Origin of the sequence: Paenibacillus sp. JJ1722, from assembly GCF_048282685.1 — a bacterium.
Lineage (GTDB): Bacteria > Bacillota > Bacilli > Paenibacillales > Paenibacillaceae > Paenibacillus > Paenibacillus polymyxa_B.
This window is the reverse complement of record NZ_CP182500.1, coordinates 5,952,118-6,009,788: the sequence shown is the minus strand read 5'-3', so window position 1 is coordinate 6,009,788 and position 57,671 is coordinate 5,952,118. Positions and strand designations below refer to the sequence as shown.

Annotated in this window: 55 protein-coding genes (1 of these 55 running past the window's edge); 22 read left to right on the top strand and 33 right to left on the bottom strand. The window is 43.4% G+C overall.

The window, feature by feature from the left end:
- Nucleotides 1-1,185 (bottom strand): MerR family transcriptional regulator, encoded by a 1,185-nt coding sequence (locus ACM1ND_RS26765; RefSeq protein WP_023991074.1) that lies wholly within the window; start codon nt 1,183-1,185, stop codon nt 1-3.
- Nucleotides 1,186-1,374: 189 nt separating this feature from the next.
- Here ACM1ND_RS26765 and ACM1ND_RS26760 point away from each other — a divergent pair, with 189 nt between their 5' ends.
- Nucleotides 1,375-1,950 carry a histidine phosphatase family protein gene (locus tag ACM1ND_RS26760; protein ID WP_023991073.1) on the top strand — a complete coding sequence of 192 codons (576 nt, stop codon included), beginning with the start codon at nt 1,375-1,377 and terminating at the stop codon, nt 1,948-1,950.
- 92 nt (nt 1,951-2,042) lie between these two features.
- Here the strand turns inward: ACM1ND_RS26760 and ACM1ND_RS26755 are convergent, their stop codons facing one another.
- Together ACM1ND_RS26755 and ACM1ND_RS26750 are read right to left on the bottom strand one after the other, a co-directional pair.
- The gene (locus ACM1ND_RS26755; RefSeq protein ID WP_254348288.1) at nt 2,043-3,110 is read right to left on the bottom strand and encodes a DUF4367 domain-containing protein; all 1,068 of its coding nucleotides are present in this window, start codon (nt 3,108-3,110) and stop codon (nt 2,043-2,045) included.
- Nucleotides 3,071-3,661 (bottom strand): RNA polymerase sigma factor, encoded by a 591-nt coding sequence (locus ACM1ND_RS26750; protein WP_418026895.1) that lies wholly within the window; start codon nt 3,659-3,661, stop codon nt 3,071-3,073. The genes ACM1ND_RS26755 and ACM1ND_RS26750 overlap by 40 nt, the downstream gene beginning before the upstream one ends.
- Before the next feature lie 680 nt (nt 3,662-4,341).
- Between ACM1ND_RS26750 and ACM1ND_RS26745 the strand changes: the two genes are divergently transcribed.
- Entirely contained in the window at nt 4,342-5,421 is a 1,080-nt protein-coding gene (locus ACM1ND_RS26745; protein WP_418026894.1) for an elongation factor G, read from the top strand.
- 63 nt (nt 5,422-5,484) lie between these two features.
- Here the strand turns inward: ACM1ND_RS26745 and ACM1ND_RS26740 are convergent, their stop codons facing one another.
- From ACM1ND_RS26740 to ACM1ND_RS26730, 3 genes are all read right to left on the bottom strand, one after another.
- Nucleotides 5,485-6,930 (bottom strand): DEAD/DEAH box helicase, encoded by a 1,446-nt coding sequence (locus ACM1ND_RS26740; RefSeq protein WP_025722811.1) that lies wholly within the window; start codon nt 6,928-6,930, stop codon nt 5,485-5,487.
- A gap of 402 nt (nt 6,931-7,332) precedes the next feature.
- Nucleotides 7,333-7,779, bottom strand: a complete 447-nt coding sequence (locus ACM1ND_RS26735; RefSeq protein ID WP_076156725.1) for a GNAT family N-acetyltransferase — start codon at nt 7,777-7,779, stop codon at nt 7,333-7,335.
- Nucleotides 7,780-8,005: 226 nt separating this feature from the next.
- On the bottom strand, nt 8,006-8,587 hold the full coding sequence (locus ACM1ND_RS26730; RefSeq protein WP_023991067.1) for a TetR/AcrR family transcriptional regulator: 582 nt from the start codon (nt 8,585-8,587) through the stop codon (nt 8,006-8,008).
- A 317-nt stretch (nt 8,588-8,904) separates the two neighbouring features.
- Between ACM1ND_RS26730 and ACM1ND_RS26725 the strand changes: the two genes are divergently transcribed.
- From ACM1ND_RS26725 to ACM1ND_RS26700, 6 genes are all read left to right on the top strand, one after another.
- A complete protein-coding gene (locus tag ACM1ND_RS26725) occupies nt 8,905-9,966 on the top strand; it encodes an LLM class flavin-dependent oxidoreductase (protein ID WP_023991066.1) in 1,062 nt (353 codons plus the stop codon).
- Nucleotides 9,967-9,990: 24 nt separating this feature from the next.
- Nucleotides 9,991-10,929 carry an alpha/beta hydrolase gene (locus tag ACM1ND_RS26720; RefSeq protein WP_023991065.1) on the top strand — a complete coding sequence of 313 codons (939 nt, stop codon included), beginning with the start codon at nt 9,991-9,993 and terminating at the stop codon, nt 10,927-10,929.
- 323 nt (nt 10,930-11,252) lie between these two features.
- A complete protein-coding gene (locus tag ACM1ND_RS26715; RefSeq protein WP_023991064.1) occupies nt 11,253-12,209 on the top strand; it encodes an endo-1,4-beta-xylanase in 957 nt (318 codons plus the stop codon).
- A gap of 240 nt (nt 12,210-12,449) precedes the next feature.
- On the top strand, nt 12,450-13,001 hold the full coding sequence (locus ACM1ND_RS26710; protein WP_023991063.1) for a TetR/AcrR family transcriptional regulator: 552 nt from the start codon (nt 12,450-12,452) through the stop codon (nt 12,999-13,001).
- Complete coding sequence (locus ACM1ND_RS26705; RefSeq protein ID WP_071558016.1) at nt 13,001-13,372, top strand: DMT family transporter; 372 nt, start codon at nt 13,001-13,003, stop codon at nt 13,370-13,372. The genes ACM1ND_RS26710 and ACM1ND_RS26705 overlap by 1 nt, the downstream gene beginning before the upstream one ends.
- A 245-nt stretch (nt 13,373-13,617) precedes the next feature.
- Nucleotides 13,618-14,505 (top strand): class I SAM-dependent methyltransferase, encoded by an 888-nt coding sequence (locus ACM1ND_RS26700; protein WP_023991061.1) that lies wholly within the window; start codon nt 13,618-13,620, stop codon nt 14,503-14,505.
- 168 nt (nt 14,506-14,673) lie between these two features.
- Here ACM1ND_RS26700 and gnd read toward each other — a convergent pair whose 3' ends face one another.
- From gnd to ACM1ND_RS26680, 4 genes are all read right to left on the bottom strand, one after another.
- Complete coding sequence (gnd, locus tag ACM1ND_RS26695; RefSeq protein ID WP_068939237.1) at nt 14,674-16,077, bottom strand: decarboxylating NADP(+)-dependent phosphogluconate dehydrogenase; 1,404 nt, start codon at nt 16,075-16,077, stop codon at nt 14,674-14,676.
- A gap of 107 nt (nt 16,078-16,184) precedes the next feature.
- Nucleotides 16,185-17,531 (bottom strand): GntP family permease, encoded by a 1,347-nt coding sequence (locus ACM1ND_RS26690; protein ID WP_023991059.1) that lies wholly within the window; start codon nt 17,529-17,531, stop codon nt 16,185-16,187.
- Nucleotides 17,532-17,558: 27 nt separating this feature from the next.
- Complete coding sequence (gene gntK, locus ACM1ND_RS26685; protein ID WP_068939236.1) at nt 17,559-19,097, bottom strand: gluconokinase; 1,539 nt, start codon at nt 19,095-19,097, stop codon at nt 17,559-17,561.
- Nucleotides 19,090-19,821 carry a GntR family transcriptional regulator gene (locus tag ACM1ND_RS26680; protein ID WP_068939234.1) on the bottom strand — a complete coding sequence of 244 codons (732 nt, stop codon included), beginning with the start codon at nt 19,819-19,821 and terminating at the stop codon, nt 19,090-19,092. Before ACM1ND_RS26680 ends, gntK begins: the two co-directional genes overlap by 8 nt.
- A 317-nt stretch (nt 19,822-20,138) precedes the next feature.
- On the opposite strand from ACM1ND_RS26680, the gene ACM1ND_RS26675 reads away from it, so the two are divergent.
- Both ACM1ND_RS26675 and ACM1ND_RS26670 read left to right on the top strand, forming a co-directional pair.
- Complete coding sequence (locus ACM1ND_RS26675) at nt 20,139-21,434, top strand: GntP family permease (protein WP_023991056.1); 1,296 nt, start codon at nt 20,139-20,141, stop codon at nt 21,432-21,434.
- 21 nt (nt 21,435-21,455) lie between these two features.
- Nucleotides 21,456-22,601 (top strand): glycerate kinase, encoded by a 1,146-nt coding sequence (locus ACM1ND_RS26670; RefSeq protein ID WP_023991055.1) that lies wholly within the window; start codon nt 21,456-21,458, stop codon nt 22,599-22,601.
- Nucleotides 22,602-22,774: 173 nt separating this feature from the next.
- Here the strand turns inward: ACM1ND_RS26670 and ACM1ND_RS26665 are convergent, their stop codons facing one another.
- The 5 genes from ACM1ND_RS26665 to ACM1ND_RS26645 form a co-directional block, all read right to left on the bottom strand.
- Nucleotides 22,775-23,815 (bottom strand): CdaR family transcriptional regulator, encoded by a 1,041-nt coding sequence (locus ACM1ND_RS26665; protein WP_076317353.1) that lies wholly within the window; start codon nt 23,813-23,815, stop codon nt 22,775-22,777.
- A 289-nt stretch (nt 23,816-24,104) separates the two neighbouring features.
- A complete protein-coding gene (locus tag ACM1ND_RS26660; protein WP_254664420.1) occupies nt 24,105-25,235 on the bottom strand; it encodes an RDD family protein in 1,131 nt (376 codons plus the stop codon).
- A 305-nt stretch (nt 25,236-25,540) separates the two neighbouring features.
- On the bottom strand, nt 25,541-26,413 hold the full coding sequence (locus tag ACM1ND_RS26655) for a GNAT family N-acetyltransferase (protein ID WP_023991052.1): 873 nt from the start codon (nt 26,411-26,413) through the stop codon (nt 25,541-25,543).
- 89 nt (nt 26,414-26,502) lie between these two features.
- Entirely contained in the window at nt 26,503-26,973 is a 471-nt protein-coding gene (locus tag ACM1ND_RS26650; RefSeq protein WP_254664419.1) for a MerR family transcriptional regulator, read from the bottom strand.
- Nucleotides 26,967-27,695 (bottom strand): SDR family oxidoreductase, encoded by a 729-nt coding sequence (locus ACM1ND_RS26645; protein WP_068939230.1) that lies wholly within the window; start codon nt 27,693-27,695, stop codon nt 26,967-26,969. The genes ACM1ND_RS26650 and ACM1ND_RS26645 overlap by 7 nt, the downstream gene beginning before the upstream one ends.
- A gap of 150 nt (nt 27,696-27,845) precedes the next feature.
- Here ACM1ND_RS26645 and ACM1ND_RS26640 point away from each other — a divergent pair, with 150 nt between their 5' ends.
- A complete protein-coding gene (locus ACM1ND_RS26640) occupies nt 27,846-29,798 on the top strand; it encodes a BglG family transcription antiterminator (RefSeq protein ID WP_068939228.1) in 1,953 nt (650 codons plus the stop codon).
- 165 nt (nt 29,799-29,963) lie between these two features.
- Complete coding sequence (locus tag ACM1ND_RS26635; protein ID WP_418026893.1) at nt 29,964-31,970, top strand: fructose-specific PTS transporter subunit EIIC; 2,007 nt, start codon at nt 29,964-29,966, stop codon at nt 31,968-31,970.
- A gap of 88 nt (nt 31,971-32,058) precedes the next feature.
- Here ACM1ND_RS26635 and ACM1ND_RS26630 read toward each other — a convergent pair whose 3' ends face one another.
- Nucleotides 32,059-32,184 carry an EamA family transporter gene (locus ACM1ND_RS26630; RefSeq protein ID WP_256026489.1) on the bottom strand — a complete coding sequence of 42 codons (126 nt, stop codon included), beginning with the start codon at nt 32,182-32,184 and terminating at the stop codon, nt 32,059-32,061.
- A gap of 80 nt (nt 32,185-32,264) precedes the next feature.
- Nucleotides 32,265-33,179 carry a phosphatidate cytidylyltransferase gene (locus ACM1ND_RS26625; RefSeq protein WP_025719205.1) on the bottom strand — a complete coding sequence of 305 codons (915 nt, stop codon included), beginning with the start codon at nt 33,177-33,179 and terminating at the stop codon, nt 32,265-32,267.
- A gap of 95 nt (nt 33,180-33,274) precedes the next feature.
- Between ACM1ND_RS26625 and ACM1ND_RS26620 the strand changes: the two genes are divergently transcribed.
- Nucleotides 33,275-33,817 carry a hypothetical protein gene (locus tag ACM1ND_RS26620; RefSeq protein ID WP_023991046.1) on the top strand — a complete coding sequence of 181 codons (543 nt, stop codon included), beginning with the start codon at nt 33,275-33,277 and terminating at the stop codon, nt 33,815-33,817.
- A gap of 18 nt (nt 33,818-33,835) precedes the next feature.
- On the opposite strand, the gene ACM1ND_RS26615 is transcribed toward ACM1ND_RS26620, so the two are convergent.
- Entirely contained in the window at nt 33,836-34,726 is an 891-nt protein-coding gene (locus tag ACM1ND_RS26615) for a diacylglycerol/lipid kinase family protein (protein ID WP_075155097.1), read from the bottom strand.
- Nucleotides 34,727-34,864: 138 nt separating this feature from the next.
- Between ACM1ND_RS26615 and ACM1ND_RS26610 the strand changes: the two genes are divergently transcribed.
- Together ACM1ND_RS26610 and ACM1ND_RS26605 are read left to right on the top strand one after the other, a co-directional pair.
- A complete protein-coding gene (locus tag ACM1ND_RS26610) occupies nt 34,865-35,731 on the top strand; it encodes an SDR family oxidoreductase (protein WP_023991044.1) in 867 nt (288 codons plus the stop codon).
- A 261-nt stretch (nt 35,732-35,992) separates the two neighbouring features.
- On the top strand, nt 35,993-36,331 hold the full coding sequence (locus tag ACM1ND_RS26605; protein WP_013312677.1) for a zinc ribbon domain-containing protein YjdM: 339 nt from the start codon (nt 35,993-35,995) through the stop codon (nt 36,329-36,331).
- A gap of 40 nt (nt 36,332-36,371) precedes the next feature.
- Here ACM1ND_RS26605 and ACM1ND_RS26600 read toward each other — a convergent pair whose 3' ends face one another.
- Entirely contained in the window at nt 36,372-37,127 is a 756-nt protein-coding gene (locus ACM1ND_RS26600; RefSeq protein WP_028540921.1) for an AIM24 family protein, read from the bottom strand.
- Nucleotides 37,128-37,378: 251 nt separating this feature from the next.
- On the opposite strand from ACM1ND_RS26600, the gene ACM1ND_RS26595 reads away from it, so the two are divergent.
- Nucleotides 37,379-38,431, top strand: a complete 1,053-nt coding sequence (locus tag ACM1ND_RS26595) for an LLM class flavin-dependent oxidoreductase (RefSeq protein WP_053326455.1) — start codon at nt 37,379-37,381, stop codon at nt 38,429-38,431.
- 102 nt (nt 38,432-38,533) lie between these two features.
- Here the strand turns inward: ACM1ND_RS26595 and ACM1ND_RS26590 are convergent, their stop codons facing one another.
- The 5 genes from ACM1ND_RS26590 to ACM1ND_RS26570 all read right to left on the bottom strand — a co-directional run bounded on the left by ACM1ND_RS26590 (nt 38,534) and on the right by ACM1ND_RS26570 (nt 42,696).
- A complete protein-coding gene (locus ACM1ND_RS26590; RefSeq protein WP_028540920.1) occupies nt 38,534-39,043 on the bottom strand; it encodes a DUF1036 domain-containing protein in 510 nt (169 codons plus the stop codon).
- Between the two features lie 80 nt (nt 39,044-39,123).
- Nucleotides 39,124-40,632, bottom strand: coding sequence for an aminotransferase class V-fold PLP-dependent enzyme (locus tag ACM1ND_RS26585; protein ID WP_076156713.1), 1,509 nt, complete (start codon nt 40,630-40,632; stop codon nt 39,124-39,126).
- A 134-nt stretch (nt 40,633-40,766) separates the two neighbouring features.
- Nucleotides 40,767-41,243 (bottom strand): DsrE/DsrF/DrsH-like family protein, encoded by a 477-nt coding sequence (locus ACM1ND_RS26580; RefSeq protein ID WP_023991039.1) that lies wholly within the window; start codon nt 41,241-41,243, stop codon nt 40,767-40,769.
- A gap of 123 nt (nt 41,244-41,366) precedes the next feature.
- Nucleotides 41,367-42,182, bottom strand: coding sequence for an NAD(P)H-binding protein (locus tag ACM1ND_RS26575; RefSeq protein ID WP_341056944.1), 816 nt, complete (start codon nt 42,180-42,182; stop codon nt 41,367-41,369).
- A gap of 67 nt (nt 42,183-42,249) precedes the next feature.
- Nucleotides 42,250-42,696: a MarR family winged helix-turn-helix transcriptional regulator gene (locus ACM1ND_RS26570; protein ID WP_076295181.1), complete on the bottom strand. Its 447-nt coding sequence runs from the start codon at nt 42,694-42,696 to the stop codon at nt 42,250-42,252.
- Between the two features lie 232 nt (nt 42,697-42,928).
- Between ACM1ND_RS26570 and ACM1ND_RS26565 the strand changes: the two genes are divergently transcribed.
- Both ACM1ND_RS26565 and ACM1ND_RS26560 read left to right on the top strand, forming a co-directional pair.
- Nucleotides 42,929-43,891, top strand: a complete 963-nt coding sequence (locus ACM1ND_RS26565; protein WP_028540917.1) for a radical SAM protein — start codon at nt 42,929-42,931, stop codon at nt 43,889-43,891.
- Between the two features lie 162 nt (nt 43,892-44,053).
- The gene (locus ACM1ND_RS26560) at nt 44,054-45,028 is read left to right on the top strand and encodes an aldo/keto reductase family protein (protein WP_028540916.1); all 975 of its coding nucleotides are present in this window, start codon (nt 44,054-44,056) and stop codon (nt 45,026-45,028) included.
- Nucleotides 45,029-45,108: 80 nt separating this feature from the next.
- Here ACM1ND_RS26560 and ACM1ND_RS26555 read toward each other — a convergent pair whose 3' ends face one another.
- From ACM1ND_RS26555 to ACM1ND_RS26535, 5 genes are all read right to left on the bottom strand, one after another.
- Nucleotides 45,109-45,504, bottom strand: a complete 396-nt coding sequence (locus ACM1ND_RS26555; protein ID WP_053326450.1) for a hypothetical protein — start codon at nt 45,502-45,504, stop codon at nt 45,109-45,111.
- A 188-nt stretch (nt 45,505-45,692) separates the two neighbouring features.
- Nucleotides 45,693-47,633, bottom strand: a complete 1,941-nt coding sequence (locus ACM1ND_RS26550; protein ID WP_418026892.1) for an FtsX-like permease family protein — start codon at nt 47,631-47,633, stop codon at nt 45,693-45,695.
- The gene (locus ACM1ND_RS26545; protein WP_053326448.1) at nt 47,623-48,384 is read right to left on the bottom strand and encodes an ABC transporter ATP-binding protein; all 762 of its coding nucleotides are present in this window, start codon (nt 48,382-48,384) and stop codon (nt 47,623-47,625) included. Before ACM1ND_RS26545 ends, ACM1ND_RS26550 begins: the two co-directional genes overlap by 11 nt.
- Nucleotides 48,385-48,486: 102 nt before the next feature.
- Complete coding sequence (locus tag ACM1ND_RS26540; protein WP_418026891.1) at nt 48,487-49,491, bottom strand: sensor histidine kinase; 1,005 nt, start codon at nt 49,489-49,491, stop codon at nt 48,487-48,489.
- Entirely contained in the window at nt 49,484-50,179 is a 696-nt protein-coding gene (locus tag ACM1ND_RS26535; protein WP_053326446.1) for a response regulator transcription factor, read from the bottom strand. Before ACM1ND_RS26535 ends, ACM1ND_RS26540 begins: the two co-directional genes overlap by 8 nt.
- A 187-nt stretch (nt 50,180-50,366) precedes the next feature.
- On the opposite strand from ACM1ND_RS26535, the gene ACM1ND_RS26530 reads away from it, so the two are divergent.
- Entirely contained in the window at nt 50,367-50,996 is a 630-nt protein-coding gene (locus ACM1ND_RS26530) for a YfbR-like 5'-deoxynucleotidase (RefSeq protein WP_023991029.1), read from the top strand.
- Nucleotides 50,997-51,200: 204 nt separating this feature from the next.
- On the opposite strand, the gene ACM1ND_RS26525 is transcribed toward ACM1ND_RS26530, so the two are convergent.
- Complete coding sequence (locus ACM1ND_RS26525) at nt 51,201-52,385, bottom strand: RCC1 domain-containing protein (RefSeq protein ID WP_053326445.1); 1,185 nt, start codon at nt 52,383-52,385, stop codon at nt 51,201-51,203.
- 116 nt (nt 52,386-52,501) lie between these two features.
- Between ACM1ND_RS26525 and ACM1ND_RS26520 the strand changes: the two genes are divergently transcribed.
- Nucleotides 52,502-52,993, top strand: a complete 492-nt coding sequence (locus tag ACM1ND_RS26520) for a hypothetical protein (RefSeq protein ID WP_075154965.1) — start codon at nt 52,502-52,504, stop codon at nt 52,991-52,993.
- A 53-nt stretch (nt 52,994-53,046) separates the two neighbouring features.
- Here ACM1ND_RS26520 and ACM1ND_RS26515 read toward each other — a convergent pair whose 3' ends face one another.
- Nucleotides 53,047-53,754 carry a phosphodiester glycosidase family protein gene (locus ACM1ND_RS26515; protein ID WP_023991026.1) on the bottom strand — a complete coding sequence of 236 codons (708 nt, stop codon included), beginning with the start codon at nt 53,752-53,754 and terminating at the stop codon, nt 53,047-53,049.
- Between the two features lie 240 nt (nt 53,755-53,994).
- Here ACM1ND_RS26515 and ACM1ND_RS26510 point away from each other — a divergent pair, with 240 nt between their 5' ends.
- Nucleotides 53,995-54,981, top strand: coding sequence for an aldo/keto reductase (locus ACM1ND_RS26510; protein WP_023991025.1), 987 nt, complete (start codon nt 53,995-53,997; stop codon nt 54,979-54,981).
- 85 nt (nt 54,982-55,066) lie between these two features.
- Here ACM1ND_RS26510 and ACM1ND_RS26505 read toward each other — a convergent pair whose 3' ends face one another.
- Nucleotides 55,067-55,690: an acetate uptake transporter gene (locus ACM1ND_RS26505; protein ID WP_023991024.1), complete on the bottom strand. Its 624-nt coding sequence runs from the start codon at nt 55,688-55,690 to the stop codon at nt 55,067-55,069.
- A 118-nt stretch (nt 55,691-55,808) separates the two neighbouring features.
- Nucleotides 55,809-57,008, bottom strand: coding sequence for a glycosyl hydrolase family 28-related protein (locus ACM1ND_RS26500; RefSeq protein WP_053326441.1), 1,200 nt, complete (start codon nt 57,006-57,008; stop codon nt 55,809-55,811).
- Between the two features lie 295 nt (nt 57,009-57,303).
- Here ACM1ND_RS26500 and ACM1ND_RS26495 point away from each other — a divergent pair, with 295 nt between their 5' ends.
- Nucleotides 57,304-57,671, top strand: the 5' portion of a protein-coding gene (locus ACM1ND_RS26495) for a YheC/YheD family protein (protein ID WP_053326440.1). Its footprint extends 361 nt past the window's final position; only the first 368 of its 729 coding nucleotides appear in the window; its start codon is at nt 57,304-57,306; its stop codon lies off the right edge, out of view.

Genomic DNA, 57,671 nt, shown 5'->3' with positions numbered 1-57,671 from the left:
TCATTTCCTCCCTAGAAAGATTCCGTTCTCTTTAGTCATTTCGAGAGTTCCGTTCTGCTGCAGAAGCCGATTGACGTGGTCTCGAAACTTGTCAATAGCCGCTCCGACAAGTCGCTCTCTTGCGTTCATCGGAGTCGAGATTATATATTCGATCAGGGGTTCCGCTTCGTCGACCAACAAACAGTCCTCGTATCGAAGCAACCGAAGATCGGAAAAGCAAGAAGACAGCAAGTCCCCTCCGTTATCCAGGTGGAACCGTTTAATAGCATGATCCAACACATGAAGCTCAGGATCGAACGAAACCGCCAAGTGTTCGACCTCTTGTAGGTGTTGAGTGCTCATTGTAGAGGTGCATACTATACCTCCTTGCTTTAAGATACGGTGCATCTCGCGGATTGCTCTAGGGATGTCCGGCACGTGGTACAGCATGTTGTTAGCGATAACCATATCGAATTGCTCTTCATGGAATGGGATCTGTTGCGCGTCAACAGATAAAAACTTAAACTGCGGATTGTTGCTTCCCAAGCGACAACGTGCTTCTTCCACCATCCCGCTTGACATATCGGTAAGCGTGATACGCCAGCTGCTTGGAATTCGTTCGGCGTTTCTTATCCAAAAGGTCCCGTCGCCGCAGCCCAACTCGAGAATGTGGGCTCCCGGTTGGACCTCCAGTTGTTCAAAGATCCAACGATGCCAGCCTTGGGGATTTGTACTGTACTTGTCGTAAAGATGTATCCGCGTTTGCAGGCGGTTCGCCGTCCGATATTGCTCCCCCCAATTTTGCTCACTCTGCACGGTTTGAATAACATCCGCCAAATGGTTCCAATCGGAGCCATAAGCCGACATTTCCATAGCATCTCGTATTGCATGTACTACGTGCTCTGTATGAGCAATTTTCTTTTGTAAAACATCGAGTTGTGCTTGCAACGAGTGTCTGATCTCTCCGTTGGATGGCGACTCTGCATCTAAAATGTCCATTATTGTTTGAAGCGATAACCCTAGATACTTCAACATCTGAATTCGCTGTAGTCTTTCCATATCTTTCATGTTGTACAGTCTTATGGATCCAGTGCGATGACCTCCTGGACTCAGAAGTCCAATTTGGTCGTAATATCGCAATGTCCTGACCGTTATCCCTGTACGTTTGGCAAGCTGTCCTGTCGTCAGATAGTTCTCTTTGTCCATCCATTGCTCACATCCAATTGATTGCTCTAGCATGTCGTTCTCAGTCAGTATAGCAAATGACGTAACGTCACCTTCAAGAAAAATTTATGCAATAAGAAACAAGAGAAAACCACCCTAGCAAAAGGTAACTTGGTAGTTAGTCACGAATATCATGTAATAAAAATTCATCAGCTCTTCATGGAGGCTACTATGAAAACTTTCATTTACATGGTGAGACATGGCGAATCACCGAAGACGGAAGGAAATGAAAGAACAAGAGGTTTGACTGATAAAGGCAAGTCAGATGCTTTTCAAATAACTGAATTATTGAGAGGAGAGGGGATCGAGGTTTTCGTTTCAAGTCCATATCAACGGGCAATCCTAACCATTCAAGAATTAGCTCAATGCTCAGGACAAGAAGTTTTAATATTCGAGGATCTTAAAGAAAGAATTTTTTCTAGTGAAGATAACCGAATCCCCGATGATGAATTATTCCCTTTGTTAGATAAGTCATTTTCTGATCCCAACTTTGCTTTAACGGGAGGAGAGTCTAATGCAGTTTGTCAGAACCGAAGTATAACAGTCTTAAAGGAATTGCTAAAAATCTACCGAGGACAGAAAGTCGCATTAGGCACTCATGGAGCTGTAATGACTTTAATGATGGAGTATTATGACAAGCAGTATGATTTGAATTTTTTACTACACACATCCAAACCAGACGTATACAGAATGGAATTCAATGATCAGGAATTAGTTGAGGTAAAAAGATTGTGGAACATGCCGTAATAGTTTGTGAGGAAAAGGTATAAGGACTATTCTTCAAAGAGAGACCACCCTTAAAAAAGGGATGGTCTCTCTTCAAAATTTTTCTTTTATAGCTATTGCGGTGAACCGTTAAGCAAATCTTCAGCTATTTTTACCAGGTCTTCTTTGCTCAGCGGGCTGTCCTGGTTATCAGATATGTTGTAGTGTAACCGTCTTTTTTCATCGAGCCATCCCAGTCGATTTTTTCCTACCTCCAAGGGCTTGCTTGTTTCGCTTGCTCTGATGTAATAGGCCTTGGTTCCTTTAATCATCAGTTCCTCAGCCGAATCCTGTTCATTTTGCATCACGGTCGTCTTTGTGACTTCGGGAGCGTATTTGGTGACGGCGATATTTACATAGTCATTTCCTCTCGCATACCGGGCGAGGGTGAAGTCTGACTTGTCCCAGCTCAGCTTTTGAATAAACAGATTTTCACCTTTCGGTGCAGCTTTAGCCTGTTGCGTCAGTTTATCCGTTAAAGCCCGATATTCCTCTTTGTTCATCATCCCAGGATATGCAGCGACTGGGTAGACGTATCCGAAATCAAACCGGTAGCCATTCGGCAGATGAGTGGGACTATGCAACAGCGGAGCTTCTGTCCGCTTGATTTCATCCTGCAGACTGCTGAAGCTAGAAAGTTCAGTCGGCTTGTAGGCAAACAGGACGGGATTAGACGAATTTTGTTGATTCATAGAATCGTCCTTAACGTAATAGGCGGCATACTCTCCAGGCTGTAGACGGTCTGTCACCTCTTCGTTCCACTGTGTGTAGGTGGTTGTATACGTTTTGGAAGCGTCCGTTTCGGCAGGTGTTTTGGCGGTATTTAATACGACATCGCCTTTACTGTTACGGAATTCCAGATATTGCGAAGCGGCGTATCCAGTCACAGAGACGCCCAATACAAAAAGCAAGATCATGATAGGAGCGGTGATGCGCGGCTGAAGACGCATTTTTACAATGAGTCCCTTTTTGGATTTCGCCTTTTGGTAGACCTGTTCCATCACTTTATCAGAGACGTCAAAAGCTTGGATTTTTAGGACACTCTCTGGTTCTGTCAGCATGTCCATGTTTTTTAAGCCTCTGTCTTTTAGATCGGTGTATTTCAGGCCTTGTTCCTGAGTTCTGTCTTGTAATTCACGCATTTTGGGTCCTCCTCTATGGGCTCCATCATTTTTTTGAGCTTTGTTTTTGTTCTGCCGTATTTTTTCTTGATCGCTTCCTCGCTTTTGTTCATAATTTCCCCGATTTCTCCAAACAATTTTTCTTCAAAAATGCGCAACACCAACAGGTTTCGCTCCTCTGCATTCAGTTGGTCCAATGCCCGGCTCAGCGGTTCACTGAAAAGCTGACGTTCCATAACCTGCGCAGCACTGTCTGAAGTCATGTTAGTTGAGGTGAACAGGGTCATTTTAAATTTGCGCTGTAGTTTCTTCCTGCGAATCAGGTTTAGGCAGTGATGATAAGCCATTTTATACAGCCAGGAGGAGAAGCCCACTGTGGGCCTGTACATACTAATTTTCTCGAAAGCACTAACGAAAATATCCTGTACAGCCTCTTCCGCTTCCTGCTCACTGCCTAATATCCGCCAGCAGTACACAAAAATCTGACGCTGATACTCCTTTACAATGTAGGCGTAATCCTGGATCTCGCCAGCTTGGACCCGTTTAATTCTATATTCGATTTCCTCATTCAAAGATTTAGGCACCCCCTCTGATTAAAAAGAAAACTATATCTGTATAACAAATGAAGAGGACCGAAAGGGACACCTTTTCTAAAATTTTTTTAAGTATTAATCAACTCTCTAAGAGAATACGATAAAGCAGAACAATTATCACCAACGTTGTTGATTTCATAGAGCTTGAATTTTTATTGTGGAAATAAATAGAATGATAAAATATACCTATCAAAAAAGTGAAAATAGATTGTAAAGAAAAAAGGAGATGGAAAATGGGGTTTTATGATAATAGGGGAGTCCAGATGGTGGTTGCAATTTTATTTTGTCTGCTATGGAAAAATACTCTTTATGTAATTATCTCTAATGTCTTGATGTGGATTGTATCAGTACCTATGTGGTGGCTGCTAGTTGAACGTGTGAAAACAGACCAGGGTGCTGAAACTTTCATTTCGTCATTACCATTCATTGTATTGTTATACATATTTACTGTATTGCTACCCGAAATTTCAATTGTTCTATTCAGACATTACATTTTTAATAAGTTTAGACGTCGCAATAGTAAGTAATCTCTGAAACGATTCGGGAGTACTTTTTCAAAATCGCACGGAAGTTACTCATCGAGAAATAGAAAATATGAAAGAGGTATTCCAAGAAGAGTAGGCAAGCTCGTAAAAAAATATGAGAGGATACAGTTTCTTATGAATGAAAGTACTAAGAAATATAATTTTGATAATATGATACGTTATCTTAATGATCAAATGGAGTTACTACCTAACTTAGAATCAAAATACATGGGATTAACAATGCCTTTTCCTCAACAAACTGCGTTACGAAATAGGATTATTGAAAGTATTGAAGCATTAATAAAATACGATCAGGATGTTTGTATTGCTGTTCATTGGAATCAGGCTGATGATAGATCAATTGAATATAAGAAAATAATTTTAATAGGGAATGATTACTTGCATCTTAAGAGAATCATTGATTTTATGGAAAGACAACACATTAAATTGAATATCAAAGACACCTGTATACTCTACAGAGAATGTACTGCTGACTTGAATATTCATTTGAAAGGCAATCATTCTAGAATAACAAGTTTAAATGACCTATTTGCAGGAGTCGAAATTCATATTGATCATATTCAGGCTGGAATGGGATATAAATACGAAAATAAACAAGTGGATGAAGATATTATTCATTATTGTTGTCATAAAGATGATGAGGAAGGAAAGGAACTTGGATATCAATTATTTATCAAATCGTTAGATTACTTTTCCAAGAAATTATTAGCTGAAGGATTTGTATTAGGGTATCCTGCTGTAGATTCTAAAATTAAAATAATGAAAGCCTCTTGTACAATGTGTTTTTATCGAGATTATTATTATATTAGTGGAGCACATATATCGCTCAAAAACGCTATGCTGAAAGCAGATTGGCAAATATGCGAACCACTGATGCAGATCCATATGACCTGTAACAAGCTATATTTCGAAGGAAACTCTTTTTTTAGAGAGGTAGAAAATATATATATATTCGAGGACAAAGAGGATTGTAAGTTATCATTTAAATCTAGACTTTCCACAATCATTGAGATTCTAGAAGAGATGTATGACCATAAAAAAGATGTTTTGGACTTCCATATGAAATTGGACAGCTTTGTGCCAATTGAAGATGATACTCAGTTGAAAGAAAAATTTAAAGTCATTTATGATATCGATAAGTGGAAAGATGAATTAAATGATCAAGAGATAAACTCGGCAATTCCGCCCGTATAGCTAACGATAACCATCGGCTATGCTGGGCGGGATTGCCTCACCCTCTTTAATGCAGCGTATCTTCTACTTATTCCCTTTGCGTACCTTTAACAGCTTACCCTTTACGGTTGTATTCTTCATAATCTCAAGCACCAGTGGACCTTTACCATTCAGAATCTCAACATCTGTCGCATAATCCAGAATCGTAATGATCCCGATATCATCTGCGGTGACTCCGTCAAGCTTAGCGATGGTCCCCACGAAGTCGACAGCTCTAAGTTTTTTCTTCTTACCGCCGTTAAAATTCAGCTTCATAATCTGTTGGTTTAGTTGCTCGCGCTTATCTTTTTTGAGTGCGGTTTTTACATGCAGTTTCTGCTCAAAATCTTCTCTACGGAGATCAACAGCCTCTTCTGAGGGGGCCTTTACCTGCGGAATCGCGAATCCAATATATGCTTCAATATCAGCTAATCTTCTGCCATCCTTAGGAGTGATGAGGGAAATGGCTTTCCCCGTTTTGCCAGCACGTCCCGTACGTCCTGTACGGTGAACATAGCTTTCCTTCTCAAGGGGAATATCGTAGTTAATGACATGGGTGATATTCGTGATATCAATCCCTCTGGCGGCAACATCTGTCGCGATCAAGTAACGGAATTGACCCCTTCTGAATGCATTCATTACCTCAAATCGCTCGTCTTGCTCCATGCCACCATGAATGCGATCACATGGATATTCGAGATCAGCCAATGCTCTGAATAATGTATCTACATTCTCCTGCGTACGACAGAAAATAATGCAGCTGTCAGGATTCTCAACAATGAGCAGATCTTGCAGTAGTGCCAGCTTGTCTGACTCCTTCACCTGAATAAGAGAGTGATCAATTGTGGCGGTCGTTATACCAGTTGCTTTAATCTCAATTCTAACAGGATCTTTCATATATTTACGTGACAGTGTGGCTACATCCTCAGGGAAGGTAGCGGAGAATAGCATTGTAACCCGGTCACTAGGCAGCGCTTGAATAATCGACTGGACTTGCTCGATAAAGCCCATATTCAGCATCTCGTCAGCTTCATCAATCACGAGATGGGCAATCCGATCTAACGATAGCGTGCCTCGTTCAATGTGGTCCAGTACACGTCCTGGCGTACCTACAGCCACATGCGTCCTTTGTTTTAACTCAGCCTTTTGGATATGAAAAGGATGTTTTCCATAAAGGGGTGTTGCTTTTATCCGCTTAAAGCGTCCAATATTCGTGATGTCTTCGGTGACCTGTAACGCGAGTTCACGGGTTGGCGTCAGGATTAAAGCTTGGGGCTTATTCTCATTCCAATCTACTAGCTCACAGATTGGAATACCATATGCTGCTGTTTTGCCGCTACCTGTTTGCGATTTGGCGACAAGATCCTTCTTCTCAAGCGCAACAGGAATAACTTCCGTTTGAATCTCTGTTGGCGTCTCATAGCCCAAGCTATTGAGCGCTCTTACAATTTCTTCACTTAATGCGTAATCTGTAAAATGCTTCTGACTCATTTTCAACCTCTTCTGCGCTGTATTTGAATACCAATACATATATAATGTCATCGTGTATCGAACTTATACTCATCTAGTATACTCTATATCCAGGCTTACTCTAATACATATCCATGTTACTGTTTGTCTAATCGTATCCTTGGAGCGTTTAACGAAGGGCTCGTCCATTTTCTCGTGTATGGTATCTGATGTGTTGGTCGACTGAGCTATTTCGCAATTTAACGACCAACAAACTTTACCCCATATGGATCTACGTTGAACAATTTCATGGAGAATTACTTATCTTCAATTGTATCGGCATTTCCATATCCGCATGCGTGAAAACATGTGTTACGCATAAAGGGCACCAATTAGGTGCCCTTTGAACTGCCGTTAGCGCGGAAAACCGTATCAAAAGTATTGTTACGATGAAAAGTGAACCCAATCTCTCCCTTGGACAGCATCCATTTTTTTAAAGAAAATTTGAGCGCGTTTATTCTCAGTAGAAGTTATCCAGGTCATATGAGCATATCCATAATTTTGTGAGTACTTTTGACATTCTAAAAAAAGCTGTGATTCTACTTCTGTATCTCTAAATGGTTCCAATACAAATAGGTCGTTCATAACGGTGATTTTGTCTGCTTTCATCGTGCTAAAGGTAAAGAATAATGTAGCAAAGCCGATTAATTCTCCATTTTGTTCCGCCACAAATTGTATACCGTTTTGCTGCTCAAAAAGGGTTTGAATCAAATTATGAATTTTTTCGATAGGTGGCCTAGGGTTTTGATAAAAACCAACGATGTATTCATACATTAACTCGGTTAAATTGTTTAAATCATCAGGCTTAGCGTTTCTTATTAAAAATGACATTAGATGTACTCCCTTTTCATTAGTTTTGAATTAATATACATCATAAAGTATATATATTCAAAATTAAGATCAGTGAAAGAATCTTTTGAACTCATGTAAATGCGAAGAAGTATGTAATATGGGCGCAACAAAGGCTGCCGAGAAAATGTATCCGGCAGCCTTTGTTGCGCTGAGGGACATGTGCGTCGAGAATACACCCATTCGGTAAAATTGAATTCACTCCGAATTACTTAAGAAGTGTAAGTGTCACCTCTATCGTGTTATCAATAAATGATCGTTCTGGACGAGACTTTATCATTACGGTTAGTCCAATTAACGATACGACTAGCGCCTGTGATACAGCCTTCGCATTGAGCCCGATCTCGAGCTCACCTGATTGTATACCTCGTTCAATGGTTTCTTGAAATATAACCGATAGGTACATTTGATGTTCCCTTGTAAGAATTTCAAACTTCTCATCATGGGGTGCAAGTTCAACCATTGTATTGATGCAAAAGCATCCTTTTCTAGGGTTTTCTGTATATTCCTCATCGACCACACCTTCAAAAAAAGCTCGAAATGCTTCTTTTACAGATGGTTTGCTTTGAAGCTTGGCTCGGATCAGAGAAGCACGGGACATCATGTATTTGCGCAGCGCAGCTTCGAACAATTCTTTTTTTCCTCCAAAAGTGGAGTATATACTAGGTCGTTGAATTTCCATTCTGGAAGTTAAATCACTCAGTGAGGTAGCTTCATATCCCTTCTCCCAAAATATTTGCATTGCTGCATCTAATACTTTATCTTCGTCAAATTCGCGGATTCGTCCCATAATCAATACCTCTCATTGCTCGTAATTTTATTCTTAACTCAATAGCTCTGATCATAATTGTCAGGGTTTTTTATTTGCGTACCAATTAGTATGTTATTATCTTATAATTAGCCCGTTATATTGTCAAATGCAGATTGGTTTATCGCACCAAGGAGATATCAGTATGAGGATAAATCAAAGTATTTTTACTATATTTATTGACAGTATTCTTTTTAATGAGTTATATTTACTGGGAAAAATATATTACCGATCGGTATGATATTTTATCGGTATTTAATTGCATACAAAGAAAGCTATTAGAATAGGAGAGATGGACCATGGAGATAGGTATTACTTCGTTTGTAGAAACAAAGCCTGACGTCCAGACAGGTGAAGTGATAAGTCACGCACAGAGATTGCGCGAAGTTGTTGAGGAAATTATCCTTGCTGATCAAGTGGGACTTGATGTGTTTGGGGTAGGTGAGCATCATCGGCAGGATTATTCGGCATCTTCACCAGCAATTGTGCTGTCAGCGGCTGCAGCGCAGACGAAACGGATTCGGCTGACCAGTGCAGTCACAGTGCTTTCTTCAGCTGATCCCGTTCGCGTTTTTCAGGATTTTGCTACGCTGGATGGTATTTCGAATGGACGTGCGGAGATTATGGCGGGCCGAGGTTCCTTTATTGAATCTTTTCCACTGTTTGGCTATGACTTGGAAGACTATGATGAGCTGTTTGAACAACATCTGGAATTGCTCCTTAAAATACGGGAGTCCGAAAAAGTAACCTGGAAAGGCGGACATCGGCCAGCGATTAACAATTTGGGTGTGTATCCACGGCCGGTTCAGAATCCTTTACCGATATGGGTTGGCAGCGGGGGCAGGCAAGATTCTGCTATCCGTGCAGGTCTGTTAGGACTGCCCTTGATGTTGGCGATCATTGGTGGAAATCCGATGAATTTTGCACCGCTTGTACAGCTTTATAAGAAGGCAGCAGCGCACGCTGGTCATGACGAATCGCAGCTTAAGGTTGGATCGCACTCGATAGGATTTGTTGGAGAGAATAATGAACGAGCTGCAGATACATATTTCCCTTCTACGATGGCAGGTATGAATAGATTAGGCAGGGAGCGGGGCTGGGCGCATTATGATCGTTCTAGCTACGATGCCGCGCGCAGCTTTGAAGGTGCGCTGTATGTTGGCGATCCTGAGACTGTTGCCCAGAAGATCATTCACCTTCGCAAACATGTAGGTGTTACACGCTTTATGCTGTATGTTCCGTTAAGTACAATGCCGCATGCCGAGGTGATGAAAGCCATTGAGCTGCTGGGAACAGAGGTAGCACCCCGAGTTCGGAAGGAAATAGCCCAGTGGGAAGCGGAGACGGAGAAAAGATTATAAAAACCAAATATAGGAGTGATTCACATGGATTTTGAAAATCGTTTGTACCCAGAATTTAGGTCGGTAATTGCACAATTTCCTGGATTTCAACTGGAAGAAAATTTAGAACTGAGCAGAAGCTATTTGTCGAGTTCTCCCATTGAGCAGTCGGAGCACGTACGCACGACAAGCCGGATGATTCCGAGCGTAGCAGGCGAGATATTAGTCAAAATCTACGAACCTGCCCAGCGAACTGACGTTAGGCTTCCGGCCATGCTGTGGATTCACGGGGGAGGCTATGTGATGGGGCATCCTGATATGGACGATGCTTTGTGCGAACGCTTCGTGCAGGCGGCTAAATGCGTCGTCGTATCGGTCGATTACCGACTTGCTCCCGAGCATCCCTACCCAGCTGCCATCGATGACTGTTATGCCGCTTTGATGTGGATGACCGACGAAGCTGAGCTGCTGGGCATCGACTTAGATCGAGTCGCAATTGCCGGAGCAAGTGGGGGCGGCGGTCTAACCGCAGCACTTGCTTTAATGGCTCGTGACAAAGGCGGGCCAGCCCTCATCTTCCAAATGCCGCTGTATCCGATGATCGATGACCGTAGTATTACGGCGTCAAGTCATGAGATTACGGCCGATAACGCACCATGGAACCGGAAGAACAACTTGGCGGCCTGGAACATGTACTTGGGGGATCGCACTGAAGACACCGAGGTGTCGCCATACGCTGTGCCGTCGAGAGCGAAATGCTTGGCTGGGCTACCGCCGACCTATACGTGCATAGGCCAGCTCGATCTGTTCCGAGATGAAACGATCGAATATGTAGCACGCCTTGCCCGAGCGGGGGTGGACGTCGAATTCCATCTGTATCCCGGCACATTCCACAACTTTGAGGGGATGGTTCCGCAAGCAGAAGTAAGCCAACGTGCTAGCCAAAGTTATGTAGATGCAATTGCACGAGCCCTTAATTCTTAAACTATTAAATGGGCAGTCTCCAAAGTGATATGCTTCCAAAAAAGTAGACAGGTTAAATAATAAAACTTGCTACTGTAAGGGGAGCATATCACTTTTTGCAGTAATCTTTTTTGTCGTTTGATACGAGGCTAGATTTTAACCGAAACGATGTGTTAAAGGAGCATCAGGTGTTCAGTCGCCCCGCAATGATGTAAAGTTTTTCGGGTAAAATCTTTACTTTTACATGTAGCGGATAATAACCTTTCATTCTTATAATTGGAAATGTAAGCGATTTATTTAGAGGCGAGGATATTAAAAAACTATACGTATGAGGAGGAGATTGTATGTCGAAATTTAAAGTGGGCAAGTTGGTAAGCAGCTTGGCGTTGGCGGGTGTGTTGTTATCATCAGTTCTGATAAACCCGGCTAGTGCCAGTATGGCGAACGGTGGCAAATTCCTCGGGAATATCATTGCTGGAAGTGTCCCTGCAAGTTTCGGAACGTACTGGAACCAGGTGACGCCAGAGAATTCGACCAAATGGGGGTCGGTTGAAGGCAGTCGTAACAACATGAACTGGTCGCAGGCGGATACCGCCTACAATTATGCCCGTAACAATGGCTTCCCGTTCAAGTTCCATACATTGGTATGGGGTGCTCAGGAGCCAGGTTGGATTAGCGGACTGTCGGCTGCTGATCAGAAGGCGGAAGTGACCCAGTGGATTAAAGCAGCAGGTCAACGCTATCCGAATGCGGAGTTTGTAGATGTGGTGAATGAGCCCCTGCATCAGAAGCCATCCTTCCGCAATGCCATAGGAGGTGACGGATCGACCGGATGGGATTGGGTCATATGGTCATTCCAACAGGCCAGACAAGCTTTCCCGAATGCCAAGCTGATGATTAATGAATATGGAATTATCAACGATCCCTCGTTAACCGACCAATATGTCAATATTATTAATCAGCTCAAGAGCAGAGGCCTGATTGACGGAATTGGTATTCAATGCCACCAGTTTAGCATGGACACTGTTTCAGTTAACACGATGAACACTGTACTGAACAAACTGGCGGCAACAGGATTGCCAATCTATGTGTCGGAACTGGATATAACTGGCGACGACAACACCCAGCTTGCCAGATACAAGGAGAAATTTCCGGTATTATGGAAGCATTCCGCGGTGAAGGGAGTTACGCTCTGGGGATACATTCAGGGGCAAACCTGGATATCGAATACACATCTGCTGAACTCGAACGGCACGGAACGCCCCGCGCTCCAATGGCTGAGACAATATGTGCAGAGTTAAACTATAGGTGGCACTTAAAACCCAACAGATGCGAAATTTTTCCAAATGTCTGGGCTGGGTAGATGTTTATTTGACGAAGTCTTGGCTGAAATGTTATACGCCCAAGGCTTCTTTTTATTTAGCTTAAACCTAACGTATCAAAACCTAATCCAACTCAATTAGGCTTACATACCCAATCCATAACTTTAACCCACTTGAAATAAAACCGTCTGGACGGTATAGTAAAGAGGGGTGATCAATATGAATACAACTAAAAAAACATTAAAAAGAGAATTAATTCTTAAAGCGGCCTCCATGATTGTGCACGAAGAAGGAGTAGAGAAGTTAACGTTAGAAGCGGTGGCTAAGAAAGCGGGAATAAGTAAAGGAGGATTGCTTTACCATTTTCCGAATAAGGATGAATTGGTTTTGGGAATGGTTGAGCAACTATCGACCAGCTTTGTCTCCGAATTTAATGAGAGAGCAGAAAACGATATGCATTCCAAAGGAAGATGGACTCGCGCTTATATGAATACATCATTTTCTGGCGATCGGAATGCAAGTGACCTGTATACCGCTCTTTCAGCAGCACAGTTTACGAACCCTCAAATGCTAAAGTTACTTCAGGACGAGTATGAGAATATCCAAAACAAAATTGAAAACGACGAATTGGATCCCGTTCGTTCCACGATAGTCCGATTAGCTATAGACGGCTTGTGGTTTGCCGAAATGTTTGGGCTTGCTCCTCCTAATGAGGAAATGAGGCAAAAAATGATGGAAGAATTGAAGACATATATAAAGGAGAATGAATAATGGCTTATCTTTTCTTGGCAATCTCTATTGTTGGTGAACTTATTGGAACTTCAATGCTTAAAGCTTCAGAAGGTTTTACCAGATTGTATCCGACTCTATTCACAATTGTTGCGTTTGTGATCTCTTTCTTCTTTATCTCTCTATCCCTTAAGACGCTTCCTTTAAATATGACTTATGCCATCTGGTCAGGTGTAGGGGCTGTTGCTACAACGCTTATTTCAGTATTGATTTGGAAAGAAAAAATCAATACAGGAAGTATCGCAGGTATTGCTTTAATTGTTATTGGCGTGGTGGTACTGAACCTATTTGGTGCAGGACATGGTGAGGCAAAAGCTACAACAGAAGCAACTAGTCCAATCGTTCAAAAATGAGATAAAGATTTTCGGACCGAGGATATAAACACGCTTGAAGGCATAAGGGCATTCGTCGAGAAAGTTCTTGTGCCGCACGGCGTGAGGGTATGAATTTTTAGTCATTTAAATTTTTTTGATTGAATTGCAGATATAATAAGTCTATAATGTCGATTGTAGGGTGTTTCATATTTACCACCATACGGAAGCAAGGTGTAGATATTAGTAGACTTTAAAATCTAATTAGTAGAAGGGAAGTCTAATTAATGACCCAGTCTTTATTTGATCCCGAAGTATGGAAGGCTGCTTGGATAAACGATCCGGAAGCTGGTGTAAATCGAATGCTTAGAGCGGGAACGGTACCGGCTCATTCGTTTGATGATATGGCAAGGGCAAGAAGCTTCCACAAGCAGGCATTTAATGAAGAGGGAATAAAAAGAACAGCCAGAATTATGGGATGGCTAAGGACACAGGGAGTTACCATTAAAGACTCCTCTATCCTAGATATTGGTGCTGCCTCGGGTGTCTTCAGTATTCCTTTTGCAGAGGAAGGGGCAAATGTTACTGCCGTTGAGCCCTCAGGACCGTTGACAGCCTTAATGGAAGAGAGTATTAAGCCATCGATAAAGGAAAACATTAAAATCGTACGGGAACAATTTGAGGAGTTATCTATTGAGACGAACGGATGGCAAAACAAATTTGATCTGGTGTTTGCATCCATGTGTCCAGCCATTTTCGGTTGGGAAATGGTAGAGAAGGCGCTCGCCTGTGCCAGCCAGTTTTGTTACATCAGTACGAGTGCTGGGCCTAAGGAGCATAGTCTGATTCAGGAATTGCGCCCTGTAGTCGGAATAAAAGAGGACCTAGTACAAACGTCAGATATGGCATATATCATCCAACTATTAAATATATATGGCTATTCTTTTCAAACCCTGATTACTCGTGAAACCCAAACGGTAATGATGTCGGTGGACGAGGCGGTAAAACATACATTAGGCTGGTTCTCATTCTTCGGGATGCCGACAGATGAACAGTCATTACAGAAGGCCGAAACTTATTTAAGAAGGACGTACGCAGGAAAGAGAATTCCTGTCCAACAAGGGGGGCGCTTTGGTAAGGTTTTGGTCCGTATAAAGAATCAGCACATGTATTAATCGTTTTGTCATGTAGCTTCTATTTATTCCCCTTGCCCTTCAGAATCTCAACGTCTATTACATAATATAGACACAAGAGCATTGTGGGGAAAATGTATTCAAAATAAGAGCCCTAATGAAGGGAAGAACCACTTCATTAGAGCTCTGGAGATTTACTACGACTATGGATCACTGCCAGTTTGTGTGAAAGAATCCTGCTACATCACTTCGTTCATAAGTATGGGCACCAAAATAATCCCTTTGTGCTTGCAAAAGGTTAGCATTCGAAATGCCTGTCCGGTAACTATCGTAATAAGTAAGTGAAGCACTTAAACAGGGAAACGAAGTGCCAGAATTAATACCCTCACAGACAACTTTTCGTAATCCTTTTTGATACTCTTTAACCTTTTCAGCAAAATACGGGGCGATTAATAGATTAGCCAAATTCGGCTGTTCTTGATATGTTTCGCTTATTACGTTTAAGAATTCGGCACGAATGATGCAACCACCACGGAAAATAAGGGCAATATCCTTTAAAGGTAAATTCCATCCGTAAAGTTCAGAAGTCATTTTATATTGTATAAATCCTTGCGCGTAGGCACAAATTTTACCCATATAAAAAGCTTGTCTAATGTACTCAATCCACACATCTTTATCTAAACTTCGCTGATCAATCCCTGGTCCTGTTAGAATATTTTCTGCATAAACTCGTTCTTCTTTTAAAGAGGAGATGTAACGGGCAAACAATGACTCTGTAATAATGGATGATGGGATCCCATTGTCAATTGCTTGAATGCTTGTCCATTTACCAGTGCCCTTTTGCCCTGTTTTATCAAGAATCACATCAATTAGTGGTAAGCCTGTTACATCATCCTTTTTCCGTAAAATCTCTGCTGTGATTTGGATTAAATAACTTTTTAGCTCCCCTTGATTCCATATTTCAAAGATATCAGCAATTTCATTCACAGATAAACGTAACCTTTTTCTTAAAAATGTATAGGTTTCTGCGATTAATTGCATATCTGCATACTCGATTCCGTTATGTACCATTTTTACAAAGTGACCGGACCCTTTTGGACCCATATAAACACAGCAAGGGTCTGCGTCCACTTGGGCTGCTATTTTTGTTAGAATAGAAGCTGCCTTTTCATATACGTTCTTATCTCCACCAGGCATGATCGAAGGTCCATTTAAAGCCCCGACTTCGCCGCCGGAAATACCGATTCCTAAATAACCGATTCCTTTTGACTTCAATTCATCATATCTACGTTCCGTATCTTTGTAATGGGAGTTACCACCGTCCATAATCACATCGCCTGCTTCAAGGAAGGGTACTAATGTACCTATTACCGAATCGACCGGTTTGCCCGCTGTTACCATAAGGAAGATTTTTCTTGGAGTTTTTAAGGAGTAAACAAAATCTTGAATTTCGTAGTAGGGATGGATAGAGTGACCTTCACTTTTTTTAACAAGATCATCCGTTAAATCCCTCGTATAGTTATAGACAGCGACTTGCTCACCCTTACCAGCCATGTTTAAGGCGATATTACGGCCCATTACCCCTAAACCAATGACACCAATTGTGTTGGACATTTTTTCTGCTCCTTTTATTTGAAATGAATAGGCCGTAGATCCTCACTTATAGGCTTAGAAAATTCTAAGGGAAATAAGTGGGGGATCTACCGCCCGGGAATCATGGTTTAAACGAATAAACTTAGTACTAAAATAAATCCTAATCCAGCTACAGAAATGATGGTCTCAAGCAATGTCCATGTTGCAAATGTTTCTTTCATACTTAAACCAAAATATTCTTTAAACATCCAGAAACCAGCATCGTTAACATGTGAAGCTATTAAACTACCCGCTCCCGTTGCAAGCACAACTAAAGCAAGATTAACGTCGGATTGTCCTAACATCGGAATAACTAAACCAGCGGTTGTTAAAGCTGCAACAGTTGCAGAACCTAAGGAAATACGTAATATTGCAGCGATGATCCAGGCAAGCAAGATGGGTGATAATGTAGTTCCATTGAATAATTCAGCTACATAGTCACCTACGCCGCCATTAATCAGTACTTGTTTGAAGGCGCCGCCACCCCCAATGATTAAGAGCATCATCCCAATATGAGTAATAGCAGTTGTACAAGATGCCATTACATTTTTAATTGGAATTTTCCTTGCTATTCCCATGGTGTAGACAGCTACCAGTAAGGAAATTAACATGGAAGTTGATGCATCACCAATAAAACGGATCGCTGCTAGTAAACTACTATCTTCAAAGCCCATTGTTTTTTGAAGCAAAGTAATAACCGTAGCAATAGACATTAAAATAACAGGAAGCATTGCAGTAAATACACTGATGCCAAATCCAGGAGTTTCCTCGGATTTAAATACTTTTTGTTCACCTAAAGAGGCAATATTACCCGTTTTCGTAAATGATGCAGGTACGAGTTTTTTGGCAAGCTTAGTAAACACAGGTCCAGCTAAAATAACAGTTGGAATGGCAATAATGAAACCGTAAAGTAAAACCTCACCAAGGTTCGCGCCATATTCACCAGCAATAACTGTTGGCCCTGGATGTGGAGGTAAGAAACCATGTGTTACGGATAAAGCTGCAACCATCGGAATACCGAGATATAAGATAGAAACCTTTAATTCTTTTGAAATGGCAAATATGATTGGAATTAACAATACTAATCCTACTTCAAAAAATAACGCCACACCGATAATGAATGAAGCAGCTACGACTGCCCATTGGATATTTTTTTCACCAAATTTGTCTACGAGGGTCATGGCAATTCGTTGAGCACCGCCAGAATCAGCGATCAACTTACCTAACATCGCTCCAAGTCCAAAGATTAACGCTAAGTGACCAAGGGTTCCGCCTAATCCGGCTTCGATGGTTTTGACAATTTCCTCTAATGGCATTCCAAGTGCTAAAGCGACGCCGAACGATACAATGATTAATGAAATAAAGGTATTCAATTTGAAGCCCATGATTAAAACTAATAATGCTAAAATTCCAATCGCTACGATAACTAATGGCATTGTAATTACCCCCTGCTTTTTATCTTTTTAGTGTTTAATTAAGCTTCTTTGATAATTGGAAATCCGTGTATAATCGTCTTCTAATACTCTGGATAGATTAATGAAAATCGGCAGCAATTTCCTATATTCCTTGGTCGCTTCTTCTTTTGGTGTATGTTTGTTGGTACTGCCAACCATTTCAGAAACGACTTCAAAGGACTGGATTTGTCCGGTAGCATACAGGCCTAAAATACAAGCTCCTAAACAAGAACTTTCGTAGCTTTCTGGAACGACGACTTCAGATGCGAATATATCGGACATCATTTGCCGCCAAACAGCTGACCTTGCGAAGCCTCCAGTAGCTTGGATTCGGGTCACAGGACCGTCCATACATTCGGTTAATGCTAAAAATACGGTGTACAAATTGTAAATGACTCCTTCTAGGGCTGCGCGAATCATATGTTCTTTTTTGTGTGCCATCGTTAAACCGAAGAATGAGCCACGTACGTCTGGGTTCCATAATGGCGCACGTTCACCAGCGAGGTACGGATGGAATAACAATCCGTCAGATCCTGGTCTTACACGTTCAGCAATCTTGGTTAGTACATCATATGGATCAATTCCTAGTCTTTTCGCTGTTTCCACTTCTGATGAGGCAAGTTCATCACGGATCCAGCGAAGGACCATCCCGCCATTGTTCACCGGCCCCCCAATAACCCAGTGCTTTTCTGTTAAGGCATAACAAAATATTCTTCCCTTTTCGTCTGTCTGAGGCTTGTCTATAATGGTTCGAATGGCACCGCTTGTCCCGATTGTGACGGCAACTTCGCCTTTTCGTATCGCATTTACACCTAGATTAGAAAGGACTCCATCGCTAGCTCCAATGACAAACGATGTTTTTGGATCGATCCCCATCTTTTTTGCTAAATCTGAATCACAGTTGGTAAATATTCTGGTTGTTGGCACGAGCTCAGATAATTGAGAAGGGGTTATACCAGCAATTTTTAATGCTTCTTCATCCCAATCTAATTTTTCTAGATTCATCATGCCCATGGCAGAAGCTAGGGAATAATCCACTACATATTGATCAAAGAACTTTTTAAAAATATATTCTTTAATTCCGATATACTTTTTAACCTTGACAGCGGTTTCAGGAAGGTCATTCACAATCCAAGCTATTTTTGTTAAGGGTGACATGGGGTGAATGGGTGTTCCTGTTCGTTTATAGACTTCATGGCCATTCAGCTCATCTTTTATTTTATGTGCCCACGCTTCACTGCGATTATCTGCCCATGTAATACAAGGCGTCAGTGGGCGGTCATTTTCATCCATCGCAATGACACTATGCATGGCACTGCTAAATGAAACAAACGATAGCTTTTTTTGTGAGTGATGTTTCATTATATTTGAAGTGGCTTGCAGAACAGCCTGAAAAATCTCTTCTGGGTTTTGTTCAGCTGTTGCTATATCCGGTGTATAAAGCGGGTATCCAATATTCTCTTGTTGGATGACTTCGCCTTTTTCGCTAAATAGAACGGCTTTCGTACTTGTGGTTCCGATATCTACACCTAACATATAGTTAGTCATTTTGTTGCACGACTCCTTTAGATAGCATTTGTTGTGACATCCATAGGTCTTCTACTTTACCTTGAACATCATCAAAGTTTTCATGTAAAGACTTGATCATGAGGTCTCTATCTTTTGCTTTGATTGCTTCAATATAAAGTTCGTGATTGTTTATAATCCGTGTAAAGTCTTCATACTTTTCTTTAAAACGCATACGCATCGACAAAAGAATGAGACTTTCCATAACAGGCTTTAAATTATTCCAGATCATCAGAATATGCGAATGATTGACTGCACGAATAATCGTTTCATGGAACAAGACATCTTGATATGAAAACTCATCAGCATCACTATATTTAACGGCGACTTTCATCATTTCGAGTATTTTACTAAGTTCCTTCGCCAAATCATTAGTGTCCATCTTTACAAGACGTTCAAATACAAACGATTCTATGAGCAGACGGACATCATAAATTTCTTCTATTTCTTTTTCTGATAGGCCAATAACAACGGCTCCCATTCTTTCTAATCGAATGATATTTTCGGATGCCAGTATTTTTAACGCTTCACGAATGGGTGAGCGACTTACAGTGAAATCAGCAGCTAGTTTATTTTCGGATAATATGGTACCGCTTTCAATCCCGCCAGAAATAATGCGCATTCTAAGCTCGGATGTTACGCGATCACCAGCAGAGGCTTTTAAAAGCCATTTGGAGGGATATAGGAATTCTGATTCGACCATCATTTCACCTTCTCAATTAATCAAGTATACTTGTATACAGGTATTATAATCTGAAATTTTAAATTTGCAAGCGTATACATTAAATTTGTTTTGTAACGCCTCGATACATAAAATGAAAATTGCATATTAAGACATAGATCCTGTTTGGATCTTCTCATATATAATGCTAGACTCAATACTGATTTCATCTATAGGTTCCAATTGAAGTTCGGATTTTTTGTTCAAATGCACAATCAATTTCGTCTGTTCTTCAATATTTTTAACGTGCGGCAATCGATATAATGAAAGCGTAATCAAAAATTACCCGGGGGGTTAGACAGATGGAAGGATTGACGATCAGTTGGATAGGAGCTCTGGCAGGGCTGGCTATTGCAATTATTCTGATATTAAGAAAGCTGAATCCGGTTTACGCTTTATTTTTGGGTGCTATTGTAGGCGCTTTATTGGGCGGAGCCAATCTGGAGCAGACGATCAGCGTGTTAATAAGCGGTACGCAAAGTGTGATGGGGACGGTCATTCGTGTGCTTGCCGCAGGTGTATTGGCAGGTGTAATGATGGAATCCGGGGCAGCGGAGACGATTGCGCAGGCTATTGTAAAGAAGTTCGGCGGCAGTAAAGCGATACTCGCACTAGCCTTGGCGACGATGATTATTACGGCGGTAGGTGTATTTATTCCCGTTGCCGTGCTGATTGTGGCACCTATTGCATTGTCGGTCGGTAACAAAATGGGGATTTCCAAGCTGGCGCTCCTGTTGGCTTTGTCTGGAGGCGGAAAAGCGGGGAACATCATCTCTCCAAATCCTAATACGATTGCAGCGGCGCGCGGATTTAATCTGGATTTAAGCCACGTGATGTTGGCAGGAGTGGTTCCTGCGATATGCGGTTTAATCATGACTGTTTTGGTGGCATCTATGTTGAAAACCAAAGGTGTGAAGGTGTCCGACCAGGATATCATGGACAGTGATGTCGATACATCGAAATATCCAGCGTTGGGACGGGCAATTGTAGCCCCGCTGGTAGCTGTTATTTTGCTGATGATTAACCCGATTGGTTCTATTTCCGGTATTGAAGCACTTTCGAGTTTCAAGGTAGATGCGATGTACATTTTGCCGATCGCTGGGATTGTGGGTATGCTGGCCATGGGGCAAGGGCGTAATATCTTAAAGTACTCGGCCTCCGGTTTAAATAAAATGACGGCGACTGTGCTGATTTTGATCGGTGCAGGCGGGATTGCGGGTCTGATCTCTGCTTCCAACTTGTCTGCTCAGGTGGTTGGCCTGATTGAAGCTTCGGGAGTTTCCGGTACATTTTTGGCACCGCTTGCAGGTATTCTGATGGCAGCTGCTACGGCGTCCACCTCGACGGGCGTTATTTTGGCAACAGGCTCGTTTGGGGAAGCCATTCTGAACATGGGAACGGCCCCACTCGCTGCAGCTGTGATGGTGCATACAGGAGCTACAGTCATTGATTCCTTGCCGCAGGGCAACTATTTTCACGTCACGGCAGACAGCATGAAAATGAGCATTAAACAACGGATGGGCTTGATTCCTTACGAAGCTATTGTGGGTGGAACGATGGCAATTGTAGCGACAATCATGTATGGATTTTTACTTTAATATTCACGATGGGGTGAGAAGATGAGAGAGAAAACGTTTGTGCTGGCACCAGATTCTTTTAAAGAAAGCATGACGGCTAAAGAAGTATGTATCGCGATGGAGAAAGGACTGCGTAAGGTCTATCCGGCGGCGAATTATGTCCACGTACCGATGGCGGACGGCGGTGAAGGAACGGTGCAGTCACTGGTGGATGCGACAGGCGGACAGATTCGTTATATCGAGGTGACAGGACCGCTTGGAGAACCTGTAACTGCTGCATACGGCCTGCTGGGAGACGGCACCACAGCGGCAATCGAGATGGCATCCGCCAGTGGAATCCATTTGGTGAACAAGGATAACAAAAACCCGTTAAAGACAACAACCTACGGAACAGGGGAGTTAATCCGTGAATGTCTGAACCAGGGAATTCGAAAAATTATCATCGGCATTGGTGGAAGCGCGACGAATGATGGCGGTACAGGAATGGCGGAAGCGCTGGGCGCCAGATTTCTGGATACAAAAGGCAATACTCTTCCGCGCGGCGGCGGTAGTCTGGGCGAGCTGGCCAGTGTTGATATTTCATCACTGGATGACCGCTTGCCGCAGGTACAATTAATTGTAGCCTGTGATGTGACAAATCCGCTGTGCGGAGAGCATGGGGCATCTCAAGTATTCGGGCCACAAAAAGGGGCGACTCCGGAAATGGTGCAGCAATTGGATGCCAATCTTGCTCATTACGCCGATGTGGTGAAGCAGCAGCTGGGCAAGGATGTGCGCGATCTCCCAGGCGCAGGCGCAGCAGGTGGATTGGGTGCGGGCTTATTAATTTTCACTCAGGCGGCGCTGCAAAAAGGCATTGAAATTGTGATTGAATACACCGGTTTAAAACAAAAGCTCGCCACTGCCGATATCGTTTTGACGGGGGAAGGCGGTATTGATTTTCAGACCAAATTCGGTAAAACTCCTTATGGAGTAGCCCAGGCGGCAAAACAGTCTGGTAAAAAGGTCATTGCGGTCGCAGGTTATATCGGGGAAGGGATCGACACGTTGTACAAGGAAGGAATAGATGCGGTGTTCGGCATCGTACCGGGAGCCTCGGAGCTCGGTAAGCTGCTGGCCGAAGGGCCGCAAAACGTAGAGCGTACGTGCGAGAATATCGCAAGAGTACTTCAATTCAGCGAGAAATGAACAGATGGAGAAGCGGGCTATAAATATAAAACGGCATCATACAAATACGATATAATACGAGCACTCGCCTGTAATCCCGAACTTAGCCAAAGCAGGATTGACTAAGAAATTTGGGAGTGATGGCGAGCGGAAATATGGTATTACTGGCGCATGGCCTGGCGTGATACAGCAGTTCATTGATACAGTGCCAATAAGCCGTGCGTAAGCTCAAAAAGCTGAAGGAGATTCCGGGGATCTTTACCGGTTAAGGTATGGATGCGCTTCAGGCGGTATTGCAGCGTATTTCGGTGAATATTTAATTCATCTGCGGTAAAGGAGACACTGCCGTTATGGTTAATAAAGCTTCGCAGCGTATCCAGCAAATCCACAGTATCTTCCAACTTGCTAACCAGATAGATCGTGTTCGTCAGGTTCGTTTGACTCAATTTGACCAGAAATTCGACTTCCGCAAAAGAAATTTTTTGCACAGGCGGGCGCAAAGCCAGTAAAACATTCATAGCTGACTTGGCTTGCATATAAACATCCGCAATGTTGTGCTCTTGTCTGCTGACCGTAACCAGCACATCGGGATGGCTGCGCACAAGTGGCTCTAGCAGTTTGTCTGTCGGTTCCTGATTTTGTATTAGGATGAGATAACAGTCTTCCTCCATACGAAAGGATGGATGCTGCATGAATATATTGGACAACTCGGCTAAACGAGCTGGATCAGCAGGCAGATATTTTACATATACAGCCGAAGTTTTTAGAAGCAAATCTATGTGATATTGAGCTGCTTCTTTTTTTATTTTTTGCGTGTAGGCTCCCTGATGATTTAACAGCATTTCCAGCACAGACTTTTTGCGGTTGGCTTCGTGGGCCAGATGCTCCAAGGAGATGCGCTGTTCAATCAGGAGAGACACCGTAGTTTTAACAATATTGCAGAAAGGACGCACTTCATCAGGATTGCCTGAAATACCAATGACACCAACTAACTCATGATGAATGACAATCGGTTCATTGGTTCCCTTTTTCTCATAGTGGCCGTCCTGCCACACTTCAACCATTTTCCCAGTTTCGAGCGCCTGAACAGCGCCTTGGTGAATGGTTCCGATTCGTTCACTCTCGCCGCTGCCAATGATGATGCCGCGTTCATTCATAATATTGATATTGTATGGAATATCCTTCATCATTTTGTCTACGATGTCTTGAGCTTGTTTTTCGGAGAGCTGAAACAAAATCCGGATTCCTCCTTTATCTATAGTGATATAGCGTATTTTAATGTATCACCTTAATGAAAGGGTTTTCAATTTATTGTGCATCTGAACAATATGATAAGGCAGGTTGTCGAACATGTCAGTCAATTTTATCATAGGTGTGAAATTGCAGCGTATTATGATAATCCATTAGACGATGGTTATATATTTTTGTATTGAGTGTAATCTAGAGTATAGTTGTACGCAAAAAAAACAGGGCTCATAGGAGCACCTGCTTTTTGTCTATCCTTTTTATTGCCAGCCACGCTGTCTAATGACGGACCTCGCGGAAGCTGTAGATAATATCATGTAGCTCTTTCTTAAAACGACTATATTTAGATGCGGGCGTATATCCGAGCACCTGATAATAATCATTTTCGGTCTCAATAATCGCCACATGGGTGACATAATGGTTCACATCTTTTTGTCCTTTAATCGTAAACTCAATGGCAGGATATCCATGAATCGTTGTGTTAGATGAAGGTCCTACAGTAGAGAGATTAAACTCTTTGGTCATGTTGTATTGAATTTTCTTTGTGTAGTGCTGGAGAGTTACATTGCCCAATTCCTTTTTCGAATTGGATACTACCGCAACGGACTTTTGAATGTACGGATTAAATATCGCAATCTCTGCTTTTCCTTCACGGTCTGGGTCTGTTGACCAGTCCAATGGGGCCGTGATTTGAAATCGTCCATCTTTACTTACATAGCTTTGTTCTTTCTTGTTCACCGGAGCTTCAGGAGGCACGTAATTGTTTGCCAGTATAAAAATAGCATTTACAAACGAGGCTCCCAAGATCACCATTGCGGTAAAAAATATAAAGAGCGAACGTTTCATTGTCTTTTTGTTAATCGGCTCTAAATCCCGTACCTTTACAACATATGTACCTGCAGCTAAATCACCAATTCGTTGTCTTGATGCAGTTACTAACACACTGATACCAGCAGGTATCCCACCCATTAGCAACGGATTGGTGTCTATGAGTCTGAGCAGCGTACGAATGAGTGATTTAAGAAAACCAGGAGGCTTTCCTTCCCCGTTAACCACCTTAATACGAAAAACGAACTTACCCAGCGTATAGCCTGTGTAACCTTCCAAAAGCAAATAATAGCTGAAGAAAGCAATAAGCAGAATACAACGGGTTGCAATCGCTAAAGGCAAAAACCATCTGTCCGTTATTTGAATGACAGAAATAAAAAAACAAATATACCCGATTACAAAAAACATGCAATCAAAAACTGTTGCTCCCCACCGTCTAAACAGAGTAGAATTCCCGTATGTTTTTGATAACGCCGCCATCCTGTTTGGATCTACCCCATAATTTTGACCATGCTGAATGTACGTCTGTCTTGAAGTTTCCTGCGGATTGTGTGATATGTGCTGTTCGTCCAAAAAATACACCTCTTCTTAATAATTGAAAACACACTCCTTATATTAACGGTCATTTTACAATCCATGTTTAGGAAAACATTCTATAAACAAAGAAATTATTATAAATATCCCTTCCTCTCATTGAACCGCATTCAGGCGCTAGTAGAGCCAGAGAAGGCACAATCCTTGCGGTTGCTTGAAAAAGCAGGCTTTCGGCAAGAAGGGCTCCTCTCCCAATATGAATTTACGTTAGGGAAATATGATGATCTTTACATGTGCGCATTGGTCAAATCAGAGTATATCAATCGTTCTCAGAAATGATAGATGTAGGTGAATCAAGCGGGAGAGCTTGGATTCAGCGGCATACCCATTTCATATTGCTCAATGGGGTCTTTCGAGAGACCTATTTTTTGGATAAAGCCTTCAAGAGAGTCATTGTCAGACAGACAGATGTACACCTTCTCAATCTTTTGGATCTCTGCTGCTCTATGAAGGAGGGCGCATCCTAATCCTTGGTTGCGATGCTTAGGATCGACCCAAAGAAAGTTGATTTTACCCTTAGCACTCATGCTCACCATGCCGAGGCACGTTTGATTTACTTCGTAGATGCCGAGAAAAGCTTCCTGTGTACTAGTGGCGTAATAAGGTGTGTCACTTTGCCAATGGATGTGGCAGTCGATAAGGGTCTTTCGAAAAGCTGCGATGTCATCAAATGTAACTTCCTTAAGAATATACGAAGATGAGAGGGCAGCGGGTGGGGTGGAGGGCAGAGTGCCGTTGTAGTATTTCAGCGTATAGCGTGGCTGATAGCCTTGCTTTTCATATAATTTGACGGCCCGATGATTATCCTTGATGACTTCGAGCCATAGCTGCTGGCAACCCGCGGAGATGGCTGTTTGTTTATGTAATTCCAGCAACTTGTTGCTAATCCCCTGACCACGGTAAGCCGGGGCGATGCATAGCGTGCCGCAACGCATGGTCTTGTACCCGTCGAACTGCCGGACACCGCCAAGAATTAAGCCGATCGGTTGATCCTCATCCATGGCAAGGAAAGAGTGATTCCGTGTATTACCCTCTGGACCAAAAAAACGTGCTGCGAAATCGTCCTGATCCGTGGTCAGACGAATGGAATAATCCGAGAACCCAAGCGAAAATGCTTGGAAAATGTGTTCCATACTGACGTCATTGCATCTCACATAGGTGATCACCGTTATTCCCCCTAGAAATTCATACTATATTTGGATTATAGGGAATTAAGGGAGCTCCATCAATCTCCCGCTGAAAATAAAAAAACCCCTTAAAAAAGGGGATTGGTGCTGGGTGTTGTAGGGTTGCAATTCGTGTCGCTAAGATCAGGATTGGTAGAGAGGTCACGATAATGGTTGAGCTTATATTCAATAATTTTTTGGGTTTCCATCAGTCTGGAAATTTCTTGTTGAATCTTCTGATTATGTTTCTCAAGTAAGGAGTGTCTGATCGGAATGGTGCTGTTGCCTTGCATCGAAAGTTCTCGATAATGCTTCATTTCCTCTATAGTCATTCCAGTAGCTTTTAATCGGGTTAAAAAGATAATCCCCAGAATCTGATCTCTACTGTAGAACCTGTGTCCGTTAGCCTTTCGTTCTGCATAAGGCAGCAAGCTAATTCGCTCATAATAGCGTATAGTATCTTCTGTTAAACCTGTTAGTTCTGCAGCTTGACTAATAGAGGTTATGGTCTCCGGAATTTCCTGCAAAGTATCCCACTCCTTAATTGTAACGATTACCAAGGCACTTCTCCATTCGAGTCGAAAAACCCTCCTGACGGCCCGTCATTATTTAAAGTGGCTAAACGAACAACGACAGCAGCAGCTTGTTGTACCGAACCCGGTCCTGTAAAGCCATTTAAGTCAGTGGCGGTAAAGCCAGGGTCAGCCGAATTAATTTTGAGAGGTGAGTCTTTGAATTCTTTGGCAAGGGTGACGGTGAACATATTAACCGCTGCCTTGCTGCTATTGTAGGCAAGCAAATTAAATTGTGCATGCTCATGCTCAGGATCGCCATTATAGGTTAACGAACCAAGGCCACTCGACAAGTTAACGATTCTACCACAAGGAGATTCTTGCAATAAAGGTAGCATGGCTTGCGTCACGGCGACCAAACCGAAAAAGTTCGTTTCATACGTTTCTCTTAAATCGTTCAAAGAGAACTGACTTGGAGGAGTGGCTCCTCCTAAAGATATGCCGGCATTGTTGATTAGTACATCAAGGGAACCGAATTCTTGTTTGATCTGTTGGACTGCGGAATCAATCGTACTTTGATTCGTCACGTCTAACAAAATCAATCGGGCTTCTACTCCCTCATTAGCCAACTTAGCCACCGCTTCCCGGCCGCTCTGCTCATTCCGTGAGCCAATCAGGATTGTAAGACCCATCCCCCCCAATTGTCTGGCTGTTTCATACCCGATGCCTTTGTTGGCCCCAGTAATAAGAGCTGTTTTCCCAATAGTCATGAGCGATTCCTCTTTTCATTATTCTTGAATTTGGCGGCCACCATGCTTTAAATGTACTACTTGGAGTATACTTAAAGTCAACACAAAACCAGCAAAAATATAGCTCGAAATGCCCTGGACATTCTTTATTTTGGAAGATGGGAGAATGGAATGAATAAAAGGCAAATGGAAATTTTACGCATGTTGTTAACTGAACCGGACCGGTTGTGGTTAGCGCAGGATCTGGCGGATCTGACCGACTGCTCTGAAAAGACGATCCGCAACGATCTGAAAGTAATTGAAGATTATATCGTCAAGCATTCTGATGCCAATCTGGTGAGAAGGCCGGGACGCGGCATTTATCTGGAGATGGGTGAAGCGGATCAGAATGAATTGTTCCATCGACTGTATGCGGACGAGAGTACAGCCCAACATGAGTCGGATGAGGAAAGGGTGCTGCATCTCGCCTATCGGCTCTTGATGAATGCCAAGCCTGTGACCATCCAGGATCTAGCTTCACAGTATTATGTGAACAAGACGGTGATTCGTAGAGATATGGAGAAGATCGATGGCTGGCTGCACAGCTTTGATCTGGCCTTGATTACCAAGCAGCGCGTTGGATTGACCATTCAAGGCTCTGAGAAAAATAAGCGCATCGCTTTGGCGCGGATGAACCAGCTGATTGACAGTCCTGAGTTAACAGGACAGATGATGCGCAAACAGTTTGAATCGCACGAGATTATAACCATAAATCATGAATTAAAAGCATTTCAAAAACGCCATGAGCTCAGCTTTACTGACGAAGCTTTCGAAGCTCTAATGCTGCATATTCTCTTAATGGTCAAACGAACCAAGATGGGACAACCCATTTCGCTCTCCAAGCAGGACATTGCCTTTTTGCAGGAGAGACGCGAATTTACATGGGCTACGTCTTTTTTGCAGCAGTTGCAAAAGTTGTTTGCTGTGCCTTTTTCCAAGGAAGAGACGGCGTATTTAACTCTGCACCTGCTTAGTGGGAAGTTCCGTTACCAGCAGGAGGGAAGAACAGGAAAACAAGGTGAGCTGGCAGATAGTCACCCGCTTTTGCCTGAGTTGATTGAGCAGTTAGTTCGGCGGATGTCCGAGCTGAATATGATTGCCTTTTCCAAGGACAAGATGTTACTGAAAGGGTTGAATGTCCATTTATATACGACCCTGAACCGTCTTCAATATGGGTTGACCGTGTCCAATCCTATGCTGGCCGAGATCAAGAAGATGTACCCCTACATGTTCGACCGAGTTATTATTACACTGGAAGAGGTGGGGAAATGGATCCGGCTATCCTTCCCCGAGGAGGAAGCGGCGTATTTAACGCTGCATTTTCAGGCTTCTGTGGAGCGATTGCACCAGAAAGAGAGTCATCCCCAGAGAGCCATCATCGTGTGTCACATGGGCATCGGTATGTCCCAACTGCTACGCACCAAGGTGGAACGTAAATTTCCGGCTGTACATGTGGAGACAACCCTTTCCAAAGCAGAAGTCCAGGACTATCTGGCAGCCCAGGAGGTGGATCTCGTCATTACCACTGTAGATCTCCCAGAGATGAACATTCCGCACATTCTCGTCTCTCCCTTGCTGGATGTCAAGGACGAACGTCGACTGGAGCAAGTGATCCGACGACTGGATGAGCCGGAACATAGGGCAGCAGAAGAATCGGTATTTTTTAAATATACAACACCTTTTTTGGTCTTTCCCCAGCAGGAAGTGCAGCATCCGGAACAATTGATCTCCAAGCTGGCGCAAATACTGGAGGACAAAGGATATGTGGAGCCTGGTTATGTGGACAGCGTACTGGCGCGAGAAAAAATGTCGGCCACGACGATTGGGGGAGGCATAGCCATCCCGCATGGCGGTTCTGAGTGGATAAGGCAGTCCTCCATTGTAATCGCTACCTTGAAGCAGCCGCTTACCTGGGGAACCGAGAAAGTAGAGCTTGTGTTCTTGCTTGCGGTCAAACAGGATGGGCGGGAAGAAATGCGCCAGTTATTTAAGGAATTGTCCCTGATCAGTGAGCAGCCTGCTTTGGTTCATGCCTTATCTAAGGAGACCGATGCGATGAGATTATTAGGGAGAATGAAGGGATAAACTAAAAAAGCTGTGCTCTGGAACAGGACTTATAGATAAGTCCTGTTTTTTGCCGGTATAATTCCGTTTTTCCGAAAGTTCCGGTAAAAAGTTCGTCCGATAACAGCAAGATAGGCGTTTATACTATCAATGTAAGCGGAAACAACAGAGAGAAGGGGAATGACTATGAAGATATTGGCGATTACCTCATGTCCTAACGGAATTGCACATACGTATATGGCAGCTGAGAATCTGCAAAAGGCAGCAGCAAAGCTGGGCATTGAGATGAAGGTCGAGACACAAGGATCCATTGGAGTCGAAAATCAACTGACCGAGCAGGAGATCCGTGAGGCAGATGGCATTATTATTGCAGCGGATAAAACGGTAGTTAAAGACCGCTTCGTCGGCAAAAAACTGCTGGTCGTTGGCGTACAGGATGGGATTCGCCGTCCGGAGGAATTGATCCAGCGGGTGATGAAGGGGAATGTGCCTGTATACCAGGCAGAGTCGCGTTCTGCCGAAAGTAGCTCACAGGAGAACAAGCCGAAACAAAATCCCATCTACCGCCACTTGATGAACGGTGTATCCTATATGGTACCCTTCATCGTCATTGGAGGATTGCTTATTGCCATTGCGTTGACGATTGGCGGTGAGAAGACTCCAGGCGGTTTGGTTATACCGGACGGTTCATTCTGGAAGACGGTTCAGGATATCGGCTCAGCTTCGTTTACCTTTATGATACCGATCCTCGCCGGATTTATCGCGATGAGTATTGCGGATAGACCGGGGCTTGCACCAGGTATGATTGGCGGATTCATTGCTGCGAACGGCAGCTTTTATGGAAGTGAGGCGGGGGCTGGATTTATCGGCGGCATTATCGCTGGTTTCCTGGCCGGTTATGTTGCACTTGGGATTCGGAAAATCAAAGTTGGCCGAGCATTACAGCCGATCATGCCTATTATAATTATCCCTGTATTGGCATCTTTAATTGTAGGATTAATCTTTGTCTTTGTGATTGGTGCTCCAGTCGCACAATTGTTTGAAGCTTTAACAGGTTGGCTTGCAGGTATGCAAGGTACAAGTTCAATTCTATTGGCATTGATTCTAGGTGCGATGATCTCCTTCGATATGGGTGGACCTGTGAACAAAGTCGCTTTCTTATTCGGTTCGGCTATGATCGGCGAAGGGAATTATGAAATTATGGGCCCGATCGCCGTTGCGATTTGTATCCCGCCAATTGGGATGGGACTTGCAGCGATGATCAACAAACGTAAATTTGCACCTGAAGAACGCGAGGCTGGGAAGGCAACATTCACGATGGGTTTGTTCGGTATTACCGAAGGTGCGATTCCATTCGCGGCGCAAGATCCACTGCGTGTTATTCCCAGTATCATGGTAGGGTCCATGGTCGGCTCTGTCATCGCCATGTTGGGAAATGTAGGTGATAAGGTAGCTCACGGTGGACCGATTGTAGCTGTACTTGGTGCAGTGGACCATGTGCTTATGTTCTTCATCGCCGTTATTGTCGGCGTAGCCGTATCGGTTGTCCTGGTAAGCTTGCTGAAAAAGGATATTGCAGCAACTGTAACTTCGGATGCTGCTGGGGAAGCGATGCCTGGACATTCCACCGCAGGGGCTGGACAATCTGCGATTACTACAAAGGCCGCTGCGGAGTCATCTGCATCAACAACTGTCACAAATAACGGGCCAGCCGTTTCTCCACAAGCGATTCACATTGAGAAACTGACGGATATTGTAACGATGGATCTGATTAATTTGGATCTGGAAGGAACGACACGAGATGCTGTGGTTGATGAAATGATCGGAGCACTTGAGAGAAATGGAGCCGTAAGCTCTGCCAGTGATTTCAAACAGGCGATATTAGCCAGAGAGGAAGAAGGCTCCACAGGCATCGGAATGAATATTGCCATTCCTCATGGCAAATCGGAAGCGGTCCTGAAGCCAAGCGTGGTCTTCGGCATCAAGCAGGGCGGTGTTGACTGGAATAGTGCAGACGGAAGTGAAGCAAAACTGATCTTCATGATTGCCGTACCGCGCAACAGCAAGGAAAATGCGCATCTGAAAGTACTGCAGATGTTATCGCGTAAGCTGATGGATGATCATTTCAGAGAAGCGCTCCTGGCGGTTAAAACGAAGGAAGAAGCATATCAATTGCTGGATCAGGTGCATTAATTCCAAGCGATAAGAACTTGAATCAAAAAAAAGAGGCTCCCGAAGTTTCAGCCGGGAGCCTCTTTTCTTGAGAAGGTCTTTGCGTAAGTCAGCGGCGTTCACCGCGTGATATAAGTATGATGCCGAGAAATACAAAGCCTGCACCAGCCAGATGAGCCAATGAGAAGGATTCACGGAGGATGATATAGGACAGCAACAGTGTACTGACGGGAATACAACCCCGTGAGGATAGGCTGCTTTTTTCACAACAAGATATTGTGTTCCATGATCATCTAGGTTTGAGCCATGTAATCGCTACATAAAGTCAAAAAAATAACGGATTACGTGAAAAAAGACGGGCGAGGTGTAGGTCAAGCTATCCACCCGACTTAAATAGCTTTTTTTCAAAGCATCGAACTTGTCATCATCGCCGATTAATAAATCCCGCTTCAGCACGGAAACCGTTAAGCTACCGAAGAAACCGCTCAAGCTGATCAGCATGCCGAAAATAATTCCAAATTTCAGGTCAAACGGCGTCAGATAGGGATAGATAAGATAGGAAGCCGCTATGGTTACGGGAAAAGCGAATGCAAAGCCTTCCCAAGTTATATTGGGATTGGATGTCGGGACGATTTTCCGCTTTCCGAAATAGAGTGATGCTAGATAGTGTACGACATCATTGAGCTGCGTCAGTACCACTAGAAAAAGTACAAGTTTTGCTCCGTATTGCGGCGTAGCAAACTGAAAATAGGCCAGATGACTCAACCCGAAAACCATCAGCATGAGCCCCCATTGGGTCGAACTGACACTGCGCAAAAAACCAACCGTTCCTTTGTTGATCAATCGCGGGAGCGGTAGCAGTAAGAATACATAGATAGGGATAAAGACAATAAACATTCCGTACCACCCGATATAAATCCAATAAAATTGTACGGGAATCGCTAAGTACGCCCATAGAAACAATCTGCGATCAGCTTTTCTGGATCTAATCATGGAAAAGTATTCTTTTAGCGCAAAAAAGGTGAGTGCCATCAAGGAAAGCAGTGAGACGATCGGATTGAAAAGAGTTGCCAAGCAAAAGATAAAGAACATACCCCACCATGTCTTGATGCGAAGCCCAATAGCTGCATAGTCTTTGTCTGGCTGTGTTTTGACTACCACTATATAAATCAGATGGATGACCAATAAGGCTGCGAAAATAAGGATTAACGTTAATAGCGAACTGTCCATTACCACTCACCAACTTATCGCGAAATAGGATTCCATTAAGGTTCCTATGTTATTATGAAGGAATAATTCAAACTTGATAAGGGGAAATTTCGTAAATGGTAGCAGATCAATCCGTCTTTATCTTGCTTACGAATACGGGAACGTTTCTTACGAGAGTCATTAAAAGCTATACGAGAGCGCCATACAATCACGCCTCCATTTCCTTCAACCGGGAACTTTCGGAGTTATACAGCTTCGGGAGAAAGACCCCTAATAACCCTCTGGATGGTGGTTTCGTGAAAGAGGATATTAAGACAGGTACATACAGCAGATTTCCGAATACAACATGTGTTATCTACGAGCTTCAAGTAACCGACCGTGAAGTTGAAAAAATGAAGCGAGTTTTACATGTATTTATCCGAAGTCGTCAAAAATATATGTATAACTTACTGGGTTTGATTGGTATTGCACTCAAAGAACCAGTTGAGTTCAGTAATTCTTATTTTTGTTCGCAATTCGTTGCGGAAATTTTACAGCGATCCGGCATAAAAATATGGAACAAGTTGCCCGCTCTTGTTACGCCAGACGATTTTCGTCAAAGTGATCGATTCCATTTGATCTACGAGGGGAAATTGAGCGAGTATGATCCTCAAGCTTGAGGATCAGCACCGCATTACTTAAACCTCTTCCGGCACAATTACCTCAATATGACGCGGTAAAATACCAAGCTCGATAGGCAAAGACGGCCCTTCCTCACCATCTACATTCGTACTGACCGGTTCTGCAGAGCTGACACTTACATGCTTTGCGGTAAAGTAAACGATATCACTATGATCCTTCAGGTTGCCTAAAAATAAGGATATGCTGGCCGTCACGGTGTTCAATATATTGAGGTTTTTGAAAATAAAGCAGTGAAGCAGACCATCGTCAACAGCCGCATCGGGCGCCAGTTTCTCGAATCCGCCAACTGAATTGGTCAAAGTAGCCAAAAAGAGTGGGGATTTTCCTTCCCAGATATTGTCATCGTAGCGGACGATAAGTGAGTGGGCAGGATGGCTGATAAGCTCTTTCATGCCTTCTTTGAAGTAGGCAAACGTGCCAAACATGGATTTATCGTCTGATGATACAGCTGATAGCGATTCAGCAAGCGAACCTGTGGCAACAACATTGGCAAACATTCGGCCGTTTAAGAGACCCATATCTACGTTTTTCACGCGGGTAGAAGTCAGTGTACGGATCGCCAGCTCGGGACTTAGCGGAATTTGCAAGGCACGGGCAAAATCATTGACTGTCCCCAGGGGAATGACACCCAGTCTTGGACGATGGTCTTGATCAATGAAACCGTTGATTGTTTCGTGAAGTGTGCCATCCCCGCCGATGGAAACGACTAGGTCACAAGCTTCCTCACACGCATTGACGCAAAAACGAGTGGCGTCCAGTTCCTTTGCCGTCTCTTTAACCGTAACAACGTATCCTTGATCACGTAGAATTTCTTCTACGCTTCTGACATGTTGGAGGGATTCCTCTTTGCCGGAAGAGGGATTTACAATAATCATAGCTTTCTTCATATACATGTTCCTTTCTCTGGGGAAAGTCTGGGTTACCAACTCTTACCCGAAAAGCAGACCTTTAGACTCTAGATTAGACATGTGTTATATTTTTAGTTACTATATAAAAGTGAATACAATTTGAATGGAGGATTTCATATGAAAATTGCATTAACAGGAGCAACGGGGCAACTGGGTTCCATCGTGGTAGATACGTTGCTTACATCTGTCTCCGCAAACGATCTTATTGTTAGCGTAAGAAATCCAGAAAAAGCAGAGAACTTACGGTCTCGTGGTGTTGACGTTCGTCATGGCGATTTTGATAAACCGGAGACGCTGGATCAGGCGTTTGCTGGAGTAGATCGACTGCTGATTATATCCGCAGACGGGGATAATGATACTAGAATCCGTCAGCATAAAGCAGCTGTTGATGCTGCTGTGCGTGCTGGAGTAGGCTTCATCGTTTATACTAGCGCTGCCAATGCCGCTGACAGCACTCTATTCCTTGCGCCCGTACATCGTATCACGGAGGAGTTCATTCGAGAGTCAGGTATTCCTTACTCCTTCTTGCGTAATAATTGGTATCTGGAGAATGAGGCAGGCACGATCCAATCCGTACTCGCGGGGGCTCCTTGGCTAACCTCGGCAGGGTCCGGTAAAGTAGGTTGGGCTACCCGCGCAGATTATGCGCAAGCAGCTGCAACCGTTTTGTCTGGCGAAGGGCATGAGAATACAATATACGAGCTCTCCGGTAAGCCGATTACCCAAGAAGAGTTTGCAGCGGTACTTGCTGAGGTTCTGGGCAAAGACGTTCCTGTACAGCAGGTGGATGATGCTACGTATGCCGAGGTTATGCTCGGTGCGGGAGTCCCGGAAGGTGCCATCCCTATTGTGGTCGGTATTCAACAAGCAATTCGTGAAGGAGCCTTGGATGTCGTAAGCAACGACTTCGAGAAGCTGTTGAAACGCCCCCTTACGCCGCTTAGTCAAGGAATTAGTGAACTGATCAAGCAAACCCAAGCATAATAAACGTGCCGTAAAAAAGGATGCTGCCTAGGAAGACAGCATCCTTTTTAATTACATGTTTACCTCTCGGCATTTTCAGCAGACAGAACGCTTACATATAAGATACAACAATACTCAGATTAGTTTCATCGATGAGTGGAATCGTGACGGATTATCCAATATACTTGTAGGGAACTCCAAGGAAGACTTGGAGCAAGCTTGGTCTATCAAGGAAGCTTAGCATAGCAGTAGAATTTGAAAATGAATGGAGTACATAATACCATGTCTAATTTACCAAATTGTCCTGAATGTAATTCAGAGTACACTTATGAGGATCGCAGTCTTTTCATTTGCCCGGAATGCGCTCATGAGTGGTCTACCGAGTCAGAAGCAAGCAGTGAAGACGTAAAGGTTGTTAAAGATGCGAATGGTAACATCCTGCAGGATGGTGACTCTGTAACTGTCATTAAAGACCTTAAAGTGAAGGGAAGCTCATCCGTCTTGAAAATCGGCACCAAAGTAAAAAACATCCGTCTGGTGGATGGCGATCACGATATTGACTGCAAAATTGATGGTTTTGGAGCAATGAAGCTAAAATCGGAGTTTGTAAAAAAGAATTAAAATGTAAGAAAGGAGAAGCCGAGGGCTTCTCCTTTTTTATTTACAATGGTGCTAACCATACGGTTCCCGTTCCCCTGTACACATTTACCAGCCCTTCGCCGGAAGCAGCCGAGCCCATTTTGGTTTTCCCGGATTTTTCGACGGTGAACTGTAAGGTATTGGACCACATGAGGGCAAAGTTACCATCCACCTTCAGCACATCATTTTGCAATTCTATAACGACCGCTTCCTCAGAAGGGATTGGAGCTTGAAGTGCCAGAACTCCTTTTCCGCGGGCGCTTAAATTAAATAACCCTTCTCCACCCAGTGCAGCAGAGGAAAGATTACTACGTGCAACGACGGAAATGTCCAGCGTCGTGTCACAAGCCAAAAACAAGCCGTCTTCGATGGCAATATCATCATTGTCGACATCAATAAGCCAAATATATTGGTAAGTAGGCTCCAGCATAATGGTACCCGTGCCTCTATAGTGTGGTTTAATGGCACCTGTTCCCGTTACAGCACCGGACACCAAGTTTCGCATTAAGCCTCCAACGCCTTTTACACCAGTAGTCATTTCCATGCTACCCACAGTATATTGCATGGCTCCCGCCTTCATCATAATCTCGCTATTGTTGATTTCGATCATGAGCTGTTTGCGGCGCATATTACTTTTGCTCATATAGTAATTGTCTTTCGCAGCCATAACCGAGGTAGAACTCAAATCTGTTATGTATTCTAGTACCGTAAATCCACCTAATTGGTCAGTCATGGCAACATTGCTGTTATCCTTTAAATTGTTAATGACAAAAGCCATAAATGTATGTGCCTCCTTGTTGTATTCATGTTGTGGGGATGGGAATCTTCTTTATTCCATAAAATATTCGACAAAGAGACTTCTTTTCCTGCGGCGAATCTGGACACTTCCCTTGGCTGGTTTTCAGACTCAAAAAAGGAGAGCTTGAAAAAGATGTGAAAAAGGTTCAATATAAAGATATCGGTTTTTAAAATGATTGGCTTCGAAAGCAGTCGTATGAGAATGAGGCATGAAAATAGGGGGGAGAACAAGTGGAGATAGGTATAAGCACATTTGTAGAAACAACGCCGGATACCCAAACGGGTGAGGTTATCAGTCATGCACAACGAATACGTGAAGTGGTCGAGGAGATTGTGCTTGCAGATCAGGTAGGGCTGGATGTGTACGGCGTGGGGGAGCATCATCGTAAAGATTATGCGGCATCTGCTCCGGCTGTTATCCTCGCTGCTGCAGCAGCACAGACCCAACGAATTCGGTTAACCAGTGCAGTTACGGTGCTTTCATCGGATGATCCCGTACGTGTGTTTCAAGATTTTGCTACACTGGACGGTATTTCGAATGGACGAGCTGAGATTATGGCAGGCCGGGGCTCTTTTATCGAATCGTTTCCGTTATTTGGGTATGATTTGGATAACTACGATGAATTATTCGATGAAAAGCTGGAGCTGTTATTGAAAATACGAGAATCCGAGAAAGTTACCTGGAAAGGCGGACATCGGCCGGCAATCAACAATTTGGGTGTGTATCCGCGTCCAGTTCAAAATCCTTTGCCCGTATGGATTGGGAGTGGGGGCAATCAGGAATCTGTGGTTCGTGCAGGCTTGCTCGGGTTGCCGCTGGTTCTGGCGATTATTGGGGGTAGCCCTGTACAGTTTGCCCCGTTGGTGGAACTGTATAAAAAAGCCGCTAGGCATGCTGGTCATGATGCATCGCTGCTTCCGGTTGCATCACACTCGCATGGTTTTATCGCAGAGACTACTGAGCTGGCAGCGGATAAGTTCTTCCCTTCCACTCAGCAGAGCATGAATGTGCTTGGGCGTGAACGTGGTTGGGGCCCTTACACTCGTTCCAGCTTCGATGCCGCACGCAGCTTTGAAGGAGCGTTGTATGTAGGCGATCCCGATACGGTTGCCAAGAAAATCATTCATCTGCGTAAACAGGTAGGCATTACACGTTTTTTGTTGCACGTGCCCGTCGGTACGATGCCGCATGATGATGTCATGAGAGCTATTGAGCTATTGGGAACAGAGGTAGCACCACGGGTTCGTAAAGAGATATCCAAGTGGGAATCCGAGAGTAAATAAGCGGTTACCTCATAGATAAAAGAGAAAGGAGCAGGCCATGGGGGTGAGGTCGCTCCTTTTTTGGGTTCTAAAAAACTATATGCGAGCTGATCAGATCATTTTTTATTTGGTCCGTTTTTTATGCGCAATACGTTTTTGCAATAAAGTTTTGCCTTGTTTTAGTCTCTTAGGTGTTGCAGGAACTCTGCGCAAAATAGGTTTCTCTTGGGTTGCTTTGGAAGGCAATGTCATGCGGAGTGTGGATGATGCAGGTTTTCTTTGACTGCTGCTCGTTACAAAGTTGATGGTGTAGTCCAAGACGAACGGACTAACTGCGATTCTCCGCAGTCCCACGCTTCTACAAGTGGTACAGCCTGTATCCCAGCACCAATTGAAGGCATTTTCAGGAACTTGAGTGAAATATGAACCCCGCCATTCGCGTCCAAAATCATCTTCAGCGTAATAAAAGAACGTATTACCTCCTGCGAAGCCGCTCCAAACCTGAATAGTCTGTCCGGGGTTAACACGGTACCAGCCTGCTTTAGAGTAGTTAACAGGAGTACAGCTGAAGTCCGGGTAGGCAAAGACTACAAAGATAGCTGCACTAGTACTGTTGCGAAAATTGAGCCCCATTGTCGTCACTTCTTTCCTCATATAGTAATTTACAGTGTATCCTATGAGAATTTTGAAAGAAGGGAACGGATAGGAGTCTCTTAATCGCTGAAATTGAACCATTTGCTGATGTCTATTTTGTGATGTTCATGCATAGATCGCCATTCGTTTGATTCTGGTTGATAGGTATAATCTTTTTGCCAGGTCATGATGTTTTCCACGATTGCCCGTATGGAAGAGGCGATATAGGAGACTTCCTGATTCGTCATCATGGGATGGAGCGACAGACGCACCCAGCCCGGTTTTCGAGATAAGTCTCCCGCATGGATCAGGTCTGTCATTTGTTTAGATGTTTGCTGGTCGATGCCCAGCAAATAATGTCCGTAGGGGCCTGCACAAGAGCATCCGCCCCGGACCTGAATGCCAAACCGATCATTCAATAGTTTCACAATCAGGTTATAGTGAATATGGCCGACAACGAAAGAAACGATTCCCAATCGTTCTTGGCTGCCTCCTCCTAAAATGTGTAGCCCTGGTATGGTACTCAAGCTCTTTAGTAATAGAGATGTCAGTTCCTTTTTGCGCTCCAACAGACGCTTCTGTCCCATCTGTTCTTTTAGCCGAATGCAGAGCGCGGTTCGAGTGGCTTGTAGAAAGGCAGGCGTCCCTCCATCCTCACGGGCTTCAATATTATCTTTATACTCGTATCCACCCCAAGGATTGGTCCAGTTAACTGTGCCCCCTCCGGGCTGATCTGGAGCACAATGGAGGCACAGCCTCGAATCCATAATTAAAACGCCGCTTGTACCGGGTCCCCCAAGAAATTTGTGGGGTGAAAATACAATCCCGTCCAGTTTCTCAAGGGGATCTGTACGGTGCATGTTGATCTCGGCGTAAGGTGCGCTTGCCGAAAAATCAACGAAACAAACGCCACCATGTTCGTGCATTTTGCGGGCTAGCTGGTAAATCGGCACTTCGAACCCTGTAACATTGGAGCAAGCGGTAAAGGCGCCGATTTTGATAGGGCGATGCTGGAATTGAAGCAGCAGTCGTTCGAGATGAGTTGGATCGACAATTCCGCCGGGACCCGGAGGAAGACACACAACGTCTCCAATGGTTTCTGCCCAGGAAATATGATTGGAGTGGTGCTCCATGTGTGTAACGAAAATAACGGGACGTTCTTTTTCGGCGATGGGGTAGAGGGGCTTTAATTTTTCATGTATTTTCAATCCTAGCAGTCGCTGAAGCTTATTCACTGCACCTGTCATACCGGACCCGGCAAACAGGATGATATCATGTTCATTGGCATGAACGTGGCTTTTAATGATTTGTTTCGCTTCTTCATAGGCTTGGGTCATCAGAGTTCCTGTCAAATTAGACTCCGTATGCGTGTTCGCCACAAAAGGGCCTAATTCATTAGCTATTTTCGACTCGATGGGTCCATACAGACGGCCGCTGGCTGCCCAATCCGCATAAATCAGCTTTTTTTGCCCATATGGAGATTCAAAGGTCTGGTGATATCCGATTGTACTTTCACGATACCTTTGGAAATAAGCCTCGTTAGAAGGCTGATACCTACAATTACTGCTTCCAATTCGAGCCATGAGCATACGGCGCCTCCCAAGTCGTTCTGTCTTCTTAGGGTACGTAGGTAGGCCCGAATAGGTTAAAAAAAATAGGCGAGTGTCATCATTTAGTCACAATAAAGGCCTCATCCAACAGCCGGATAAGGCGCAAGTTTATCTTATATAAACAACTGCATATCGGATTCGAGCGCATCTTTTAAATACGTTTTGGCCTCGATAATTTCCAGTTCAGGTATAAATTCTTCCGGTTTAAAGCCCATAATATCGACCGATAGCTTACAAGCATAAAATTTCACATTTTTCTTCCGTGCTCCTTTCAAGAAATGAATGAGCTTCGGGGCTTCGTTATCTTCGATCATTTCCGTCAGCATCAGCTTGCCAAGGCCGCTAAAATTCATTTTGGATAATGGCAACTCTTCGGGTCCTTTTGGAGTCATCCAGCCCATGATTTTTTCATAAATCGTCTTGTCCTCAAACGTCATCTTGTCAGGATCACGAACCAGAAATAGTCCCCAGAACGCAAAAAACATCGTCACGTCCACGTCCAATTCCCGCGCTGTATTTGCCAGAATCAGTCCAGCCATTGCCTTATCATAATCGCCGCTGAACATAAGCAGATTCATCCTTTTATCCACAATTCCCGCCTCCATTACCAACAGATATATTCAGTATGGATTTGGGAATGAGAAGTATGCCCAGTTCACATATCGCTCACAATTTATGGAGTGGGTGTTGGCAAGAATTTTTAGCGTTGTTTTTCATGTGGAGATAAAGGGCCGGATGCTTTCTTTCAGTGAAGTGAGCGGACCACTGATCAACTGTTCCAATTCATCCGACGTGGAGCGCGTATCTATTTTGCCCAAAAACCCAAATATCCAATTTTTGATTTGGGGGTCTTGACGGAGGGAGACGGATCTGCCTGTAAGCTCGGTCAAAGCTGCTGTTAAATCTGAAAAGGTCCAGGGACTGGAGGAGACAAATTCATATTTCTTGTTCTTATGGCGGTCTGGGTCGGATAGCACTGCTGCGATCCCTCTGGCAAGATCCCAACGCGTGACGGTGTTAAATTTCCACTCTCCAGGGTAAATATCGAGTGCGCCCTTCGCTATGGCGGCGTTCAGGTCGAGAGTTTTGACAAAATCGGTATATAATGAATTCCGTAGAAAAGTGTAAGGAATTCCGGTGGTGCAAATGGCGTGTTCTGTAGCCAAATGCAGATTGGAGAGGGGGATAGAGCTGGCTTCAGAAAAGGCAAAGCTGGTGTATAAAATGTGTTCTACTTTACATTTTTTAGCTACTTCTATGATATGAGTATGTTGACGAATACGAATCGTATCGTCGGGATGTGAACTTGAAATCAACAACAGTTGGGAAGCACCCGCGAATGCTTGCTCAAGCGAATCGGGTTGATCGTAGTCACCTAATCGTACTGTAATTCCCTGTGCCTCATAGTGTTTTCCGGTTTCAAGGTGGCGAACACAAGTGGTAATTTCATGAGGTGAGACTTTTTGAAGGAGCTGTTGTATGATTAGGCTCCCCAATTGACCATTGGCTCCAGTAATAACGATCGACATGGAATATCATCCTTTTTATACAAATGGGATTTTAGTTTAGGACTTAACCAATTGAGTAGAAAAGCCGTTACGTCCTCTTTAATTTGTTGAGCAGGGAAAGGAGCTGCTTCAATTCCTGATCATTCAACACCTGCATTTTTTCCGCAATCCTCTGCCGGTTTTCGGGTAAATTACGCAGCAGAAGGCTTTGCCCTTCGCTTGTTATAGAAATTACCGATTTTCTACCGTCCATGGGATGGCCTTCCCGGCGAATGAATCCTTCGTTTTCGAGCGGGGTGAGCAGCAGGCTAATATTTGATTTGGTGACACCGATCCTTTGGGCGAGCACAGATGGGAGAATTGTACCTCCTTCCTTCATGATTTCAACCAGAATTCGAATTCTGGCTCCATTGGTTCCCTTCGAATGCCAGTATTTTTCTGAGACATCAACTAATCCGGCTGTCGTTTCCACCAGTGAAAAGAAAACCAGAGAATGCAGCGGCAAATCAAGTACGTAATCCTGTAGGTCTTTCAAACGATCACCACCATAAATGTAGTTAAGGGCTTAACTAATATGAATTTACTAAAGTTAGGTAGTACTTGTCAAATTAATTTTTCAGCGCTGATAAGCGAATTTCAAGGTCGCTACCGCTGTTGTATCTGTTTGCACCCACCGTTACCAATGTCATATCTACAAACCGCTCCTATTCTGTATAATCTCAAGGGAATTCAAGACATAAGCCTGAGATCGGGAGGATCATGAGAAAGTGAGTATAGACAACAAATATAAAGCACTTGAACTGGAAAAGCCGGGCATCTACGAGCTGGAGGGACTGGAAGTCGGGGTCACCTCTAATTGCAACTTCAAGTGTGATTACTGCTGCGCGTATCAGCGGAACGATGGGCAATGCATTAGCAGCAAAGAGGTCATTGATATTATTGATGACATTCCAACGTTAAAACGTGTGCGACTGTCCGGGGGAGAAGTGACCTTGAAGTATGAGGATTGTCTGGACATTGTGGCTCACTGCTCAAGCAAGGGCATCGCTACGCAGCTCAATACCAATGCCAGCTTGCTCAGCCCTGAACGAATTGAGAAACTACGTGATGCAGGACTTTCCAACATTCATATTTCTTTCAACTTCACGGATGCCGATAAATATGCAACCTATTATCATGTTCATCCTCGCATGTATGAGAAAATCGTTCAAAATATCCGATTATGTACCGAAGCCAAGCTGGAAACGGTGCTGGAGACGTTGCTGTTTGCGGAGACGCAGAACAACATGCCAGCGATTAGCGAAAAGGTATATGAACTCGGTGTGCGCATCCATGAAATCCAAAACAGCATTGTGATGGATCATACGAACTGGAATGCTATTTCCACCAAGGAAGCGCTCGTTCGTTCCGTTCATGACCTGATTGCACATAAGAAAGATGATACTGTGTTGTATTTCACCTGTATGGACCGTTTTGCAGAAGCGCTGGGCTTCAAGGAACAGCCTGGTGTTTATTTTTCCAACTGTGTTGACGGTAAAAAACAGCTCCATCTTCACGGGAACGGGGACATCCTGATTTGTGAGCTATGCCATCCTGTGGTCATCGGCAATATTTATAATGGAACATCCTTAAAGGATATTTACAAAAATAAACCGAAGCAGCTTCAGGAGTTTCTCGACAAACTGCCTTGTCCTGCATATGATGCGCTTTTTCCTGTAGGAAGCAAGTAAATATGATTTGAGATTGTGAGGCTATAAGCATCTACCACCCTAACAGTCAGGGTGGTAGATATCCTTCATATAACTCCATGAGTCCTTTATCAATGATTTTAATGAAAGGGTTTACATGTTAAAATACAAAAATATGATCTTCTTATGAAAGAAGGAGTAGATATGAAATATAGAAATGTAGGCAACAGTGGTCTTAAAATTAGTGAAATCGGTCTGGGTAGCTGGTTAACGTACGGTACAGCTGCCGAGCAGGAAGCAGCTCATACCTGTATTGCCAAAGCCTTTGAACTCGGGATTAATTTCTTTGATACCGCGAACGCGTATAACCGGGGAGAAGGCGAGAAGGCTATGGGAGCTGCCTTGAAGCCTTATCGAAGAGAGAGCTATGTGTTATCTACCAAGGTGTACTTCCCTATGGATTCTGGTCCCAATGACAGGGGACTGTCACGCAAGCACATTATGGAGCAATGTGAAGCGAGTCTGAAGCGTCTTGGCACGGATTATATCGACATGTACTTCTGTCATCGTTATGATTCGGGTACTCCTTTGGAAGAGACGCTGCGAGCGCTTGATGACCTTCAGGCTCAGGGTAAGATTCTGTACGCTGCTGTCAGTGAATGGAGTGCTGCCCAGCTCACGGATGCCTATGGGATTGGAAAAAGGCTGAATTTGCGGCCACTGATTGCCAATCAGCCAATCTATAATATGTTCGAACGTTATATCGAACATGAGGTACTTCCCGTATCCGGGCAGGTAGGTATCGGCCAAATTGTATTTTCGCCTCTGGCCCAAGGTATCCTCACGGGTAAATACAAGCCTGGACAACCTTTACCGACGGGCAGCCGCGGGGCTGATGCCTCTGTCAATAATGTCATCAGCAGTTACATGAACGATACCGTTCTAAACTGTGTCCAGGAGCTGGATAAGCTGGCGAAGGATTTGGGTATTACCCTGTCACAGCTCGCGCTTGCCTGGATTCTGAGAGAACCGGGTATCAGCGCTGCACTCATTGGGGCCACTAAACCGGCACAAATCGAAGAAAATGTAAAAGCAGTCGAAGTGACGCTGCAACCGGAGACATGCGCGGAAATTGAGCGGATTCTCAAGCAAGCAGAGGGGTTTGAACCTTTGCGTTAAGCATTCTAGCCTCTGTAGAGGGGAACCATTAATAAAAAAGTCTCGCTCTTCCTGTCCTTAACAGAGAAGAGCGAGACTTTTTAACTTGCTTCAAGCAGGGCATAAATACCTGAAACCACACTAAATACAATCCCGCTTACTAAAACAAGGATTTGCTTCTTACTGAGATCCAGCGGATCAAAAAAGATAGGCAACAGCCATTTTAGGCTGATGACAGCCCATAAGCCCTCCAGTAACCCTAGCAGCAACACCTTTTGTCCCCAGTGAAACTTCATTTGCGGTGTTAGCGGATCTTCAAGAAACAGGTCACCTGAAGTATGGAGATTCCAAGAAACAATAACTACGAATATAAGGAGAGTTAATAGGGTTGACATAATATAGGTGATATCTTTTTTAGCCTTTTTCGTGAGTTTCGGCGATCTTTTAAACTCAGGCAAGCCAATCAGGAAAAAGACGATTCCTACGATAATAGCCACGCCTACAGAGGAACCGAGTATGATATTGGCTACGATGCCGATGCCATTGATGATTAATAATAAAATAAGCTCTCCCCCTTTGGGGTTACGATGATAGTTATTTTATTGTACACATAGGAACGAAAATGCTCAAATATTTGGAAAAGCCCCAGCGCTTTCGCCTGGGGCTTTTTTTTGCTTTTTGCCGATTACAATGCTGATTTAATGACCTTTTTATAATACAGGATGGATAGTATCCCGAAAATGGAATATAAGGCGGTGTACAGTACCATAACGATGATCATAGGCATCCAAATTTCAGTTCCAAACAAGAACCAGCCGGATTGAACGGCAAAATAGCTGTGTGAAAGGCCAATTACTAGTGGAATGCCGAAGTTAAAGAGTTGTTTTATTTTAATGCCTCTAAGCAGGTCATTTTGGGTGAACCCTAACTTTCTTAACACGGTGTAATTGGCTTTTTCGTCTTCGCTCTCATCCATTTGCTTAAAATAAAGGATGCAGCCTGATGTAATGAGAAAGGTCAGTCCTAAAAAGCCAACTACAAACATGATCACTCCCATGTTCCGCTTCTGATTGCTGCTCATTTCAAGGCGTGATGTTTGTTGATCATTAAAATTCGCAGCTGCAAAGAGACGATCGGCTTCTTTGATCTGTTCTGCATTTATCATATCAATTCCAATATATAAGGATGATTTCTTTTGAATCTCAGGATTTGCATCTTTCTTTAACCGCTCAAAGATAGTTTCGTCTACAATGACAGTGGGTAATCCACCGGCTGTGAAATAGTAGGGAATCACGTACTCCTTTTTTAGACCCACATATTGTTGGTGTATGACTTCCTTATTTCCCTTCAAATCCAATGGACCTGAGTTTTTCAAGGACATGAATTTCTGTAACAAATCATTATAGCCTGTTAAAATCGTTTGGCCTGGAGATACATCCGTACCCTTCACAGATTGATCGCTTATGACAGGCAACGTCATGGAATTCGCACCGATATTTAATCCTTCCAGAGGAGTGTCCATAATTTGCGCTGTGTTCACGCTGACTTGAATAACTTCAATTTTCTTTTCACGATACTTTATGTCATGCTCCTGAAGTAACGTTTTGAATTTCTCCGCATCCAGTACATTCGTCATTGCAAAATGGGAAGGCACATTGTCCTCAGCTGCTTGATCCGCAGAATAATAGGCGATATAGCTTAAGGAAAGTAAACCGATGGCAAGTGCTGATACTGTTGTAATAATGGTCAACAACAAAGCATTGGATTTCATGCGGAACATAATGGATGAGAGAGATAGCACCTCATTAATGTTCAAATAGCCGCCTTTACTTTTTCTGATGATATTGGAAATAAAGCAGATAGATCCTTTATAAAAAAGGAGTGTTCCGATGATGACAGAGCCCAAAATAAACACCATAGCCATAAATAACTCATTCATGGATGTAAAGTCTCCACCAAACAATTTGGAAGAAACATAGTATCCTAGAGCGATGAATGAAACTCCAATGATCCCGATGATCATCTCATAGATCGTTATTTTCTTGATTTTCCCTTCGGTGGTTGAGGATACTCTGAACAAAGACAAAATACTCTGTCTTTTGATAAAAGAATAATTCATGAGCATGATCAATAGGTAGATGATACCAAAAACGATGAGTGTTTGAGTCAGTGCTTGGTTAGAGAAATATAAAGTGGCAATGGCTTCGACGCCCGTCGTCTTAAATAAAATCATGATCACTAATTTGGAAAAGGAAAATCCAACCCCAATTCCGATGAATAGTGAACTGAAGTATAGAATTAAGTTTTCAGCACTCAGGATGCGAAAAATTTTATTTTTAGTCATTCCGATCAATTGAAATAGGCCAATTTCTTTGCTGCGTCTTTTTATAAAGATATTATTAGCATACAAAAGGAAGATGCAGACAATGGCGACCAGTAAAACGGATGCTGCCCGTATGGAAGCTGCACCTTTAACAGAACCCTTCACTTCGTCCATGGAGGGATCGTATTGTAATGTGACGAAAGCGAAATAGAGCGCAACACTGAAAATGAGAGCAAAAACATAAAGGTAATAATTTTTCAGGTTTTTCTTCAAATTTTTTAGAATGAGCAGATTAATGTTCATATTGGACCCCGCCTAAGACCCCTTGGGTTTTCATGATATCCTGGAAAAAGCTTTGTCTTTCCTGCTCGCCTTTGTGAAGCTGCGTATACATTTGCCCATCTTTAATAAAAATGACTCGACTGCAATGACTGGCTGCGACAGGATCATGCGTGACCATAATAATGGTGGCCTTGCGTTTTTGATTTAACTGGCCCAGCTTATTTAGTAAATCGGAAGCCGATTTGGAATCTAGCGCACCCGTTGGTTCATCGGCAAAAATAATACTGGGCTCATGAATAAACGCTCTGGCCGCAGATGTACGCTGCTTCTGTCCACCCGAGATTTCATTGGGGTATTTGTCCTTGAGCTCATAAATTCCCAGTTCTGTAGCTACTTCCTGAAATTTTTGGTTGGCTTCTTTTTTAGGCGTTTTGGTGATGGATAAGGGTAAGAGAATATTCTCCTTCACGGTTAGCGTATCCAGCAGATTATACTCTTGAAAAATAAAGCCTAAATGCTTTTTGCGAAATTCAGCCAGTTGCTTTTCTTTCATTTTCGTCATTTCGATATCATTGATTTTAATGGAGCCTTGGCTCACTTTATCAATGGAGGAAAGAACATTCAGCAGTGTGGTTTTACCTGAACCGGAGGCTCCCATAATACTGACAAATTCCCCTTCTTCAATGACGATATCTATTCCCTTCAAAACCTCCTGCATATTTAACTTATTACCGTAGCTTTTATGAATTTTATGGGCTTCTAAAATATTCACTTCGATGCACTCCTTATTGTTCTTGTAGCCTTATTATAAAAATAGAGCCGATGTTTTTCCTTTGATTGGGCGAACAATACATAAAAGCATGTGACATCTCTGTCACATGCTCACCATGCTCACGAAATCATTTCGTTTGGGGAAAATTAAAGTGAAGGTTGTACCCACGTTCGGTTTGGAGTGCATATCTATATGTATGAGCAAGGACTGTGCTGCCTTTTTCGTTAAATATAACCCCATACCCGTTGAAGTATGATCAGAATGTTGGGTTGTGGAGGTAAAACCTTTCTCGAAAATACGGGGTATATCCTTCGGATCAATACCGCGCCCAAAGTCTTGGACCTCAAGCTGTATTCGATCCCTTTGTACATAGCTGTGAATGATAATATCACTGGCATCGCTATATTTGATGGCATTGGTTAAGAGCTGTCTGATGATAAAAGCCAGCCATTTGGCATCACTCAGCACTTCCATGTGCTCCAATTGGATGTCAAAACCGATCCCTTTTTGGATGCACCATGACTGTAGTGCTTTGATCTCTTTAAAAACAAGAGATTTTAAATCCACTTGCTCGACATACAGATCATTTTCAATAAAGGATATGCGTTTGTGATGGAGCTGTTGATCCAGCAGTAAGTGAATTCGTAGCCATTCATAGGTTAACTGAGCTTTTAGGGGCTTATCGTCCAACCGCTCAATCATCAAATGCATGGTGGTCAAAGGTGTTTTTACCTCATGAATCCAGGATAATAATTCATCTTTTTCATGTTCAAGTGTCAATTGATTTTGCGAGATGATCTGTTGTAACCGTACGGTCTGGTCAGTGATTTTTTGTTCAATGATTTGCTCAAACGGACTCTCCGGTTCGCCTATACCCGTTAGTTCAAGAGGGCTCTCCCATTCTTCTAGTGTGGTATAGAATTTGGTTTCCTTGGGATAGCGAATGATTAAAAAAACCAAGAAAATCATCATAGATAAGAAGACGATATAAAGAATCGGCATTAACGGAATTGCTGCATCCACATAAGCAATGAACAGGATCAGGAATTGCTGACACACAAACAGTAGAATCCAGCTCCGCCTCTCTATAAGATATTTTTTAATCATAGGCAGGTGCCTCTTCTGTAGCCATATAGCCTTGCCCGACTTTCGTTTCAATGAAACGGCCCAAATCCAGCTCGTCTAATTTTTTACGCAGGCGGTTCAAGTTGACGGTCAGGGTATTGTCGCTGACAAAACGTTCATCATCCCAGAGGCTTTTAATTAATTCCTCTCGTGCGACAATTTTATTTTTTTGTTCGATCAGCAGCTTCAAAATAAAAATCTCGTTCTTGGTTAATTCGATGGAGTCAGCCTCATTGGCTACTACATTTTTTTCATAATCGACCGTCGCTCCACGCCATGTTCTCAGAGAGACAGGTTCTGTATTGTAATTATATACGCGGCGGAGTGTCGCCTGTAATTTTGCAATGAGTACATCAAAATGAAACGGTTTTTGGATAAAATCATCCGCGCCAAGCTGCATCGACATCACCATATCCGTAGGATGATCCCGTGATGATAAGAAAAGAATGGGCACGTTAGAGTGGGATCGAATCATTCGACACCAATGAAACCCATCAAATTTCGGCAATTGAATATCTATCACGACCAGGTCAGGCTTTATCGTTGTGAATTCCTGAATGACTTTATTAAAATCCTGGATGCCATACACATCATAGTTCCATTGAGTTAACCGATCCTTCATTTCATGGAACAAAGTTTCATCATCTTCAATTAGTAGGATTTTGAACAACGATTTCACCACTTTAACCTTTTTTTAGGATTTTGCAACTCCCCTTTTATAAAGTGTATAGCAAAAATTGTATATGTGCTACATGTGTGGATTCAACTTGATACTGCGATAATCTGCTGTTAATAGTTGAGGTTTATAGTGGGGTTTATATTGACTATCTCATATATGTTAAAGGATGGATGCAATGATGGGGATTCACACGTATTTTCGGTCGCTAAATGAGCTGGAGAGAATCATCCGTTGTCCGGGTAAGTTTAAATTCGAGGAACACAGCGTATCGGCACATTCTTGGAAAGTAGTACAATACGCTAAAACGCTGGCTGATATTGAAGAGAGAAATGGTGTCAGTATTGACTGGAAAAAGCTATACGAGATTACGAGCAGTCACGATTACGGGGAAATTTTTATTGGAGACATCAAAACGCCTGTTAAGCATTCCTCTAAGGAACTACGATTATTAATCCAGCAGGTCGAAGAAGGTATGATTGAGTATTTTATTGAAGAGAATATTCCCGAGGATTTTAAAGCTATTTTTCGCAAACAGTTACGGGAAGGCAAAGATAATTCAGTAGAAGGTTTGATCCTTGAAGTTGCTGACAAGATGGATCAGGTGTACGAAGCATTTGCCGAACTACAGCGGGGAAATACTGAAAAAGAATTTATAGTCATGTACCGTAATGCACTTGTGAAAATCAAGAATATTCAATTACATTGTGTTGATTATTTTTTGGAAAATATCTTGCCCGATATGGTCAAGGAAGAAACGCCTTCATCCATTGATATCAAAAAGATTACGGAAGAAGCCTTAGCTCTGTAAATGAATTTCTCTACCGTCCAGAAGCTACTGAAGCGCTTCTGTTCATACATAATCATAGTTTTATTTGTAATAAAGTAGCTTCTATATGAAAATAAAGAGCAATAAGGGCAGTTGATTGAACTGCCCTTATTGCTTTTTTGGGGTTGGAAAAACGGAGGGCTAAGCGTATTCCTTAAACAATTTATTAAGGTATAAGAATATTAGTTATTCCGAAAAAGGATTTGGGAAATTCGTTTTCGTGGCAGCATATTGTTCCTTGGTGTTGCCGATTCCCAGTTCGCCGTTTTTGTTATATCCCCAGGACCAGACCGTCCCATCGGCTGTCAAAGCATGGGAGTGGGTTCCTGCTGCACTGAATGCTACTACATCGGTTAGTGGCGTGTTTGTGTCATCTACAACTTGGGATGGGACTTTAACAGAAAATACATCGGTCCCGTCACCTACCTGTCCCTCATTATTGGTTCCCCAGCCCCAAAGAGTTCCATCATTTTTAAGTGCAAAAGTTTGAGTTTTGCCTGCTTTCAGTCTACTTACATTGGAAACATTGATCAATACGGGTGATCTTCTAAAAGTAGAGGTTCCATCCCCAAGCTTTCCAGAAGTGTTACTCCCGGAAGCATATACTTCTCCGCTGTTCGTTAGTACATAAATGCGGTCAGCTCCGGCAGTAAAAGTTTTGATATCATCAATTCGATATTGAACAGGGGTAAGCTGGTCTTCTTTGTCATCCTGCCCCATTGCGCCATCATAACCACGTCCCCATACCCATAGCTGATTATCTTTGTCTAAGGCTGCACCAAAGCTATCGCCAGCGTCAATGGCTACAATATTCTCCAAACCTTGTACCTGCACAGGCTTAACGGAAAAGGCGGAAGCTCCTTTTGTGCCAATGCCCAGTTGGCCAAAGTTGTTTTCTCCGTAGGCCCACACGGTTCCGTCATTTTTGAGCGCAAGTGTGAATTGACCGCCTGCCCTCACTTCCTTCACATCATTAATATATTTGTTTTTAACAGGCTCATTTACAAAACCCTTTTTAATCCCTGTTCCTAGCTCCCCGTAACCTGCAAAGCCCCAAGACCAGATGGTTCCGTCTTTTTTGAGCAAGGTCGAATGCAGAGCACCGGCATCAATCATAGCGATATCAGATACATGGGCCTGCACCGGACTTGTTTTATTATTCCCTCCGCCAGCGCCCACGCCGAGCTTGCCATTACCGTTACTTCCCGTTGCATAAAATGAAGATCCATCTTCCATGGCCAGGAAAGCGTTAGTGGTCCCTGCCGAGAGCAAATGGTCGTAATTTACAGTAGAATCAGCGCTTGCCGTAATAGAGCTTCCTACTAAAAGTGTTGATGCAGCGAGAGCTACCAAACTGAGTTTTTTTAACATATAATTGCACACCTTTCAAAATGTAATGGATAAATACAGATTAAAGAAACCAAATTGTTCCTGTCCGCGTCTTAATAGTGAACATATTCTTTAAACCAGATTAGGGAGGATCACTTATGAAAAATAGAGTTTCTGCCCTTGTCCTTGTCTTGCTTGCGGCAGCATTACTGCCTGCATGTTCTACAACAGAATCGGCTACGCCGGTTAACGAATCTAATGGAGCGGTGGCTCAATCTATTTTTGACTTAGACCGTCTGGAAAGCACAACGGTATACACAGGGCGTGCCAAAATCGAAAGTATTGAAAGAATTGAAAAAGAAGTAGAACAACCCTTAGCAGCCCCTACCATGAACTATTTGATCCGATTTGAACAGCCTGTTCAATTTGCTAAAGAACTACCCCAAAGTGATGATCCAACGGAAAAACCTATCCAAGCGGTCTATATATCTGTCCCAGATACACATATTTATAAGCAGATGGATGGTCAGCGGAGGCAATTAATCAATCCAGCACAATTACAAGCGGGGCAACCGATTGAAGTTTCTTATCTGTACCCTGTAACACCTGTTTTCCTGGCATTGGAAATCGTTGTGCTGGATGATTTATAGAGGAGGCCGGTAAGGCCTCCTTACTCCTATACAAGCACGTTATATCATAAGGCTTAGGTGATATTAATGAGTTTTACCATGTTGTAGATATAACGTGTTTGCTCATACTTAACCATAGTGCCTGCAGAGTTCTTAACTTGAATACCGGACGAGCCTCCACCATCAAGAAGAATGGCTTCAAAGCAATCCTGTTTAATAAAATAATTGCGAAGTTGTTTCAGTGTCGCATTTTCATGAACAACCAGGTAGACCTGCCAAACATTATTTACGACCTTGAAGCCCAGGCCAGTTCGCCCGGTGGAATCGGTGTATCGCAACGTTCCGTTCAAATCAAATTTTTCAATATCTTTTAAATCCTCAAGCCATGCTTCTTCCTCTTTCTTCAGCGACAGGCTACCGCCGCTAATAATAGACTTATACGTAATCGAAGTCCCCATTTGTTTTTTGAGATCCGTCACACTTGAAGCACGGGTAATCCCTATTTTCGTTTTGTTGCTCTCCGTGTATACAAATGCTGTACCACGGCTATTCCCTTTGGCATTCGCCTTAGTATCATGGGTATTATTAGGTGTGACCGCGATAGACAAACACTCGGTCGGCGCCTTTGTTGTGCTGATTGGGTTAAAGAAGCCCCCATTAATCCCGTAATCGGTTTGCTGTGTGATCCGGCTTCGAATATTTTTATTTTGAATATTCGAAGCTGGCGTGATGATAACATGGAAACCATCGGACGTTTTGGTGTAAGAGTAGTTTGCTGGCATGTTAAACCTCCAATTGGATTATTTTGAAACCGAATCTCGCGCGATAATTCGTTTCTCATATATATAGGAAATTTACAGCTGCCTCTTACAACCCGGAAATCAAATTTTTCTAAAAAATTTTGAAATAGCATATACAAGACAATGCTTGACTTCAAGTTAACTTTAAGTAGTAACATACGGAATGTGACGTAGTGATTAGGAAATGCGATGACTATTCTGATAATTTAGGAGTGATAAAAATTGAAAAAGAAACAACTGGGTAACAGCGACCTTCAAGTATCTGCACTGGGTCTGGGCTGCATGGGAATGTCCGAATATTACGGTGAGTTGAATGATCAGGAGTCGATCAAAACGCTTCATCGTGCGCTGGAGCTAGGGATAAACTTCTGGGATACTGCCGATGTCTACGGTGTGGGGAAAAATGAAAAACTGATTAGCCAAGTCCTGCGGAGCCACCGTGACGAAGTCGTATTGGCCACTAAATTTTCCATTATGCGCGGGGAAGATGGCGCATTTATGGGTGTAAGTGGCCGTCCTGAATATGTAAAAGAGGCATGTGACCGCAGCCTGCAAAGACTGGGTGTAGATGTGATTGATTTGTACTACCAGCACCGTGTCGATCCGAATGTACCTATCGAGGAAACGGTTGGCGCGATGAGTGACTTGGTTCAGGCGGGAAAAGTCCGCTATTTGGGGCTGTCCGAAGCTTCTCCTGGGCTCATTCGACGCGCTCACAAGGTACATCCGATTACAGCGCTGCAAACGGAATACTCCTTATGGAGCCGGGAAGCGGAAGATGAAGTTATACCGACGTGTAAGGAGTTGGGTATCGAATTTGTGGCCTACAGTCCACTTGGACGCGGATTTTTGAGCGGGCAAATTCAGAAGTTTGATGATTTTGCAGAAGATGATTTCCGTCGCTCGGTGCCACGTTTCCAACCTGAGAATTTCCAGAAAAATCTGGACCTCGTGCAGCATGTTAAGGACCTTGCTGCCCAAAAAGGGGTCAAACCTTCTCAACTGGCGTTGGCATGGCTGCTTGCGCAGGAGGGAATTGTACCGATTCCAGGAACCAAGCGGGTTACGTATTTAGAGGAAAATGCAGGTTCCATCGATGTTGTTTTATCCACACAGGAAATGGAAGCTATTAACGCAATCATTCCAAAAGGAATGGCAGCAGGCCTTCGTTATCCGGCAGAGCGGATGCCGAATTGGCAAGCTGAATAATTAAGATAGCATATTAATCCCAAAACAAAAGCCGTCCTTTACGCGGATCGGCGCGAAAGGCGGCTTTGTGGGTTTACATATACAGTTAAGGACGTGGCTTGAAAATGCCGAAAGGACGTCCGACGGGCAGGAATGTACGGTCAAAATGAGCATTCAGAACGGCAGCTCCTGTACCGTACAGTGAGAGTAGACCAATGCCCATTTCAGCATAAGCGGCAATGGTATGGAATATCTCTGGTGCAACGCCGAATGCATCGAAGCTAAGACCGAGGAACAGAAAATCAATCAACACAAAAATAAAAAATAGAACCTTATGCGTCTCCATCGCTCCAATGGTCATAAAGAGCGTAAAGATGAGATAGCCCGCAAAGGCAAAGCCGAGCTGCTTGCCGTCTACAGCAGACGCCAGCTCAGGGCCGAATACGCCCATTTTAATCATCCAGCTACTAGCTACGGCTAACCAGAAGAAGGCGTAAGCACCAAATGCCGTCATGCCGAAGGTATTGTTATGTTTTGCATCCTGAATGGAGGCAAACAGCTGCGCAAAAGCACCGAGAAATATAGCCCAAGGGATGATGAAGCTTAAGCCTTCGGTGAGACCAAGCTTTTGGGATGAAGCCACAAGCGTTACGATAGCCAAGCCAAACAGGCCGATCGCACTCGGATCGGCCGTTATGATTTTTACGTTAGAATGAGATTCGTTTTGCATGAAAAAATAGAAGCCTCCAATAATGTTCAAGTACGCGTCAATCTGCCGATGCCAGAATCACACTGACATATTGTAACGGAAACCGACGTACTCGCATAGTAGGTAATTCATAAAATTTCTACCGATTGCGGTTGCCTGTATTGACGTTATTACGCCCGCCTTCAATACTGACTGATTTACCTCTAGTATCTGTGATGTTGTCCTTAATTTCATTGGAGTTGGAATCGGTGACCCGTATTCCTATATTGGAGAACCCGGAGTATGTGGTCATCTCGTTACCAATAACTTTGTTGTTGTTTGCGTCAGCAAGGCGAATGACTGCCTCTGGAGTAAGTGAGGAATTGGTTTGAATAAATTCGTTGTCGGTAAACGTATTGCCATCCGATTGGACCAAAAGACCTTGCAGGGATGCATTTTTTACAGTATTTCCGTATACATTGTTACCTGTTGCTCCAGTCAGGACAAAGATCCCGCGCGGGTAATTTTCAATCACATTATTGTTTACAGTATTGTTGGCGCCATTATTAGGGATGCGAATGCCTGCGTATCCATCAGATTGATGGGTCTTGTTAATAATTTGGTTCCCAGTGACTGTCGTGTAGGTTGCGCGTGATAAATTGATTCCACTGCCGCCGCCCGAATTGGTAATCTGGTTATTCGTAATTTTGACGTTGCGGAACTCGCCTGCCGGAAAGCTCTCGTGTCCAGTGGCAATAGCATGTCCATTATTTCGGTCAAAGCGGCTGTTGGTAATCTCTGAATCTCTCGTTCTGCGAAGAAGGGCTCCGATCGTTGTATCGCAAATTTCCACGTGATCCAGCGTGAAGTGAGAGACGGCCATTTCCATAATAATACCGCCTACCTGACTTTCGCCACGGGCTTCACGGTTGGCACGGTCTGCATCAATGGTGAGATTAGATAACTTCACGTCTAGTCGGTCAGAATTGTTTCGTAGAATCGGATCGCCAACGACGTATTGGCTTTTAGACCCTGTCTTTTTGAAAATCGTTTTTCCCATTCCGTCACCGTTCAGGCTAACCCCGGCATATAAACGAATAGATTCGTCAACCAAGTATGTTCCTTTTGGAAAATAGACGGTTCCCTCCATTCCTCGGTCGTAGAAATACTTTAATGCATTCTGAATTTCCTTTGACTGTGAGGAATTCGAGTTGGCTTTAACGCCAAAATCCTTGGCATTAATTACATTGTCCGCAGCTCGGGCTACATGAATGTCTCCTGTAGAATTTTGAATAACGAACGCAATGATGGCTACGAGTAAGAAGCTAAACCTGACCTTCCGATTAAAGATATTTGACATGATATATATTCCTCCTAACAAAATAGTTGAATTAATTACATAATTACCCTTTATATTTTCGGTCAAAATGGGTTTTATTTCAAGTACAGTGTGTGACAGCCTATTTTCTGTGGTCCGAACCCCGAGTCTGTCCGAAAGGGTGTCTCCAAGGGGGGCGTATTTATAACAGCTGGGACATGCCTTTTTGTGACATAAATCTTGGTTTCTAGCAGAGGTAGCGGCCCACGCAGAAGGGGATCTGGATGCATATGCATACTGTATGCGCAAAAACCCAAAAAGATAAGAGGGATGACTAGTGCCTATTGGAAAAATGAAAAAGCATAAAGAAATGTTGCAACATCCCGTTTTGCGTTCGCATTTACCTGAAACCCACTGGTTTACGGATTCAAGGACCTCGCGGATGCTGAATACTTATTCATCGGTCTTCATAAAACCCAATCACGGGAGTGGTGGCAGCGGGATCATCCGGGTCAAGAGATTGAAAAAAGGATATGAGGTTCGTAGCGGTTCAAGTCGAAAGTTTGTTGGATCTCGTTTTGTCTTAAAAGCAATTAAGTCATACCGGAAATCCAGACATCGGTATTTGGTACAGAAAGGACTTCGGTTGGCTAAGTACCACGGGTCGATTTTTGACACCAGGATATATTTACAGAAGCCAAGGGG

Coding starts and splice junctions, on each gene's coding strand:
- ACM1ND_RS26765 (WP_023991074.1), bottom strand. CDS start 1,185: ATGGACAAAGAGAACTATCTGACGACAGGACAGCTTGCCAAACGTACA.
- ACM1ND_RS26760 (WP_023991073.1), top strand. CDS start 1,375: ATGAAAACTTTCATTTACATGGTGAGACATGGCGAATCACCGAAGACG.
- ACM1ND_RS26755 (WP_254348288.1), bottom strand. CDS start 3,110: ATGCGTGAATTACAAGACAGAACTCAGGAACAAGGCCTGAAATACACC.
- ACM1ND_RS26745 (WP_418026894.1), top strand. CDS start 4,342: ATGAATGAAAGTACTAAGAAATATAATTTTGATAATATGATACGTTAT.
- ACM1ND_RS26740 (WP_025722811.1), bottom strand. CDS start 6,930: ATGAGTCAGAAGCATTTTACAGATTACGCATTAAGTGAAGAAATTGTA.
- ACM1ND_RS26735 (WP_076156725.1), bottom strand. CDS start 7,779: ATGTCATTTTTAATAAGAAACGCTAAGCCTGATGATTTAAACAATTTA.
- ACM1ND_RS26730 (WP_023991067.1), bottom strand. CDS start 8,587: ATGGGACGAATCCGCGAATTTGACGAAGATAAAGTATTAGATGCAGCA.
- ACM1ND_RS26725 (WP_023991066.1), top strand. CDS start 8,905: ATGGAGATAGGTATTACTTCGTTTGTAGAAACAAAGCCTGACGTCCAG.
- ACM1ND_RS26720 (WP_023991065.1), top strand. CDS start 9,991: ATGGATTTTGAAAATCGTTTGTACCCAGAATTTAGGTCGGTAATTGCA.
- ACM1ND_RS26715 (WP_023991064.1), top strand. CDS start 11,253: ATGTCGAAATTTAAAGTGGGCAAGTTGGTAAGCAGCTTGGCGTTGGCG.
- ACM1ND_RS26710 (WP_023991063.1), top strand. CDS start 12,450: ATGAATACAACTAAAAAAACATTAAAAAGAGAATTAATTCTTAAAGCG.
- ACM1ND_RS26705 (WP_071558016.1), top strand. CDS start 13,001: ATGGCTTATCTTTTCTTGGCAATCTCTATTGTTGGTGAACTTATTGGA.
- ACM1ND_RS26700 (WP_023991061.1), top strand. CDS start 13,618: ATGACCCAGTCTTTATTTGATCCCGAAGTATGGAAGGCTGCTTGGATA.
- gnd (WP_068939237.1), bottom strand. CDS start 16,077: ATGTCCAACACAATTGGTGTCATTGGTTTAGGGGTAATGGGCCGTAAT.
- ACM1ND_RS26690 (WP_023991059.1), bottom strand. CDS start 17,531: ATGCCATTAGTTATCGTAGCGATTGGAATTTTAGCATTATTAGTTTTA.
- gntK (WP_068939236.1), bottom strand. CDS start 19,097: ATGACTAACTATATGTTAGGTGTAGATATCGGAACCACAAGTACGAAA.
- ACM1ND_RS26680 (WP_068939234.1), bottom strand. CDS start 19,821: ATGATGGTCGAATCAGAATTCCTATATCCCTCCAAATGGCTTTTAAAA.
- ACM1ND_RS26675 (WP_023991056.1), top strand. CDS start 20,139: ATGGAAGGATTGACGATCAGTTGGATAGGAGCTCTGGCAGGGCTGGCT.
- ACM1ND_RS26670 (WP_023991055.1), top strand. CDS start 21,456: ATGAGAGAGAAAACGTTTGTGCTGGCACCAGATTCTTTTAAAGAAAGC.
- ACM1ND_RS26645 (WP_068939230.1), bottom strand. CDS start 27,695: ATGACTATTGGGAAAACAGCTCTTATTACTGGGGCCAACAAAGGCATC.
- ACM1ND_RS26640 (WP_068939228.1), top strand. CDS start 27,846: ATGAATAAAAGGCAAATGGAAATTTTACGCATGTTGTTAACTGAACCG.
- ACM1ND_RS26635 (WP_418026893.1), top strand. CDS start 29,964: ATGAAGATATTGGCGATTACCTCATGTCCTAACGGAATTGCACATACG.
- ACM1ND_RS26625 (WP_025719205.1), bottom strand. CDS start 33,179: ATGGACAGTTCGCTATTAACGTTAATCCTTATTTTCGCAGCCTTATTG.
- ACM1ND_RS26620 (WP_023991046.1), top strand. CDS start 33,275: ATGGTAGCAGATCAATCCGTCTTTATCTTGCTTACGAATACGGGAACG.
- ACM1ND_RS26615 (WP_075155097.1), bottom strand. CDS start 34,726: ATGAAGAAAGCTATGATTATTGTAAATCCCTCTTCCGGCAAAGAGGAA.
- ACM1ND_RS26610 (WP_023991044.1), top strand. CDS start 34,865: ATGAAAATTGCATTAACAGGAGCAACGGGGCAACTGGGTTCCATCGTG.
- ACM1ND_RS26605 (WP_013312677.1), top strand. CDS start 35,993: ATGTCTAATTTACCAAATTGTCCTGAATGTAATTCAGAGTACACTTAT.
- ACM1ND_RS26600 (WP_028540921.1), bottom strand. CDS start 37,127: ATGGCTTTTGTCATTAACAATTTAAAGGATAACAGCAATGTTGCCATG.
- ACM1ND_RS26590 (WP_028540920.1), bottom strand. CDS start 39,043: ATGGGGCTCAATTTTCGCAACAGTACTAGTGCAGCTATCTTTGTAGTC.
- ACM1ND_RS26585 (WP_076156713.1), bottom strand. CDS start 40,632: ATGCTCATGGCTCGAATTGGAAGCAGTAATTGTAGGTATCAGCCTTCT.
- ACM1ND_RS26575 (WP_341056944.1), bottom strand. CDS start 42,182: ATGTCGATCGTTATTACTGGAGCCAATGGTCAATTGGGGAGCCTAATC.
- ACM1ND_RS26560 (WP_028540916.1), top strand. CDS start 44,054: ATGAAATATAGAAATGTAGGCAACAGTGGTCTTAAAATTAGTGAAATC.
- ACM1ND_RS26550 (WP_418026892.1), bottom strand. CDS start 47,633: ATGAACATTAATCTGCTCATTCTAAAAAATTTGAAGAAAAACCTGAAA.
- ACM1ND_RS26540 (WP_418026891.1), bottom strand. CDS start 49,491: ATGATTAAAAAATATCTTATAGAGAGGCGGAGCTGGATTCTACTGTTT.
- ACM1ND_RS26530 (WP_023991029.1), top strand. CDS start 50,367: ATGGGGATTCACACGTATTTTCGGTCGCTAAATGAGCTGGAGAGAATC.
- ACM1ND_RS26525 (WP_053326445.1), bottom strand. CDS start 52,385: ATGTTAAAAAAACTCAGTTTGGTAGCTCTCGCTGCATCAACACTTTTA.
- ACM1ND_RS26520 (WP_075154965.1), top strand. CDS start 52,502: ATGAAAAATAGAGTTTCTGCCCTTGTCCTTGTCTTGCTTGCGGCAGCA.
- ACM1ND_RS26515 (WP_023991026.1), bottom strand. CDS start 53,754: ATGCCAGCAAACTACTCTTACACCAAAACGTCCGATGGTTTCCATGTT.
- ACM1ND_RS26505 (WP_023991024.1), bottom strand. CDS start 55,690: ATGCAAAACGAATCTCATTCTAACGTAAAAATCATAACGGCCGATCCG.
- ACM1ND_RS26500 (WP_053326441.1), bottom strand. CDS start 57,008: ATGTCAAATATCTTTAATCGGAAGGTCAGGTTTAGCTTCTTACTCGTA.